Origin of the sequence: Xenorhabdus santafensis, assembly GCF_033949405.1 — a bacterium.
GTDB classification, from domain to species: domain Bacteria; phylum Pseudomonadota; class Gammaproteobacteria; order Enterobacterales; family Enterobacteriaceae; genus Xenorhabdus; species Xenorhabdus santafensis.
In genome coordinates, this window is sequence record NZ_VCDN01000075.1 from 1 (window position 1) to 57,671 (window position 57,671).

40 protein-coding genes and 2 pseudogenes (1 of these 42 running past the window's edge) are annotated in these 57,671 nt (G+C 42.5%); 35 read left to right on the plus strand and 7 right to left on the minus strand.

Annotated elements, in window-relative coordinates; genetic code table 11:
• The first annotated feature begins 240 nt into the window (after positions 1 to 240).
• The 16 genes from hscA to der all read left to right on the plus strand — a co-directional run bounded on the left by hscA (position 241) and on the right by der (position 23,141).
• Positions 241 to 2,088: a Fe-S protein assembly chaperone HscA gene (hscA, locus tag FE392_RS16380; RefSeq protein ID WP_319931279.1), complete on the plus strand. Its 1,848-nt coding sequence runs from the start codon at positions 241 to 243 to the stop codon at positions 2,086 to 2,088.
• A 2-nt stretch (positions 2,089 to 2,090) separates the two neighbouring features.
• Positions 2,091 to 2,426 carry an ISC system 2Fe-2S type ferredoxin gene (gene fdx / locus FE392_RS16385; protein WP_092507752.1) on the plus strand — a complete coding sequence of 112 codons (336 nt, stop codon included), beginning with the start codon at positions 2,091 to 2,093 and terminating at the stop codon, positions 2,424 to 2,426.
• A gap of 14 nt (positions 2,427 to 2,440) precedes the next feature.
• The gene (gene iscX, locus FE392_RS16390; protein ID WP_319931280.1) at positions 2,441 to 2,635 is read left to right on the plus strand and encodes a Fe-S cluster assembly protein IscX; all 195 of its coding nucleotides are present in this window, start codon (positions 2,441 to 2,443) and stop codon (positions 2,633 to 2,635) included.
• 195 nt (positions 2,636 to 2,830) lie between these two features.
• Complete coding sequence (gene pepB, locus FE392_RS16395; RefSeq protein WP_319931281.1) at positions 2,831 to 4,126, plus strand: aminopeptidase PepB; 1,296 nt, start codon at positions 2,831 to 2,833, stop codon at positions 4,124 to 4,126.
• Between the two features lie 225 nt (positions 4,127 to 4,351).
• Positions 4,352 to 4,780, plus strand: a complete 429-nt coding sequence (locus tag FE392_RS16400; protein WP_319931282.1) for an enhanced serine sensitivity protein SseB C-terminal domain-containing protein — start codon at positions 4,352 to 4,354, stop codon at positions 4,778 to 4,780.
• Between the two features lie 543 nt (positions 4,781 to 5,323).
• Positions 5,324 to 10,405, plus strand: a complete 5,082-nt coding sequence (locus FE392_RS16405; RefSeq protein ID WP_319931283.1) for an alpha-2-macroglobulin family protein — start codon at positions 5,324 to 5,326, stop codon at positions 10,403 to 10,405.
• 79 nt (positions 10,406 to 10,484) lie between these two features.
• On the plus strand, positions 10,485 to 12,878 hold the full coding sequence (gene pbpC, locus FE392_RS16410; RefSeq protein WP_319931284.1) for a peptidoglycan glycosyltransferase PbpC: 2,394 nt from the start codon (positions 10,485 to 10,487) through the stop codon (positions 12,876 to 12,878).
• A 431-nt stretch (positions 12,879 to 13,309) separates the two neighbouring features.
• Positions 13,310 to 13,738, plus strand: coding sequence for a nucleoside-diphosphate kinase (gene ndk, locus FE392_RS16415; RefSeq protein ID WP_319931285.1), 429 nt, complete (start codon positions 13,310 to 13,312; stop codon positions 13,736 to 13,738).
• Between the two features lie 277 nt (positions 13,739 to 14,015).
• Positions 14,016 to 15,194: a dual-specificity RNA methyltransferase RlmN gene (rlmN, locus tag FE392_RS16420; RefSeq protein ID WP_319931286.1), complete on the plus strand. Its 1,179-nt coding sequence runs from the start codon at positions 14,016 to 14,018 to the stop codon at positions 15,192 to 15,194.
• 71 nt (positions 15,195 to 15,265) lie between these two features.
• The gene (locus FE392_RS16425; protein ID WP_319931287.1) at positions 15,266 to 15,685 is read left to right on the plus strand and encodes a fimbrial assembly protein; all 420 of its coding nucleotides are present in this window, start codon (positions 15,266 to 15,268) and stop codon (positions 15,683 to 15,685) included.
• A 173-nt stretch (positions 15,686 to 15,858) separates the two neighbouring features.
• A complete protein-coding gene (gene rodZ / locus FE392_RS16430; protein ID WP_319931288.1) occupies positions 15,859 to 16,869 on the plus strand; it encodes a cytoskeleton protein RodZ in 1,011 nt (336 codons plus the stop codon).
• A gap of 168 nt (positions 16,870 to 17,037) precedes the next feature.
• The gene (gene ispG / locus FE392_RS16435) at positions 17,038 to 18,159 is read left to right on the plus strand and encodes a flavodoxin-dependent (E)-4-hydroxy-3-methylbut-2-enyl-diphosphate synthase (RefSeq protein ID WP_319931289.1); all 1,122 of its coding nucleotides are present in this window, start codon (positions 17,038 to 17,040) and stop codon (positions 18,157 to 18,159) included.
• A gap of 187 nt (positions 18,160 to 18,346) precedes the next feature.
• On the plus strand, positions 18,347 to 19,624 hold the full coding sequence (gene hisS, locus FE392_RS16440; RefSeq protein WP_319931290.1) for a histidine--tRNA ligase: 1,278 nt from the start codon (positions 18,347 to 18,349) through the stop codon (positions 19,622 to 19,624).
• Between the two features lie 13 nt (positions 19,625 to 19,637).
• Entirely contained in the window at positions 19,638 to 20,258 is a 621-nt protein-coding gene (locus FE392_RS16445; RefSeq protein ID WP_319931291.1) for a YfgM family protein, read from the plus strand.
• Positions 20,259 to 20,273: 15 nt separating this feature from the next.
• Positions 20,274 to 21,446 carry an outer membrane protein assembly factor BamB gene (gene bamB / locus FE392_RS16450; RefSeq protein ID WP_319931292.1) on the plus strand — a complete coding sequence of 391 codons (1,173 nt, stop codon included), beginning with the start codon at positions 20,274 to 20,276 and terminating at the stop codon, positions 21,444 to 21,446.
• A gap of 204 nt (positions 21,447 to 21,650) precedes the next feature.
• Entirely contained in the window at positions 21,651 to 23,141 is a 1,491-nt protein-coding gene (gene der / locus FE392_RS16455; RefSeq protein ID WP_319931293.1) for a ribosome biogenesis GTPase Der, read from the plus strand.
• A gap of 249 nt (positions 23,142 to 23,390) precedes the next feature.
• Here the strand turns inward: der and FE392_RS16460 are convergent, their stop codons facing one another.
• From FE392_RS16460 to hemF, 4 genes are all read right to left on the minus strand, one after another.
• Positions 23,391 to 23,654: a protealysin propeptide domain-containing protein gene (locus FE392_RS16460; protein ID WP_319931294.1), complete on the minus strand. Its 264-nt coding sequence runs from the start codon at positions 23,652 to 23,654 to the stop codon at positions 23,391 to 23,393.
• Positions 23,655 to 23,914: 260 nt separating this feature from the next.
• Entirely contained in the window at positions 23,915 to 24,973 is a 1,059-nt protein-coding gene (locus FE392_RS16465) for a M4 family metallopeptidase (RefSeq protein WP_319931295.1), read from the minus strand.
• A 247-nt stretch (positions 24,974 to 25,220) separates the two neighbouring features.
• The gene (locus FE392_RS16470; protein WP_319931296.1) at positions 25,221 to 26,273 is read right to left on the minus strand and encodes a M4 family metallopeptidase; all 1,053 of its coding nucleotides are present in this window, start codon (positions 26,271 to 26,273) and stop codon (positions 25,221 to 25,223) included.
• 390 nt (positions 26,274 to 26,663) lie between these two features.
• Positions 26,664 to 27,572, minus strand: a complete 909-nt coding sequence (gene hemF, locus FE392_RS16475; protein WP_319931297.1) for an oxygen-dependent coproporphyrinogen oxidase — start codon at positions 27,570 to 27,572, stop codon at positions 26,664 to 26,666.
• Between the two features lie 761 nt (positions 27,573 to 28,333).
• Between hemF and FE392_RS16480 the strand changes: the two genes are divergently transcribed.
• Positions 28,334 to 28,756, plus strand: coding sequence for a GNAT family acetyltransferase (locus FE392_RS16480; RefSeq protein WP_319931298.1), 423 nt, complete (start codon positions 28,334 to 28,336; stop codon positions 28,754 to 28,756).
• A gap of 101 nt (positions 28,757 to 28,857) precedes the next feature.
• Here the strand turns inward: FE392_RS16480 and FE392_RS16485 are convergent, their stop codons facing one another.
• Positions 28,858 to 29,394: a hypothetical protein gene (locus FE392_RS16485; protein WP_319931299.1), complete on the minus strand. Its 537-nt coding sequence runs from the start codon at positions 29,392 to 29,394 to the stop codon at positions 28,858 to 28,860.
• Positions 29,395 to 29,607: 213 nt separating this feature from the next.
• On the opposite strand from FE392_RS16485, the gene FE392_RS16490 reads away from it, so the two are divergent.
• The 6 genes from FE392_RS16490 to cysM all read left to right on the plus strand — a co-directional run bounded on the left by FE392_RS16490 (position 29,608) and on the right by cysM (position 35,587).
• Positions 29,608 to 30,231, plus strand: coding sequence for an RpoE-regulated lipoprotein (locus FE392_RS16490; RefSeq protein WP_319931300.1), 624 nt, complete (start codon positions 29,608 to 29,610; stop codon positions 30,229 to 30,231).
• 521 nt (positions 30,232 to 30,752) lie between these two features.
• Entirely contained in the window at positions 30,753 to 31,790 is a 1,038-nt protein-coding gene (gene cysP / locus FE392_RS16495; protein WP_319931301.1) for a thiosulfate ABC transporter substrate-binding protein CysP, read from the plus strand.
• Positions 31,790 to 32,623, plus strand: a complete 834-nt coding sequence (gene cysT, locus FE392_RS16500) for a sulfate/thiosulfate ABC transporter permease CysT (protein ID WP_319931302.1) — start codon at positions 31,790 to 31,792, stop codon at positions 32,621 to 32,623. The genes cysP and cysT overlap by 1 nt, the downstream gene beginning before the upstream one ends.
• Positions 32,620 to 33,486 (plus strand): sulfate/thiosulfate ABC transporter permease CysW, encoded by an 867-nt coding sequence (gene cysW, locus FE392_RS16505; RefSeq protein WP_319931303.1) that lies wholly within the window; start codon positions 32,620 to 32,622, stop codon positions 33,484 to 33,486. The genes cysT and cysW overlap by 4 nt, the downstream gene beginning before the upstream one ends.
• Positions 33,476 to 34,564: a sulfate/thiosulfate ABC transporter ATP-binding protein CysA gene (cysA, locus tag FE392_RS16510; RefSeq protein ID WP_319931304.1), complete on the plus strand. Its 1,089-nt coding sequence runs from the start codon at positions 33,476 to 33,478 to the stop codon at positions 34,562 to 34,564. The genes cysW and cysA overlap by 11 nt, the downstream gene beginning before the upstream one ends.
• 141 nt (positions 34,565 to 34,705) lie before the next feature.
• Complete coding sequence (gene cysM, locus FE392_RS16515) at positions 34,706 to 35,587, plus strand: cysteine synthase CysM (RefSeq protein WP_319931305.1); 882 nt, start codon at positions 34,706 to 34,708, stop codon at positions 35,585 to 35,587.
• 83 nt (positions 35,588 to 35,670) lie between these two features.
• Here cysM and FE392_RS16520 read toward each other — a convergent pair.
• Positions 35,671 to 36,125: pseudogene (locus tag FE392_RS16520) on the minus strand (IS982 family transposase); the annotation flags it as partial.
• Positions 36,126 to 36,751: 626 nt separating this feature from the next.
• Entirely contained in the window at positions 36,752 to 37,789 is a 1,038-nt protein-coding gene (locus FE392_RS16525; protein ID WP_319931306.1) for a 3-deoxy-7-phosphoheptulonate synthase, read from the minus strand.
• Positions 37,790 to 39,413: 1,624 nt separating this feature from the next.
• Between FE392_RS16525 and FE392_RS16530 the strand changes: the two genes are divergently transcribed.
• The 12 genes and pseudogenes from FE392_RS16530 to FE392_RS16585 all read left to right on the plus strand — a co-directional run.
• On the plus strand, positions 39,414 to 40,547 hold the full coding sequence (locus FE392_RS16530; RefSeq protein ID WP_319931307.1) for a hypothetical protein: 1,134 nt from the start codon (positions 39,414 to 39,416) through the stop codon (positions 40,545 to 40,547).
• A gap of 1 nt (position 40,548) precedes the next feature.
• On the plus strand, positions 40,549 to 41,538 hold the full coding sequence (locus tag FE392_RS16535; protein WP_319931308.1) for an alpha/beta fold hydrolase: 990 nt from the start codon (positions 40,549 to 40,551) through the stop codon (positions 41,536 to 41,538).
• 14 nt (positions 41,539 to 41,552) lie between these two features.
• Positions 41,553 to 42,908 carry a serine hydroxymethyltransferase gene (gene glyA, locus FE392_RS16540; protein WP_319931309.1) on the plus strand — a complete coding sequence of 452 codons (1,356 nt, stop codon included), beginning with the start codon at positions 41,553 to 41,555 and terminating at the stop codon, positions 42,906 to 42,908.
• A gap of 79 nt (positions 42,909 to 42,987) precedes the next feature.
• Positions 42,988 to 43,680, plus strand: a complete 693-nt coding sequence (locus FE392_RS16545) for a flavodoxin family protein (RefSeq protein ID WP_319931310.1) — start codon at positions 42,988 to 42,990, stop codon at positions 43,678 to 43,680.
• Positions 43,681 to 43,812: 132 nt separating this feature from the next.
• The gene (locus FE392_RS16550; RefSeq protein ID WP_319931311.1) at positions 43,813 to 44,931 is read left to right on the plus strand and encodes a DNA glycosylase AlkZ-like family protein; all 1,119 of its coding nucleotides are present in this window, start codon (positions 43,813 to 43,815) and stop codon (positions 44,929 to 44,931) included.
• A 25-nt stretch (positions 44,932 to 44,956) separates the two neighbouring features.
• Complete coding sequence (locus FE392_RS16555; RefSeq protein ID WP_319931312.1) at positions 44,957 to 50,509, plus strand: non-ribosomal peptide synthetase; 5,553 nt, start codon at positions 44,957 to 44,959, stop codon at positions 50,507 to 50,509.
• The gene (locus FE392_RS16560) at positions 50,506 to 51,831 is read left to right on the plus strand and encodes a phenylacetate--CoA ligase family protein (RefSeq protein WP_319931313.1); all 1,326 of its coding nucleotides are present in this window, start codon (positions 50,506 to 50,508) and stop codon (positions 51,829 to 51,831) included. The genes FE392_RS16555 and FE392_RS16560 overlap by 4 nt, the downstream gene beginning before the upstream one ends.
• A complete protein-coding gene (locus FE392_RS16565) occupies positions 51,828 to 53,228 on the plus strand; it encodes an anthranilate synthase component I family protein (RefSeq protein WP_319931314.1) in 1,401 nt (466 codons plus the stop codon). Before FE392_RS16560 ends, FE392_RS16565 begins: the two co-directional genes overlap by 4 nt.
• Complete coding sequence (locus tag FE392_RS16570; protein WP_319931315.1) at positions 53,225 to 53,815, plus strand: anthranilate synthase component II; 591 nt, start codon at positions 53,225 to 53,227, stop codon at positions 53,813 to 53,815. Before FE392_RS16565 ends, FE392_RS16570 begins: the two co-directional genes overlap by 4 nt.
• Before the next feature lie 82 nt (positions 53,816 to 53,897).
• The gene (locus FE392_RS16575) at positions 53,898 to 55,304 is read left to right on the plus strand and encodes an MFS transporter (RefSeq protein WP_319931316.1); all 1,407 of its coding nucleotides are present in this window, start codon (positions 53,898 to 53,900) and stop codon (positions 55,302 to 55,304) included.
• A 98-nt stretch (positions 55,305 to 55,402) separates the two neighbouring features.
• Complete coding sequence (locus FE392_RS16580) at positions 55,403 to 56,593, plus strand: condensation domain-containing protein (protein ID WP_319931317.1); 1,191 nt, start codon at positions 55,403 to 55,405, stop codon at positions 56,591 to 56,593.
• A 743-nt stretch (positions 56,594 to 57,336) separates the two neighbouring features.
• Positions 57,337 to 57,671, plus strand: a pseudogene (locus tag FE392_RS16585) (IS3 family transposase); it runs 904 nt beyond the window's last position.

Here is a 57,671-nt window from a genome sequence, read left to right on the forward strand (position 1 = left end):
CAAAGTGTACCGCTGCGAAGCAATTTGAAAATAATTGGTTATATACGCAATGAATTTCAAGTTGCATCGCGGCGGCAAGGGAATTCATCTCCGGGAGCATAGATAACTATGTGACCGGGGTGAATGAGCGCAGCCAACAAAGAGGCAACTTGAAAGACGAAGGGTATAAATTGAAATAGCTTTTGGCTGGATGAATTTCAGTTGAATAAATGTCGGCTGAATAGATTTAAAGGGGCACACATGGCTTTATTACAAATCAGCGAACCGGGTTTATCTGCCGCACCACACCAGCGCCGTCTGGCTGCGGGGATTGATCTGGGTACAACCCACTCTCTGGTTGCAACTGTCCGCAGTGGTCAGGCTGAAACGTTGGCGGATAGTGAAAACCGTCATTTGCTTCCTTCCGTTGTACAGTATCGTAAAGATGATATTCAGGTTGGTTGGTCGGCACGTCAGCAAGCGGCGTCTGATCCCGTTAATACCGTGAGTTCAGTCAAACGGATGATGGGGCGCTCTTTGGCCGATATTCAGCAGCGTTACCCGAATTTACCCTATCAGCTTCAGGCAAGTGAAAATGGCTTGCCATTGATCATGACAGCTTCAGGTTTGGTCGATCCGATTCAGGTTTCTGCTGACATATTGAAATCGTTGGCTCAACGGGCAGAAGAGACTCTGGAAGGCAAACTTGACGGTGTTGTAATAACAGTCCCTGCTTATTTTGATGATGCACAGCGCCAAGGAACCAAAGATGCGGCTCGCTTGGCTGGCTTGCATGTCCTGCGTCTTTTGAATGAACCTACGGCAGCCGCGATTGCCTATGGTCTTGATTCTGGTCAGGAAGGCGTTATCGCGGTTTATGATCTCGGTGGTGGCACATTCGATGTTTCGATTCTTCGCCTGAGCCGGGGTGTATTTGAAGTATTGGCCACTGGCGGTGATACCGCGCTGGGTGGCGACGATTTTGATTTATTGTTGGCAAATTGGATCCGTGAACAAGCGGGAATTACGGATAATGACCACGGGTTTCAGCGGCAATTGCTGGACATTGCCACTGCAACCAAAATTACCTTAAGTGAAGCGGACAGCGCTGAAATCAATATTGCCGGCTGGCAAGGTCATATTACTCGCACTGAATTCAATGAACTTATAACTCCACTGATAAAACGCACATTACTTTCTTGCCGCCGGGCGCTGAAAGATGCGGGTGTCACGGCTGATGAAGTTTTGCAGGTTGTCATGGTTGGCGGCTCAACGCGCGTGCCACTGGTACGCAGCACCGTAGGCGGTTTTTTTGATCGGACACCATTAACCTCCATTGATCCCGACAAAGTCGTGGCGGTGGGTGCCGCAATTCAAGCCGATATTCTGGTAGGCAATAAACCTGACAGTGAAATGCTGTTATTGGATGTCATTCCACTTTCCCTTGGTTTAGAAACGATGGGTGGGCTGGTTGAGAAAGTCATTCCACGCAATACCACAATCCCTGTTGCAAGGGCGCAAGAATTCACCACTTTCAAAGATGGTCAAAGCGCGATGAGTATCCATGTGGTGCAGGGGGAAAGAGAGCTGGTCACTGATTGCCGTTCTCTGGCTCGCTTTACGCTGCGTGGTATCCCGGCCTTGCCAGCAGGTGGTGCGCACATTCGTGTGACCTTTCAGGTAGATGCCGATGGCCTGCTGAGTGTCAGTGCGCTGGAAAAATCCACGGGTGTTGAATCTTCCATTCAGGTGAAACCTTCCTACGGCTTATCTGATGAAGAAATTGCGCGCATGCTCAAAGATTCTATGACCAATGCGCAGGAAGACATTCAGGCACGTAAACTGGCAGAACAAAAAGTAGAAGCAGCCCGAGTTTTAGAAAGTTTAACGAGCGCGCTGGAAAAAGATGCTGACTTACTGAGCGAAGAAGAACGTTCCGCCATTGACGAAGCTGTAGAAGTATTAATTGAATGTGCTCAGGGGAGTTCTCCTGATGCGATTGAAAGTGCAATTAAACAATTGGACAAGCAAACGCAGGAATTTGCCGCGCGCCGTATGGATACATCAATCCGCCGGGCTTTGGCGGGTCACTCTGTGGATGAGATTTAATTATGCCTAAAATTGTATTTTTACCTCACAATGAACTTTGCCCTGAAGGTGCTGTTTTAGACGCTCAAGAAGGAGAGTCAATTCTGGACGTTGCATTGCGTAACGGTATTGAAATTGAACATGCCTGTGAAAAATCCTGTGCATGCACCACTTGCCATTGCATCATCAGAGAAGGGTTTGACTCACTGGATGAAAGTTCTGAACTGGAAGATGACATGCTGGACAAAGCATGGGGACTGGAACCTGAAAGCCGCTTGAGCTGTCAGGCTAAAGTTACCGATGAGGATTTAGTGGTTGAAATCCCTAAATACACCATTAACCATGCACGTGAGCACTGACAGGAGAATAGGACATGAAATGGTCTGACAGCCGGGATATTGGCGAAGCGCTGTATGATAAATTTCCAGATTTGGATCCAAAAACAGTGCGTTTTACCGATATGCATGAATGGATTTGTGAATTGGAAGATTTTGACGATGATCCACAAAAATCTAACGAAAAAATACTGGAAGCCATTTTGATGGTATGGCTGGATGAGTACGAATAGCGCAAAATTTGTTTAAAACAAAAAATAGCGCCAATTCACTGATTCTTGCTTAAAAATTTGGCATAGTCTTAATGCAATGGAAAACTGGCAATCGCCAGTTTTTTTATATTAATCAATCCTTCTGTGAAGCAGCGATCTATATCCATGTAGCACAAAGATTGATGTGACGCAGTGAACAATAAGAAGTGAGATAAAATGACAAAACAAATCATGCCAATAACACTGTCTTATGAATTGGCTAACGCTTGCTGGGGCGAAAAAGCATTAATTAGTTCGGGCGAGCAGGGGATCACCATCCATCTGGAAGGGAATGGGAAACTGGGGGCCATCCAGCGCGCAGGGCGCAAAATTGACAGCCAAGGAATTCGCAGCGTTGCTTTAGTCGGTGATGATTGGGATTTGGAAAAAAGTTGGGCATTCTGGTCAGGTTTCCGTTCTCCCAAGGGATTACGTACTATCGAATGGCCGCAACTGCCGGCTCAGGAAAAGCAGGAGCTGGAAAGCAGAATTAAATTCATTGATTGGGTCCGTGATACCATCAATCTCCCGGCTGAAGATTTGGGGCCAGAGCATCTTGCCCAGCGAGCAATTGATTTACTGACCGGCGTAGCTGGTGATGCTGTGAGTTATAGCATCATTAAAGGCGATGCATTACGTGAACAGGGTTATTCAGGTGTACATACTGTTGGCCGTGGCTCTGCCCGTGAACCGGTTTTCCTTGCATTGGATTTTAACCCGACAAAAGATAAAAAAGCGCCGGTTTCCGCTTGCTTGGTTGGTAAAGGTATTACCTTCGACACCGGTGGATACAGCATTAAGCCTTCCGCACCCATGGATTCAATGAAATCAGACATGGGTGGCTCGGCAACATTAACAGGAGCATTGGCCTTGGCAATCAGCCGTGGCTTACAACATCGTGTAAAACTGTTCCTGTGCATTGCAGATAATATGATCAGTGGCAATGCGTTCAAATTGGGTGACATTATTCGTTACCGTAACGGCAAAACCGTTGAAGTCATGAATACTGACGCAGAAGGGCGTCTGGTATTGGCTGATGGCCTGATTGACGCCAGCGCGGAAAAAGCACCGTTAATCATTGATGCTGCAACCTTGACCGGCGCAGCCAAAATAGCGGTTGGCAATGATTACCACGCCGTACTCAGTTTTGATGATCAATTGGCGCAAGATTTACTGGCAGCGGCTGACACTGAAAATGAATTGTTCTGGCGTTTACCGCTGGCTGAATTCCATCGCAGTCAATTACCTTCTAACTTTGCGGAATTAAACAACATTGCATCACCTGCACATACAGCGGGAGCAAGCACAGCAGCGGCATTCTTGTCTCACTTCGTAGAGAACTACAAAAAAGGCTGGATACATATCGACTGCTCAGCAACCTACCGTAAATCAGCCGTTGAACAGTGGGCTGCGGGTGCAACGGGACGTGGTGTACGTACGATCGCCAATTTGTTGCTGGCTAAGGTAAAATAGAAGGTAAAATAAACAACCCTACCTTCAAGTGACCTTGCTTGATAGCCTCTCTGGTGGGAGGCTATCATTGAGCTTTCCAATATGAGTGGTTATGCCGAATTAGCTATACCGAATTTAACGACACCGCAATTCAATTAACGGTATGCTGGATTTTGCGTTTCACCTTAGTTTAAACAACCGTAGATTAAACAATATCAGTTCAAACAACATGGTTCGGAGATTTTCATGAGTTTGTCAAATGGGTCTGTTGCCACCGAAATAATGGTTCCCAGTGGAAGTCGTATTACCCTCAGCCAGCCAGAGGAACAACCCGCCCAACTTATCGAAGCCTTGATTGATTTATTCAAGCAACATAAACCCATCCGACGGGCTTTTATGACTATGTTCCATGATAAAAATACAGATGAAAAACCCAATCTGTTAATTGGTCTGGAACTCAGTGATTCTCCGCTGGAATCTGAAATAGACATGATAATTCAAGAGGCCGGCAATTTGACCTGTGAATATCTTGATGAAGATGATTTCGTTGATTTTTGCCTGCTTGACGAAGAAGAAGGAGGGATCAGCCACTATTTGATTCAGCATACCCAACCTTTCTACCAGAGAAAATTAGGCAGTTGGCTGCGAGAAACTATTCCTGTCATCAATCAATAAATTCCTGCTCCTAATACCAGCCGCAAGAAGGCATGCCAGTGCAAAAATGTGCGGGATTAGCTTTTGCCCTATAGCTTGTTGCAATTTAGTGCAATTTGATAGCAATGAAAAAATCCTCGAATTTTTCCAATAAATGCGAGAGCTATCGAAGAATGGAAAAAATATAGGGCAAAAGTGCCGGGTAAATTTTATTCCGAGGGAAAATTCCGTTATTTTTTCTGCGCTTTGATTGCGCATGATAACAAGTATCATAAGTCACAATAATGGATTATAGGACGGCATGGCAAAGGAAGGGTAAAGAAAGCGTTCTCTTTCCTTTAGGTATCCCCTTCGCCTTTCAAGTCGCCTCTTTGTTGGCTGCGCTCATTCATCCCGGTCACCGTTTTTATAAACATGCGGTTAACTGTGCTTCTGGGAATTTATTCCTTTGCCGCCGCGATGCAACTTGAAATTCATTGGGTATATATCTAAGTTCCGGCATCATCTGAATATCCATAAAAAATAATATTTCTAATTGTCCTGCAAATAATAAGGGTTATGGTTATGTATCAATGTCAATTTTGGCAAAAAACAGCAAGGAGAAAACGATACCTTGCGGTAATGCTTGCTTCGCTATTTTCACTCTTCGTGCTGTCTGGGTGCGATCAAGCTGCGAATACAGATAAAACTAAAACAGAAAGCGGCCAATCAGAAAATACCAAAAAAACAAATATTACCCAGCCCCAAGCTAATCAGCAGATTGACCGGGAAGAGCCAGAAACATCTGCTGCACAATTAACTTCGCCGGATATTGAAAAACGGGCATCTCAGACATCAACGCAGCGTTATGCAGGCAAAAACGTCACTATTTTGGATGCCTCTGAATTGCAGTTGGATGGGGCCAGCGCAATGGTGGTTACTTTTTCCATTCCTTTAGATCCCAACCAAGATTTTTCACAAAAAGTCCATCTTGTTGATGTGAAATCAGGGACATTGGATGGTGCATGGGAACTCTCCAATAACCAAAAAGAGCTCAGGTTGCGTCACTTACCTCCGGCACGTGAATTGCGTTTAACAATTGATAAGGGCGTAAAAGGCGTAAATGAACGCCAATTGGCGGATACCTATGAGAAAACAATTAATACAGCCTCTATTACACCGACGGTTGGTTTTACCAGCAAAGGTTTATTATTGCCCAGTAAAGTTGCTGAAGGGCTGCCGGTACTAGCACTCAATGTTGATCGTGTAGATGTCAACTTTTTCCGGATCAAAGAGCAGTCATTACCTTCATTCATTGCCAATTGGCAATACCGCAATAACTTGGAATATTGGGATTCTGGTGAATTGCTGAAAGGCGCTGAGTTAGTTTACACCGGGCGCTTTGATCTCAATCCCACCGCAAATACCCGTGAAAAAATACTGCTCCCACTTAAAAATATCAAAGAGCTGCAAAAAGAGGGTGTTTATCTGGCAGTAATGCAGCAAGCCGGGAAATATAGCTACAATAATCCAGCTACTCTGTTCACACTAAGTGATATTGGTGTTTCCATGCACAGTTATCTGGACAGGGTCGATATATTTACTCAATCATTGGCCCAAGGTTCCAGCCTGAAAAATGTTGAAATCCGCCTGCTGGATGCAAAAGGGCAACTTCTGGCAAAAACGACAACTGACAGTAACGGGCATGCTTCGCTCGATAAAACCAATGAAGCAAAACTATTGCTGGCTACCGAAAATGGCAGCACCAGCATAATTGACTTGAATACTCCGGCGTTGGATCTTTCTGAATTTGATATTGGTGGCCCGCAAGGGTACAGCAAACAATTTTTTGCCTTTGGCCCAAGGGATCTGTATCGGCCCGGCGAAACATTGATTATCAACGGGTTATTGCGTGATGCTGATGGCCGCCCGCTCAAACCACAACCCGTCAAAGTAGATATATTAAAAGCAGACAACCAAATTGTTCGCAGTTTTGTTTGGCAAGCTGAAAATGGCCTTTACCAATATCGCTATCCAATTCCTCGGGAAGCTGAAACTGGCATGTGGTCACTGCGATTTGACTTAGGTGATAAAACGCCTCGCTATTATAAATTTAACGTTGAAGATTTCATGCCTGAACGCATGGCGTTGGAAATAACTGGCAATAGTGATAACCAACCTATATTGAAAGGCAAAGCAGTAGAATTTGATGTAACGGGCCGCTACCTGTACGGGGCACCTGCTGCTGATAACCGCCTGCAAGGGCAATTATTCCTGCGTTCTGCCCGTGACGCAGTAGCAAAACTACCGGGATACGAATTTGGCTCGGTAAAAGAAACAGATTTGAACCGAACACTGGATGAGTTTGACATTACCCTGAACAGCGAAGGAAAAGCAACGCTTTCGGCCAGTGAAGAGAATTGGAAATCTGTTGCCTCTCCGGTAAAAGTCATTATGCAAGCCAGCCTGCTTGAATCGGGAGGGCGCCCAGTGACACGCCGCACTGAACAGGCAATCTGGCCGGCGGATTTGTTAGTTGGCATACGGCCACTTTTCAATAAAAAAACGATCTACGACTATCGTACTGGTCGTGATGAAAACCGCTATAACGTGGATGACAACTCGCTGGCAGAATTTGAAATAGTTTATGCGGATGCCAAAGGGAACAAATACGCCGCCCCAGACTTAAGGGCGCGTTTGATCTACGAGCGTCGTGATTATTACTGGCGTTGGTCGAGCAATAACGGTTGGCAATCGGGTTATGACCAAAAAGATCTGCTCATGGAAGATGAACATGTCCAGATAGCAAAAAACGGTACAGCTAAAATCAGTTTCCCTGTCGAGTGGGGTTCATATCGTATTGAAATTGTGAATCCACAAAACCAGCTTGTTACCAGTCTGAACTTCTGGGCTGGCTATTCATGGCAGGATAATACTGGGGGCACAGGAGCAGTACGCCCGGATCAGGTTAAATTGTCTTTGGATAAACCTGCTTATAAGCCGGGTGATAAAGTGAAGTTGCACATGCTTGCGCCACAGGAAGGAAAAGGTTATCTGTTGGTGGAATCGAGTGACGGCCCATTATGGTGGCAGGAAATTGACGTACCCGCAAAAGGGCTGAATATTGACGTTCCAATTGATAGAATGTGGGCTCGCCATGATTTGTACCTCACAGCCGTTGTTGTCCGTCCCGGTGACAAATCCCGCCATGCAACGCCTAAACGGGCGATAGGTGTACTGCATCTGCCCCTGATGGATGAAGGTCGTAAACTGAATATTGCCTTGGATGCACCTGACCGGATACGCCCAAACCAAGACCTCAAAGTCAAGATTAAGGCCACACCCCAGCAAGGAAACCCGTTGCCAAAACAGGTCTACGTCTTGCTCTCAGCGGTAGATACCGGTGTATTGAATATCACTGACTTTAAAACCCCAGATCCTTATGAAGCCTTTTTTGGCCGCAAACGCTACGGAGTTGATCAATATGATGTGTATGGTCACTTGATTGAAGCGGAAGGCCGTCAGGCAAACCTGCGTTTTGGGGGAGATGGCGATGACAGCTCATTCGAACGGGGCGGCAAAAAGCCATTGACGGAAGTCAAAATCATTGCCGAACAAGCCAAGCCCGTCACACTGAATGCGAACGGTGAAGGTGAAATTACCCTGCCAATCCCGGATTTCAACGGGGAACTCAGGTTAATGGCACAAACTTGGAGTGATAATGAGTTTGGTCATAGTGAACGCAAAGTCATCGTTGCAGCACCGGTTATTACTCAAATGTCATTGCCTCGCTTTATGGCGGGCGGGGATCAATCCCAGCTGTCATTGGATCTCACCAATTTGACTGAACAACCTCAAGTACTGACACTGGATTTTGCAGCGGAAGGTCTGGTTAAACTGCAAGGTGTTACAAGCAAGAAGCTCATGCTGGAAAAAGGAAAGCGAACCACCATCCAAATTCCTGTCAAAGCAACCAACGGGTTTGGGCAAGGTGAAGTATTTTTGACAATCAATGGGCTGAATTTACCTGATGAAAATTTAACGCAGTACAAAAATAGCTGGAAAATAGGCGTTCGCCCAGCTCATCCAGCCAAAACGCTGCAATTTGCGAATGTGCTCCATCAAGGGCAGGATTGGCAGTTATCACCAGCAGCCATTTCTGATCTGGCCCCGGAAACTGTGGAAGGGCAACTATTGCTGACCAGCAGGCCACCATTGCAAATAGCGCGTTACATCCGTGAATTGTTCGCTTATCCCTATGGCTGTCTGGAACAGACAATCAGCGGGCTTTACCCATCACTTTACTCCAATGAAGCTGAATTGAAAAAACTGGGTATCAAAACACAAAGTGATGAGGCACGCCGGGCTGCTATTGATAAAGGGATCACTCATTTACTGAGTATGCAGCGCCATAACGGAAGTTTCTCATTATGGGATAGCAATGGCAGTGAAGAATTCTGGTTGACCGCTTATGCGACGGATTTTCTGTATCGTGCAACCCAGCAGGGTTACAGCGTCCCAACTGATGCCCTGAAAGCTGCCAATAATCGTTTATTACGCTATTTGCAGGACAAGAGTATTATCGATGCCCGTTACAGTCGCTCACTTTCTGCGACACAATTTGCTGTGCAGGCTTATGCGGGATTGGTTTTGGCGAATCAACGAAAAGCGCCGCTGAGTGGGTTAAGACAACTTTATGAACGCAGGGATATGGCCGGAAGTGGTTTGCCTTTGGTTCAATTAGGTATTGCACTGAAAATCATGGGAGATAATACCCGTGGTGATAAAGCGGTTGAGTTAGGGGTGCATAAATCACGTAAATCAGATTATAGCTTGGGTGACTATGGCAGTATTATTCGCGATGATGCCCAGATTGTTTCTTTGCTGGCAGAACACAATATGTTGCCAAAAGAACGAGATGATAAATTACTCGATTTATCCAATGAATTGATAACTCGTCATTATTTCTCAACTCAAGAAAGTAATGCACTTTATCTGGCAGGGCGCTATTTCATCAACGAATCTGAACAACCTTGGAAAGCTGCGATTAATCAGCAAATGCCACCGCTTAACTATGATAGGGCGTTAACGGACACACTAACGGCGGAACAACTCTTGCAAGGTGTGAATATCAGCAACCGGGGTGACAGTACGCTGTATTCACGCCTGAACGTCGTGGGTTATCCGTTGAACACGCCAGCTCCTTATTCAAATGTTCTGGACATTAAGCGCACTTACCTCGATTTAGAAGGCAAGCCAATTTATCTCGAGCGTATGAGAAGTGGCGAAATGGTAGTTGTGAAATTGGAAGTTAAAGCGACTCAAACGGTGCCTGATGCTTTGGTGGTTGATTTACTTCCTGCGGGATTGGAAATTGAAAACCAAAATCTGGCAAATAGCAGCGCAAGCCTAGGCGAGAGTGCATCAGGACTGCAATCTTTTATTGAAGAGATGCAAAGAGAAAACATCCGGCACATTGAGTATCGCGATGATCGCTTTGTCGCAGCTGTGGCCGTTCCTGCTTATAAATCAGTCACACTGCTTTATTTGGCCCGCGCTGTTGCACCGGGAATTTATCAAATACCTGCGCCACAGGTTGAATCCATGTATGTTCCATATTGGCGTGCAGTAGGTTCAACTCACTCAAAACTGGAAGTAGTCCGGTAATTACTCCCGGCCCCTATCACTCGAAGCTAAGGCAGGAAGTTAAGCTAGGGGCCACCGTCTTTTTTCAGGTACCGCTGTAATGAGAAGATTATTCTCCCGCATTTATCGGCATGTTCTGATAACTACTCTGGCTATTTTTCTGGTGATCCCCATCGTAATGTGGCTGGCAGATAAAATATGGCCGTTGCCGGCACATAACATCAAAATGGCCCGGGTCGTGGTCGGCGCTGATGGTTCGCCATTGTGGCGTTTTGCTGACAGTGAGGGAATCTGGCGTTATCCCGTTACCTTACATCAAGTTTCGCCGGAATATATTCAGGCGTTGCTGACTTATGAAGATCGTTGGTTTTACAAGCATCCCGGCATTAACCCGGCTTCTCTGCTAAGGGCTGCATGGCAGGATATTCGCGCAGGGAAAATAGTCTCTGGCGGCAGTACTATTTCTATGCAAGTTGCCAGATTGATTGATCCACATCCACGTACTTTTGCAGGAAAATTCAAACAAATTTGGCGCACTTTGCAGTTGGAATGGCATTATTCAAAAGATGAAATTTTGGAAATGTACCTGAACCGTGCGCCATTTGGCGGCACACTACAAGGCATTGGTGCCGCCAGTTGGTCTTATCTGGGAAAGTCACCATCTGAACTTTCATCCGGTGAAGCTGCATTATTGGCGGTATTGCCACAGGCACCCAGCAGATTGCGCCCAGATCGCTATCCTGAACGGGCTCAGGCAGCCCGTGACAAGGTATTGCAGCGATTGGAACAATATCATGTCTGGTCAGCTCAAAAAGTGGCTGATATCAAAGAAGAAAATATATGGCTGGCTCCGCGGCAGGTGCCTCATCTGGCCCCATTACTGGCGAGGAGAATGGTAAATGAAAACCAGCAGGAAGTGATCCAGACAACAATTGATACTGGTTTGCAGCGTCAATTGGAAGATATGGTTCTCAACTGGAAATACCAATTGGCTGCTAAAACTTCAATTGGGGTACTGGTTGTCGATCACACAGATATGTCTGTCAAAGCGTATATTGGGTCAGCGGACATTCAAGACTCGGGTCGTTTTGGACATGTCGATATGATAAGTGCCTGGCGCTCGCCGGGTTCTACATTGAAGCCATTTTTGTATGCAATGGCATTGGATGATGGCCTGATCCACGGGGAATCTTTATTGCAGGATGTTCCTCGTCGTTTCAGTGATTATAGGCCGGGAAACTTTGACAGTGGCTTTAATGGGCCAGTCAGTGCCAGCGAAGCGTTGGTGAGATCATTGAATTTGCCGGCAGTACAGCTACTTGAAGCCTATGGCTCCAAGCGATTTACGGCCAAATTGCGCAACGCAGGCATGACATTGCGTTTCCCGCTTGGCAGTGAGCCGAATTTAGCCCTTATTTTAGGCGGGACTGCTGCCCGCATGGATGAATTAGTGGCAGCTTATAGCGCCTTCGCCCGCCAAGGAAAAATGTCTCCGCTGCGTTTTATGCCACAGCAAAAAATACGGGACAGGCAACTGTTTTCTGCTGGCGCTGCTTGGATAGTCAGGCGGATTATGGCAGGAGAGGGACGGCCTCAACCTGACAGCTCTTTGCCCGCTGAAGTGCCTTTGGCGTGGAAAACAGGCACAAGTTACGGCTATCGTGATGCATGGGCGATTGGCGTGAATGCGCGTTATACCATAGGGGTCTGGGTTGGCAGGCCTGATGGCACCCCCGTCGTTGGGCAATTTGGTTATGCCACGGCGATCCCCATTATGAATCAGATCAACGGGTTGTTAATGGATCATTTACACAATGGCTCAATGCGCATTCCTGTTGATCCACGACCAGCGAGTGTCAGTCAGGCAACAATTTGTTGGCCAAGTGGGACTATTTTATCTCAAGAAAGCATTTTTCGGGAAAAATGGCTCCAAGAAAAACAGGTTCAGGAAAATGGATACTGGGAAAATAATAATTGCCGGCAGCGCCGATTGAGCTGGATTTTGGACAATACCATCCCTCCGACATTATCGGCCAGTGACCAAGAAGGAATATCAGGGATCAATGAACAGATATGGGTGGATAAAAAAGGCCTGCGTGTTGCAGCTGATTGTCTTGATGCCAAGCCTGAGACGATAAGCCTGTGGCCAATTGCATTGGAAGCATGGTTACCCGCCAAGGAGCGACGGGCAAATCGTTTGCCACCGATCAACCCACAGTGTCCGCCAATGAAAAAGGATGAAGCACCATTATTGATTGTTGGGATCCGTGATGGCGACATATTGAGGCGTATTCCGGGCAAAAAGGTATTGGATTTAAGTATTTCAACGCAAGGAGGAAGTGGCCGGCAATGGTGGTTTTTGAATGGTGAACAGGTTGCTGTAACCGAGAATAACCAAACATGGAGCCACACACTGTCGCGGTCAGGCAAATATCAGCTCAGTGTGCTGGATTTAGGTGGGCAGATCAGCGCAATCAATTTTGTATTGCAGTAATTTTTTCTCTGTCATTGAAATAAGACAACTTGAAAGACAGCAACTTTAACAGTCAATTCAATGATCTTGATCAGAAAGCCTATGCGGGAACCATTCGCCTGCATAGGCTTTATTTTATAGAATAAACCGTGCAAAAAGCATGAAGCTACAGTAAAGGTGTTTTATACAAAATTAAGGCTGATTATCAGTAAATGCGTTTAACTCGCCAGATGTAACCACAAGAAAATGTGATTTATGCTAAAAAATTATAATTTTCGATAAGAAAGTTTTAATAAAATGTTGTGTTTTTTGTGGGAAAGCAGAAATTCTCCTCCTATAATCAACGCCTATTTTTATTCCTGCCAGATGCAGGGTAAATTTGCGCCTCAGTTTTCTCTGGGGGCATGACTATTAAAATGAATTATCGCTGAAAGTGCCAAAGAGGTTATCGAATGACAATTGAACGTACTTTTTCCATTATCAAGCCTAACGCAGTAAAGAAAGACGCTATCGGTTCTATCTATGCCCGTTTTGAAAGCGCTGGGTTTAAAATTATTGCAGCCAAAATGCTGCATTTGACCCGCGAACAAGCGGAAGGTTTCTACGCTGAACACAAAGGCCGTCCTTTCTTTGATGGTTTGGTAGAATTCATGACCTCTGGGCCAATTACAGTACAGGTTCTGGAAGGTGAAAATGCGGTTCAGCGTCATCGTGACCTGATGGGTGCAACCAACCCAGATAACGCACTTGCCGGCACTCTGCGTGCAGATTACGCAGACAGCTTTACTGAAAATGCGGTTCACGGTTCAGATTCTATTGAATCTGCAAATCGCGAAATTGCTTACTTTTTCAGTGATGATGAGATTTTCCCTCGCTACTAATCTTTCAGTTACTCGTAGCATCTAAACAGTAAAGTTTGTACAATGTTGCGCCCCACTAAATTAAATTAGTGGGGCGTTTATTATTTTATTTCGATGTTTATTCCCAAAATTCATTTGATGTCACCGAAATTTGCTATTAACTAGCGAAGTTTTCTATTACTGAAATTTGATAGCGTGGGAATTTAATAAACATTGAACAGGCAGTCACCGCATGAAACTTAGTGCTGAAATAAAACCAGCACAGAGCCGAAAGTGTAACAACGAGGCGATGTAAAAAATGTCCCAACTTAACGAAACCGTACCATCTTCAACTTCCGCTGTATCTGTCACACCTGAAAAGAAAAACGGTAAAATCAACTTACTTGATCTTAACCGTAAACAAATGCGTCAGTTTTTTGCCGATATGGGAGAAAAGCCTTTTCGTGCCGATCAGGTCATGAAATGGATGTACCATTATTGCTATGACGATTTTGAGCAGATGACAGATATCAATAAAGTGCTCAGAGCAAAATTACAGCAAGTCGCTGAAATCAAAGCACCGGAAGTCGCTGAGGAACAACGCTCCGCCGATGGCACCATCAAATGGGCGATTACTGTTGGCGATCAACAGGTTGAAACGGTTTATATCCCGGAAGATGACCGCGCGACACTGTGTGTTTCATCTCAGGTGGGATGTGCTTTAGAGTGTAAATTCTGTTCCACTGCCCAACAGGGCTTTAACCGCAATTTGCGGGTATCTGAAATCATCGGTCAGGTTTGGCGTGCTGCCAAGATCATAGGCTCACTGAAATCCAGTGGTCGCCGGCCTATTACCAACGTCGTCATGATGGGAATGGGAGAGCCATTGCTGAATTTGAATAACGTTGTGCCGGCAATGGAAATCATGATGGATGATTTTGGTTTCGGCCTGTCAAAACGCCGCGTGACCTTATCAACATCCGGAGTAGTGCCGGCGCTGGATAAGTTGGGCGACATGATTGACGTGGCTCTCGCTATTTCTTTGCATGCACCTACTGATGATGTCCGTGACGAAATCGTGCCGATTAACCGGAAGTACAACATCGAAGAATTCCTGGCAGGCGTTCGCCGTTATTTGACGAAGTCCAATGCAAACCAAGGGCGTGTTACGGTGGAATATGTCATGCTTGATCACGTCAACGATAGCGTTGAACAGGCCCACCAATTGGCTGAGTGCCTGAAAGATACCCCAAGCAAGATCAACCTGATCCCTTGGAACCCGTTCCCCGGCGCACCTTATGGTCGCAGTTCCAATAGCCGAATCGATCGTTTTTCCAAAGTATTGATGGGGTATGGCTTCACAACCATCGTGCGTAAAACGCGGGGGGATGACATAGATGCTGCGTGTGGGCAACTTGCGGGCGATGTCATTGATAGAACCAAACGGACACTGAAAAAACGCATGGCAGGTGAAACCATTCAGATAAAAACAATCTAATTTTTTGTTTAATCTCGATTAATGGCTAAAAATCTGTTTAAGTTTGACATATTCTTATAAATGAGAATGGTATGATACGGAAATCAATAATTTGGTCTATAGTTTGTTTTAGCCTGTTAACTGGTTGTGCGGAACACTCTGCACGCCACGGCCAGCAGGTTATTGCAGTAGATACACGATTACGGCTAGGGAAGGCTTATTTGGCAGAACGAAATTTATCGGCCGCCAATTATCACTTTCAAAAGGTTTTGCAGGCGGAGCCGCGTCACCCAGAGGCTCATTTAGGCATGGCTTTGCATGAACAGTATGCAGGGCGGCCAGAAACTGCAGGGCAACATTACAGAACAGCCATGCAGTATGCGGCAGGAAATGATACTGTAGTGCATCATTACTATATTTTTCTGTGTGAACAAAAGCAGTATACAGAAGCGAAAAAATTGATCATCGGAAGTGCGAAAAGCAGCATAAATGATTACCGCTGCGCTGGGTGATCTTCTGTAATAAACATCAATTTTCTGTAATCAACATAATTTTCTGTAATAAACATAGTTTTCTGTAATAGACATAGATAGTATGAAATTATTTCGCTACGTAAGTTAAATTACATGCTCTATTTGATTTGCGTAAATTCTTTAACCCTGAACAGTACCAGTGTCCTTAGCTAATGAAGACTGAAACTTACCCAGAAGAAGCCAATCTGACAACAGGTCAGATTCTGTGCCAAGCTCGTGAAAAACTTGAGCTTTCTCAGCAAAATGTGGCAGATCGCTTGTGTCTGAAACTGTCCACTGTTCGTGATATTGAAGAAGATCATATCCCGTCAAATATTACGCCGACATTCTTTCGTGGATATATCCGCGCTTATGCAAAACTTGTTCAGGTGCCGGAAGCTGAAATTTTGAGTGTCTTGGACAAACAAATGCCAGCCAAGAGCGTCAAGGTTTCCCAAATGCAAAGTTTTTCAGCAGGGAAAAAGCGCAAGAAACGTGATGGTTGGTTAATGAAGATAACTTGGTTTGTCATCATACTACTATTGGGCATGACTGTGCTTTGGTGGTGGCAGAACCATAAAGAGCAGCAAAACGAATTCACGTCGATGGCTGAGCAATCCAGTGCTCAGGTTCAAAATGCTGAAAATGATTCATCAGCGGCAGCGGAGACTTCATCTGCACCTGCTAAAGAAGGTCAGCCTGCAGAGGCTTCCCAGAATAAATCGTCTTCAGCACAAACCAATACCGGAACGCCTGCCACGGCTTCTGGCGAATCAAAAACAGCACCACAGCCAGCTACTCCGTCTACAACCCATGCTGTTTCAGAAAATAACGCATCTGTCACTAATGCAAACACGGCTGATGCTGGTATATCTAATGCCGGTACAGCAAATTCAGCAGTGAGTACTGCGGCAGCAGAAGTAAATAATATTGAAGTGGCAACTAACAATGAGTTAGTCATGACTTTCAGTGGAAGATGTTGGGTCGAAATCAAAAATGCCAAAGGCAAGACATTATTCAACGGAACAAAAAACAAAGGTGACAGCCTGACGTTTTCTGGTGAACAGTCTTATTCATTGGTAATTGGTGCACCTGTCTGGGCTAAAGTCCAGTTCCAGGGGAAACCAGTGGATCTCGGTGCTTTTGTTAAAAAAGGTACGGCGGCCAGACTGACATTGAAATAAACTCATTAATGACTTTTGGCGAATTTATCATGTTAAAGACTTAGGCGAACATTGAATAATAATTCATGTTCGCCTGTGTGTATTATTGAGCATAGCGTGTATTATTCACCACAGCATAGTTGTAATTTTTATAAACAAAATACAGGGATGTAGGGGAGTAATGTAAAAATGCATAATGAATCACCGATAAAAAGACGTAAATCAACACGTATTTATGTCGGTAAAGTACCCGTGGGGGATGGCGCTCCCATTGCGGTTCAATCAATGACTAACACACGGACAACTGATGTTGAGGCGACCGTCAACCAGATTCGGTCACTGGAACGTGTCGGTGTTGATATTGTTCGTGTCTCAGTTCCAACCATGGATGCCGCAGAAGCATTCAAACTCATCAAACAGCAAGTCAATGTTCCGCTCGTTGCTGATATTCACTTTGATTATCGCATTGCATTGAAAGTAGCAGAATATGGCGTTGATTGCTTGCGCATTAACCCCGGCAATATTGGTAACGAAGAACGCATCCGCATGGTTGTGGATTGCGCTCGCCACAATAATATTCCGATTCGCATTGGGGTTAATGGTGGGTCACTGGAAAAAGATTTACAGGAAAAATATGGTGAACCTACACCGGAAGCATTAGTTGAATCAGCAATGCGCCATGTGGATATTTTGGATCGCCTTAATTTCGAACAGTTCAAGGTCAGTGTTAAAGCATCGGATGTGTTCTTGGCAGTAGGTGCCTACCGTTTGCTGGCACAGAAGATTGATCAGCCGTTGCATCTGGGGATCACCGAAGCGGGTGGTGCACGTGCGGGAGCTGTGAAATCATCAATTGGCCTGGGCATTTTGTTGTCAGAAGGGATTGGTGATACGTTGCGTATCTCTTTGGCGGCAGATCCGGTGGAAGAAGTTAAAGTTGGTTTTGATATCTTGAAGGCGCTGCGAATTCGCTCCAGAGGCATTAACTTTATTGCTTGTCCAACGTGTTCACGCCAAGAATTTGATGTCATTGGCACAGTCAATGCACTTGAACAGCGTCTCGAAGACTTAATCACCCCGATGGATGTTTCTATCATTGGCTGTGTTGTTAATGGGCCGGGAGAAGCTGAAGTTTCGACACTTGGTGTAACAGGTGCGAAAACGAAAAGCGGGTTTTATGAAGATGGCATTCGTCAAAGAGATCGTCTTGATAATAAAGACATGATAGACCAGCTTGAAGCGAGGATTCGGGCTAAGGCCGCTATCCTAGATGCCAATAATCGCATTAACATCAATCAGGTTGAGGAATAACAAAGCCACCTGAAAGGTGATGGATATCATGCCGGCGCCAATAATTATGTGCCGGCATACCCTTTTATCTTGGTATATTCAGGTGGGGGTAGCCAGCTATCATTTTTTGCTGATTGAACCTTGCAAGTAATCGCTTTTATAATCGATGCCATTCCATTATAGAAATATTAATAATAGAGATAAAAACGTGACAAAAAATATTCCGGCTATTCGTGGCATGAACGATTGTCTTCCTGCTGATACTGTTATCTGGCAACGAATTGAATCTACGCTGAAGCGAGTGCTATCAGGTTATGGTTTCAGCGAAATTCGGACACCGATTGTAGAGCAGACCCCGTTATTTAAACGGGCCATTGGGGAAGTCACCGATGTTGTCGAAAAAGAAATGTATACCTTTGACGATCGCAATGGTGAAAGTTTGACCCTGCGCCCAGAAAATACCGCAGGCTGTGTCCGTGCGGGTATCCAGCATGGTCTGCTGTACAATCAGGAACAGCGTTTATGGTATTTAGGGCAAATGTACCGTTATGAGCGCCCACAAAAAGGCCGTTACCGTCAATTCCATCAGTTAGGCGCGGAAGTTTTTGGTCTGCAAGGGCCGGATATTGATGCTGAGCTGATTTTAATGACAGCCCGTTGGTGGCGTGAATTGGGTATTGCAGATCACGTTGTGCTTGAATTGAACTCCATTGGTTCATTGGAAGCGCGTGCAAATTATCGCGAAGCACTCGTGGCATTCCTTGAACAGCACAAAGATAAGCTGGATGAGGATTGCCTGCGCCGCATGTATACCAACCCATTGCGTGTTCTCGATTCCAAAAATCCTGAAGTTCAGCAACTTCTTAATGATGCACCGGAACTGTCCAAGTATCTTGATGCCGAATCAAAAGAGCACTTTGATGGTTTGTGCCAACTTCTTGATAGTGCGGGCATCAAATATCGCATTAATCAGCGTCTGGTGCGTGGCCTTGATTACTACAACCGTACTGTTTTTGAATGGATAACTACCGCATTGGGTGCACAGGGAACTGTTTGTGCCGGCGGGCGTTATGATGGTCTGGTTGAACAACTGGGTGGAAAGGCAACACCGGCTGTGGGTTTTGCAATGGGCATGGAACGTATGGTTCTGTTAGTGCAGGAAGTTAATCCTGACTTTGTTGCCGATTTGAGCGTTGCAGATGTTTATCTTTCTTCCTTTGGGGAAGGCAGTCAGCAGTCAGCATTGATACTGGCAGAAAAAATTCGCGATCAACTGCCAGAATTACGTCTGATGACCAACCACGGCGGCGGCAACTTTAAGAAACAATTGGCACGTGCGGGTAAGCATGGCGCTAAGGTTGCCCTGATCCTTGGAGAAGATGAAATCAAGGCCGGCAATGTCACGGTAAAAGATTTACGTAACGGTGAACAAGAAACGTTGTCACAACAAGCGATCGCAGTGCGTTTGAGCGAACTTTTAGGCTAAGGAGAGAGACTCTGTGGAAGTCTATACCACTGAAACTGAACAAGTAGACGCGATAAAGCGTTTTTTCGTCACCAACGGTAAATACCTTGCTGTTGGTTTAATTCTGGGCATTGGTGCATTGGTTGGCTGGAATTACTGGAAGGGCCATCAGACAAACCAATTGTATGAAACAGCAGCGTCATTTGAAAAAATGAACAAATCGCTGGCATCAGGGTCGAAAGAAAGCATTGCTGCGGCAGAAAAGTTCGCTAATGAAACGAATAACATTTACGGTGTCATGACCGATCTGGAACTGGCAAAGCAGGCTGTTGAGCAAAATAACTTGGCTCAGGCAGAGAAAAATTTGCTGGCGGCATCAGGCAAAGCCAAAGATGGTGACATGCAATCTATTGCTAACCTGCGTTTGGCCCGGGTTCAATTGGCGGAAGATAAAACCGATGCTGCATTGAAAACTCTGGAACAAGTCAAAGGCAAAGGCTGGATGGTTGTCGTTGAGGATATCCGTGGTGATGTTCTGGCCAAAAAAGGCGATATTGCTGGTGCGCGTGCAGCATATTCCAAAGGGCTTGGAGCTGAGGGCCCGCAAATAATGAAAGAATTCATGAAAATTAAACTTAATAATTTATCCAACTAAGGGAGCCAACTTCTAATGCAACTGCGAAAAACACTCTTGGTTGGGCTGGTTGCTTCTGTTCTGCTGGCTGGTTGTTCAAGGGAACAGGATACGGTAACAATGTCACCGTTGCCGAAGGTTGAAAATCAATTCAATCCCCATGTTGTTTGGGATAAATCCGTTGGGAACGGAATTGGTGAATTTTATTCTCACTTGTCACCTGCTTGGCAGGGATCGACAATTTATGCTGCTGATCGCAAAGGGCTTATTAAAGCGTTTGATATAGACAGCGGAAAAGAACTGTGGTCAGTTGATTTGTCTGAAAAAACAGGTTTCCTGTCAGCTAATCTGCCCGCACTGCTTTCTGGTGGCTTGACTGTGTCCGGTGATCGTCTCTATGTCGGTACAGAAAAAGCGAAAGTCATCGCTCTGAATACTGCCAATGGTGATATTGAGTGGGAATCCACCGTTGCTGGTGAAGCGCTGTCACGTCCTGTTGTGGCCGATGGCCTTGTTTTGATTCACACCGGCAATGGTATGTTGCAAGCGTTGAGCGAAACAGATGGCAAGATTGAATGGTCTGTCAATATGGATACACCACCATTGTCATTGCGTGGTGAATCAGCGCCGGCTACCGCTTTTGGGGCAGCCATTGTGGGTGGTGATAATGGCCGTGTCAGTGCTGTTCTGCTCTCTCAGGGGCAACTGATTTGGCAGCAACGCATTTCCCAAGTGACAGGCGCGACCGAAATTGCTCGTCTGAACGATGTTGATATGACGCCTGTCATCTCCAACAATATGGTTTATGCCATCGCCTACAACGGCAATTTAGTGGCAATGGACATGCGTTCAGGGCAAATTATCTGGAAACGCGATCTTGGCTCTGTGAATGATATGGCTGTGACTGATGACAATATTTTCGTTGTTGATCAAAATGGCCGGGTTTTATCCTTGCGCAAGAGCGATGGGATCACTTTGTGGGCGCAAGACGAGCTTTTGCATCGCAACTTAACCGCACCGGAAATGTATAATGGCTATCTGGTTGTTGGTGATGGTGAAGGTTATTTGCATTGGTTGAATACAACTGATGGCAAATTTGTGGCTCAGAACAAGGTGGATAGTTCAGGCTTGTTGAGCCGCCCAGTTGTTGCCAGTGATAAACTGATGGTACAAGCGAAGGACGGGACAGTTTACCTGTATACCCGCTAATTCCAGAATATGTTTTAAGCTGTACATAATACACACGGCTCCTGTGCTGACAGTAACAGGGGCCGTTTCGTCTTTTTAGTATCTTGCAGTAGTGAGCACTATTGTAGTGAACAAAGTTGTAGCGAGTAAGCAATGTTGTGAGCAATATTGGGCCGCTTACTTTCAGTAGGATATCGATTTACATTTAGTCATGAGGCATCAAAAATGATACCTATCGTTGCGCTGGTTGGTCGCCCCAATGTTGGAAAGTCCACCTTATTTAACCGATTGACCCGAACCAGAGACGCACTGGTCGCGGATTTTCCAGGCTTAACCCGCGACCGTAAATATGGACGGGCAGAGGTTGAAGGGCAGGAGTTTATCATCATTGATACGGGTGGTATTGATGGTACGGAAGAGGGCGTAGAAACACATATGGCTACGCAATCTTTGATGGCTATCGAAGAGGCGGATATCGTTCTTTTCATGGTCGATGCCAGATCAGGTTTAATGCCGGCCGATCACGCAATTGCAAAACATTTGCGCAGCCGTGAAAAAGCGACTTTCTTGGTTGCGAATAAGACCGATGGCATTGATATTGAAACTTCAGTTGCTGAATTCTATTCATTGGGATTGGGTGATATTTACTCCATCGCGGCTTCCCACGGTCGTGGTGTAACGCAGCTGATTGAACGAGTCTTGTTACCTTTTTCTGATAAAGAAGAAACAGAACAAGTTGAATTAACAGAAGAAGAGGCCAATGCGGCTTATTGGGCAGAAATAGAGCAAGCGGAACAAGATTCTTTTATTGAAGAGGAAGAAGAGGATAACTTTGATCCTACGACCTTGCCTCTGAAACTTGCCATTGTCGGCCGCCCAAATGTGGGTAAATCCACATTAACCAACCGCATCTTGGGAGAAGAGCGTGTAGTGGTGTTCGATATGCCCGGGACAACCCGCGACAGCATATATATTCCAATGGAGCGAGATGGCCGTGAATATATCCTGATTGATACTGCTGGTGTTCGTAAACGTGGAAAAGTGACTGAAACGGTTGAAAAGTTTTCTGTAATCAAAACCCTTCAGGCAATTGAAGATGCCAACGTTGTTCTGCTGGTGGTCGATGCCCGTGAAGGTATTTCCGATCAGGATCTCTCCTTGCTTGGGTTTATCCTTAACAGTGGTCGTTCGCTGGTTATTGCTGTCAATAAATGGGATGGCATGAGTCAGGAAGATAAAGAGCACGTTAAAGATATGCTGGATTTGCGTCTGGGGTTTGTTGACTTTGCACGCGTTCACTTTATTTCAGCTTTGCATGGCAGCGGTGTTGGTAACTTATTTGAGTCCATTTTGGAAGCATATGACAGTGCAACCCGCCGTGTTAACACTTCCTTGTTAACCCGTATCATGCGTATGGCGGAAGATGATCACCAGCCGCCGATGATCCGTGGCCGCAGGGTGAAAATGAAATACGCCCATGCAGGGGGATATAATCCACCGATTGTAGTGATTCATGGCAACCAAGTTACAGATCTGCCAGATTCTTATAAGCGTTATTTGATGAACTACTTCCGTCGTTCTTTAAAAGTCATGGGTACTCCTATTCGCATCCAGTTCAAGGAAGGAGCAAACCCTTATGCAGGCAAGAAAAATACATTGACAGCAACTCAGCTTCGTAAGCGTAAGCGTTTGATGGAACATATGAAAAAACGCTAATGTGCTAAAATAAAACAATATAATAAAGTTAAGGGCTATTTTTAGCCCTTAACTATTTTTAATCTTTAATTATTTTTTAGCTTTAAACTAGCTTCGGATTTTTAATACTGTTACTAATAATTGGAATATAACCGTCATTATTTATGTTATATGTTTATTGGCTACACTCGCTTGCTCATCGAAAAATACGGGGACCAAAGCTGCCAATCGAATGCTAATGTTTTAGCAGTTTTGGCTTCAGCACAAAATTCACTTCCCTGATGAGGGACAGGTATTTTCGGTTTCAGGAGGTTTTTTTTTGTTATAAATTACAGGCTTGTCTTTCGGTGGGTGAGGGGCTTCCTTAGCTGATTTCTTCATTAATTCATTAACATGCTCTAGTGTATTCAATATACATTTTTTATCACTGCTATCACAATTATTCGCAATATATTCCAGTAAGTAAGGTGGAATTATGTTTTTTTTACCTTTTTTATTTTTTTTCATAATAATACCTTGTTTATCAGTTGCCATGTTTTTATCTATTTGCCATAACTTAAATATTAGCCAAATCAACAATATTAGTCACTACTAAAAATGTAAATTTTTTATAGTGATGCATTAATATGTAGAATAATTAAATTAATGGATAGGCCGGTATGAACTTTTATTGATGAGTATCAAATAGAGTGGAATGAAAAATTGAATTAACAGAGTATTTTTGGCAGGAGATAGATAAAAAATAAAATCAAAAGCTTTCCTTAGCCTTTGATTATAAGAGGGAGATATTTTTTTCAAAGTAATATACCAACTCTACGCCAAGAGTGAGTTACGATACCTGAAAGCGCTTTACCAAATAATTTTTCTGCATTGTCAACGGTCAACACTGCAAAATCATTAAAGTTGGCCTTATGAGATAAACGCTTGTCCAATAATGTCTCATACCAGATTTTCCCCGCGTGCTCCCATGCATAGCCGCCCAATTCTGTTGCCAGTAAATAAAATGCCCGATTGGGGATACCTGAATATTTGTGGACTCCCCCATTGTCATCTTTAAAGGGCAGGTCTTTATATTGATTCATATGCCCTACTTGGTTATCTTTCGGATTTGCTTCCCCGGGGCTCTTGAATGAGCGTAAAGCAACAGCGGGGTCATTGTCGGGATTGAGTGCGGGGCCAAATATCCCTTGGCCTATTAACCAATCAGATTCATTTACCTTTTGCTTGTTTGCATATTGCTTTACCATGATCCCAAACACGTCGGAAATTGATTCATTCAATGCACCGGATTGATAAGCATAATCAAGGCTTGCTTCATTTTCAGTTACTCCGTGGGTTAACTCATGGGCTGTGATATCAATGCAAGAGGTAAAACAATTAAAATAGGGTGAGTAGCCATCACCAAAAACCATCTGGTTGTTATCCCAAAAAGCATTCATATAGTTGTTTTGATAATGAACAGTAGCGACTAATTTCATGCCTTGGTTATCAATGGAATTGCGTCCAAAAATTTTTTTATAAAATTCATAGGTCTTACCTAAATAATCATAAGCTTCATTTGCTGCTGTATCGGAAACGTGGCCCATTCCTTCACTTAAAATTAATTTATCCCCCGGATAACGGTCGCTATTTTCTGCATTGAAAATTGCTCTATTTAATTGATTATCAAATCCGGGTTGATAGTCGGGTGCTGGGATTTCCATTTCAGCATAATTGCTCATTAGATTATATACATGGTGTAATGTTTTTAATATATAGCTCTTATCATCTTGATCACAAATGTTAACGACATATTCCAATAAATAAGGTGGGATTATACCTGATTTATTTAATTTAATTTGATTATTTAGCATAAAAATTCCCCTTTTTTAGCTATGGCACATATAATTATCCTCGGGAGCTATAAATTAAGTATTAATCCAAATAGTGGTATTTTCTACTTTTCCACTAATCTAAATATAGTTTTCTCATCCTTTTTATTATTAACTTATAAATATAATGATGGGTCATCCTTAACCCATCTGTCATTATTTTATATTTATCTATATATTAGTTTTATTGGGTTGATTGATATTCTATTAATATTTTTTGGAGTTTGCGTTAGAGCAGCACACCGACTTCTTTCCAAGAATTGCTGACAATCTCTGAAACTTTATCACCAAATAGTTTGTCAGCATTTGTCACTGTCAGCTTGGCAAAGTCATCGAATGTGGCAGAGGAAGACAACCGTTTATCCAGCAAAGTTTCATACCAGATTTTTCCTGCTCGTTCCCAAGCGTATCCTCCAAGGGCGATAGCCACCAGATAAAATGCCTTGTTCGGGATGCCTGAGTTTATATGAACGCCGCCATTATCTTTTGTGATATGGAGTTCTTGGAATTTATCCATATGGCCGACTTGGATGTCTTCGGAAAAAGCCGTTCCAGGGTTGATGAAATTGCGTAATGCAATATCGGAACGATTATCCGGATTGAACTTAGGCCCAAGTAAACCTTGGCCCAACAACCAGTTTGAATCATTAACTTTTTGATTATTGGCATATTGTTTTACCATAATGCCAAATACATCAGAAATCGATTCATTCAATGCACCGGATTGATAGCTATAATGCAGATTGACTTCACTTTCGATGACACCATGAGTTAACTCATGAGCGATAACATCAATAGCAGAGCTGAAGCGGTTGAAGAATTTTCCGTCTCCATCCCCAAATACCATTTGCTTTCTGGCCCAAAAGGCATTGAGGTAATTTTCACCATAATGAGTGGTGGCAATTAACTTCATTCCTTCATTATCCAGTGAATTCCGGTCAAAAATATTTTTATAGAATTCATATGTTATGCCAAGATATTTGTATGCCTCATTAACAGAAATATCGTCACTTTCAGGCATGCCTTCGCTGCGGGCTAATTCTTCCCCCGGAAAGTCTTCTTTATTATGAGCGTCATAAATTGTACGATTTAATTTATTATCAGATCCTACCTCATTTTTCAGCAGGGCCATATCTTCTTCAAGTCGATAATCCATTAAGTGATAAACATGATCCAGCGTTTTTGATACATATTGACCTGTACATTCATCACAGTCGCTAGAGATATTTTCCAAAACAAAAGGAGGGATCAGACTGTATTTGTTGATTTGATTATTATCCATAAGAATATCCTTCTTTATAGTTATCCCCGTTGTCTTTCAAATTGCTTCGTTATTGGCGGCGTTCATTTACCTCGGTCACTATTTTTATAAACATCTGACTATCTACGTTTCCGAGAATAAAATTCCATGCTGCCTTGATGCAACTCGAAATCTATAGGGTATAGATGTTGTGTTTGTTTTGTGGGCCCGATTTGGATATTAACCATAATTAACAAGTGAGTCATTAGGTTAGGTATTGATTTTTTATGACAGGGTTTTGCCAATGAAAAAAATAAATATTTTTATCAGTACGCTGATAATTATCTAATGAAGAATAGATGCTTTTATTAAGCGCAAGCAATCAAGACAGGAATATATAATCCATTAAATCTCTATTCCTGTCTTGAGTTGTTATACCCAATCTTTTTTTATCAGAAATGAAGTATATAATTCAAATTCTGGAGAATCAGGCTCTGGGGAATAGCCATATTCCCAGCGCACCAATGGTGGCATAGACATTAATATAGATTCCGTTCTGCCACCGCTTTGCAGGCCAAAAAGAGTTCCCCTATCCCAAACTAAATTGAATTCAACATAGCGGCCTCGGCGATACAATTGGAATTGTCTTTCGCGCTCACCCCATACAATATCTTTTCTTCTTTCTACAATTGGCAAATAGGCAGATAAAAATCCATTGCCGACAGCTTGTGTAAATTTAAAACAGGTATCAAAATCTGGCGTATTCAAATCATCATAAAATAAGCCACCAATGCCGCGTGGTTCACCTCTGTGCTTTAGAAAAAAATAGTTGTCACACCACTCTTTATATTTGGGATAAATGTCATCACCAAATGGTTGGCATAAATTTTTGGCAACGGTGTGCCAGTGAATAACATCTTCTTTGAATCCATAATAAGGTGTGAGATCAAAACCACCACCAAACCACCAAACAGGAGGCTCTCCCTCTTTTTCTGCAATGAAGAAGCGAACATTTGCATGGCTGGTTGGGACGTAGGGATTTTGTGGGTGAATAACCAGAGATACGCCCATTGCCTGATAGCTGCGACCCGCTAATTCAGGACGTTGAGCTGACGCTGAAGCGGGCAATGACGTTCCCATCACGTGGGAAAAATTAACGCCTGCTTGTTCAAAAACATTACCGCTGGTTAACACGCGGCTGCGCCCACTGCCACCTTCTTCCCGCTGCCAGTGATCTTCCATGAAGACTGATTGTCCATCAATTTGTTCAAGTTGCTGGCAGATTCTGTCCTGTAATGAGAGGAAAAAATCTTTCACTTGAGATAGATTAGGTATATTCATAATGAAAGCATAACCATTTGATATTGTTTAAATAAGTCTTGTTTTCGACGAGATTAATTTTTGTTTGTTTATACAATTGCTTATACATTGAACACTGAACAAACCTATAAACAGAACATAAGATAAGAACAATGTGGAAGAAAAGAAAGAAGTTATGATTAATAAAACGTGGTCAGTAGGTAAAATTGGTTTTGATCAGAATCATTATTGTGAGAGGGGATTGCAGGGGCTGGCAGATAGCCTAATATTCTGATCTAACTGGATTCATAATTGGAAAAAGTTGTTGACTCGCTACGGCATTCCCGATGATGCATGGGTACGGATAGAGCCGTATCTAGCACCCGCTTATTCAGAAAGAACAGGACGACTCATAGTGAGAGGGAAATTTTTTACTACTGATTTTTCTGATCCTACCTACCATGAGCATTTGAGTTATTTATTCACCTGTTTATACGAAATTTATACGTAACTTTTACACTATGTGTTGCCAGAATGAAGAAACACCAGTCAGTGCGGGGAAAATGTACAGTTTGAGGCAACATCTTAATCATTTGATTTTTATATTTAAATGATAATCATGGACAAGTACCAAGATATGAAACTAACATTAACTACATTCAATGTCTGCTTTCATTTTGGTTACTGTCCATATACTTACAGGTACTTACAGGTATCAGTAAAAACACTTTCGCATTGATTCCAAAATAAAAGCAGTGATAATTAACACTGATTAAATTGCTTATTAAATAGGCTGGCTAACGATGGAAATTCGCGTATTTCGGCAAGATGATTTTGAAGCCGTGATCACACTTTGGGAACGCTGTGATTTGATTAATTCTGGTGATGACCCAGAAACTGATATTGAACGCAAGCTAACCCATGATGCTGATTTATTTCTGGTTGCTGAAGTTGCTGGAGAAGTGGTTGGCACAGTGATGGGGGGCTATGACGGGCATCGTGGTCATGCTTATTATCTGGGGGTCCATCCTGAATTCAGAAGCAGGGGTATCGCCAATGCATTGGTCTCTCGCCTGGAGAAAAAATTATTGGCGAGAGGATGCCCAAGCATTGTGATTATGGTTCCAGAAGAAAACGATGTAACTATTTGTATGTGTGAAAAAATGGAATATGATTATTTGGGGCAAGAAAATGTTATTTTCAGCAAACGGTTAATTGTTGATTAAATATATTTCTATATTATGGTGGTATAAAAAGTAACAGCAGGGAATATAAAAACTATAAATATAAACCAGTTAGGTGCCATTCCACTATTTATCTATGGTTTTTATATTATCTTTTCGATTATTGAACTCATCCAGTCCTTTAACTGCTTTAACTGGTTGTTTTTTATAATTAACAGGTCTTTTGGCATTAAGGGATACGAGGTGTCATCATTTTCGACAGGAACTATTTTGACCTGAATATCTCCTTTATCATCTTTAAATACATAAAAGTCTTCAATTTCGGATAAGTCATTTTTTGTTGCCCATTCACCCCATCCCGGAGGCATTTGGTATTTGGTGCACGCTTTTTGATCATTATTGTTTTTATTTTGGGCTAAATCACGGCTGTTTTTACTTTTAGATAAACTGTGAGTTAATGCATTATGATGGCTGGCAGGGCTATTAAGTGTTTTCGTTAACTTTTTTTGTCGCGCATTTTTGCACAATTTTTTTTTGCATAATACTTTGGTTATGCATGATGACTTGTGCGTGCATGAGGCTTTGTTAGTGGACAATGCCTTGGATATACATAACGCTTTAGGCATATATAAGGCGTTTAATGTGGTTATAAATACTGCCATCATCACATAATTTGTCATAAAGCACTCCAGTTTCGTTTGAAAACAGATGAAAATATTGATATAGAAATAATATAGGTCGTTTTGTAAACAGTTCTGCAATCATTGCATCATTAATGTCTCTTTTATGGATTGTGTTGAGGAACTGTTTTTATATTCACAACTGAATGTTTTTCTGAGAGTGTGGTCTGATAAACAGGTTACAGCTTGCAAAGACTAAGGTAGGAAACAGTGATGGATAAATTTTTTGCATCCAATGTATTTTCAAAACAACGCATTTTTATGGCCACTGGGTTAGTGGGATGCTCATTATTGTTAACAGCCTGCGCCGGAGGAACAATGAGAGTTTCATGGCCTTCGCTGTCGCCTCTTAACTGGTTTGGCAATTCATTGAAAGTTTCTGGACAAGGATTGGGAGAAATCAGTAAACAGACAAATATGACGCAATCTGCGATTGAACAAGGGTTGGGTGGAAAGTATCGTCTGCGCAGCGGCATGGAAACCAAAGATGGCAAATTAATCAGCATCATTCAGGGAATGGAAGACAATCAAGTCAAGCTCGAATTTTATGGTTTAAACAAGGGCAAAGTTAATCGCATTGACATCTTGGATTCGAATATTAAAACAGCTTGGGGAGCGAAAATCGGGACTCCTTTTGCTGACCTGTATGATAAAGCATTTGGCGCATGCCAACGCTCTGATGATTTCTCCATCCAACCGACAGTGATCTGCACTGCTCCACAAAGTAAGCATGTGAGCTATGTTTTCAGCGGTACTTGGGATGGATTGAAAGAGCTCATGCCTTCGGATGATATTTTGAAGGAATGGAAAGTCTCCAAGATAATCTGGAAGGCATAATATATCGAATATGTTTTTCATTCTGGCAAGACGGCCCTGAATCAGGGCTGTAATGGCCATTGCGTTTAGTTAAAAATATTGTTCATTTTTAATTGTGGCTCGGTGAATCCTCGCCTGATGGGCGGGGCAACAATCATTTACTTATTACTCAATTCCTACCCAATGTTTATTTCCGCCATTTTCATCAAGCATCTCTGCAATTTCCTTTGCTTCTCCTTTCAAATTAACCCCGTTACATTTTTTCTGCATCTTATTGCATTTCATCATTTCTCATAAAAATTCGGTATATAAAACAGGGCTTAGTAAGCTACCTTGTTATAAATATTCTGGATACAGTATACCTTGCATCTTTCAAGTTGCTGCTCTGTTGGCTATGTTCACGCTTTCCGATTAATGAGTTATTCATGTATCTGGGTCTGCTCACTTGCTGCCACGCTGCAATTTGAAATCTATTGGGCATAGAACACACAGTTATTGATAGAAGACATAGCTATCAAATAGCGGGATGGGCAGGGTGTAGGATGAAGAGCGTAACAATCAAAAATAACTTATTGGGTGGATGGGTTGCCCTGCTAGTCTGGGGTTGTCTCAGCATCTGGAGTGCCAATGCCTCGGCTGCCGAATTGCTGAATAGTTCCTATGACATTGGTCGGGAATTGTTTTCGAGCCTGAATCCCGAATTTGAAAAACAGTGGAATAAACAAAATCCGCAAGATAAATTGTCCATTAAACAATCCCATGCGGGTTCATCCAAACAGGCATTAGCTATCTTGCATGGATTGCGGGCCGATGTGGTCACTTATAACCAAGTTCCCGATGTCCAAATCTTGAATGAGCGAGGCAATCTCATTCCGGCCGATTGGCAGCAGCGCTTGCCGAATAACAGCTCTCCATACTATTCCACCATGGCTTTTTTAGTCCGCAAGGATAATCCCAAGAATATCCAGACTTGGAACGATTTAGTGCGCAATGATGTCGCGCTGGTGTTCCCGAATCCAAAAACATCAGGCAATGGCCGTTATACCTATTTGGCGGCATGGGGCGCTTTTCAGCAACAAAATCCACATGAACCCGAGAAGGTTCGTCAACTGATGCAGCGTTTTTTGCAGAATGTCACGGTGTTTGATACCGGCGGGCGTGGGGCAACGGCTTCATTTATTGAGCGGGGGCTGGGGGATGTTTTGATTAGTTTTGAATCAGAGGTCAATAACATCCGCAAGCAGTATGGTGAAGACAATTACCAAATCATCATGCCTCCGGTGAATATTCTGGCTGAATTTCCGGTAGCTTGGCTAGACAAAAATATCGAGAAAAACGGCACGGAAGCAGTGGCGAAAGCGTATTTGAACTATTTGTATAGCCCGGTTGCCCAGCAAATTATCGCCGGTTTCAATTATCGGGTGCTGGATAAAGAAGTTATGCAGGCACATCAAGCCGATTTTCCCGCCACCAAACTATTTCGTCTGGAAGAACAATTCGGTAGCTGGCCTGAGGTAATGAAAACTCATTTCAGTGCGGGCGGCATACTTGAACAGCTATTGGCTGAAGGACGTGAATAATGCTGGGGTTTAACAAACGCGTTTTGCCCGGCTTTGGGCTGAGTTTAGGCAGTAGCTTATTTTATATCTGCCTTATTTTGTTATTGCCTTTGAGTGCATTAACTCTCCAGTTGTCCAGCATGACATGGGCGCAATATTGGCAGGTGATTGCCAATCCGCAAGTTGTTGCCGCTTATCAGGTGACATTGTTGGCCGCCGCCGTTGCCAGCTTGTTCAATATGGTTTTTGGCATGCTGATGGCATGGATTTTAACCCGCTATCGATTTTGGGGGCGCAGCCTGCTTGATGGTTTGATGGATCTGCCATTTGCCTTGCCGACGGCCGTGGCGGGCTTAACGCTGGCAACCCTGTTTTCAACAACCGGATGGTATGGCGGCTGGCTTGGCAATTTTGATATCAAAGTTTCCAACACTTGGCTGGGCATTGCTGTTGCCATGGCATTTACCAGCCTGCCTTTTGTTGTGCGTACTGTACAGCCTGTACTTGAAGAGCTTGGCCCTGAATATGAAGAAGCAGCACAGACATTGGGGGCGAGCGGCTGGCAGACTTTCCGGCGGGTCATTTTACCTGAAGTTTCACCGGCATTGCTGGCCGGAACTGTGCTCTCATTTACGCGAAGTCTGGGGGAATTTGGTGCTGTTATTTTCATTGCGGGCAACATTGCGTGGCAAACTGAAGTGGTATCCCTGATGATTTTTGTCCGTTTGCAAGAATTTGATTATCCGGCTGCCAGTGCGATTGCATCCGTCATCCTTGCGGCATCGTTATTACTGCTATTTAGCGTCAATGTCATACAAAGCCGCTTTGGTAAACGGATAGGGGGGCAATCATGACTGAGTTTACCGAATACACACAGGCGCAGCGCTCTTCCAGAAACTGGGGAAAATGGTTGCTGATTGGTACAGGCATCCTTTTCTCAGTGCTCTTGCTAGTGATCCCGATCGCATGGATTTTCCTGACCGCCTTTTCCAAGGGGCTGGATATCTTGATCCAGAATCTCGCCGATCCCGATATGTTGCATGCTATCTGGCTGACGATATTCATCGCGCTTATCACGGTTCCCATCAATCTGGTTTTTGGCGTAACGACCGCGTGGCTGGTAACACGTTTTCAATTTCCCGGCAGGCAACTTTTACTGACATTAATTGATATTCCGTTTGCCGTTTCGCCGGTTGTGGCCGGGCTGCTTTATCTTTTGTTTTATGGTGCCAATGGTTGGATGGGAAATTGGCTGGGGACTTATGACATTCAATTAATGTTTTCATGGCCGGGAATGGTGTTGGTAACGGTATTTGTGACATGCCCGTTTGTTGTTCGGGAGCTGGTACCGGTGATGTTGAGTCAGGGAAGCCAAGAAGATGAAGCCGCGATGCTATTGGGGGCTTCTGGCTGGCAAATGTTTTGGCGTGTGACACTGCCAAACATTCGCTGGGCGCTGCTGTATGGGGTCGTTCTGACCAATGCCCGGGCAATTGGCGAATTTGGCGCTGTATCTGTAGTTTCCGGCGCAATTCGGGGTGAGACCTATACACTGCCTTTGCAGGTGGAATTGCTGTATCAGGATTACAACACTGTCGGTGCATTTGCCGCTGCCGCTTTATTGGCCGTGATGGCGATTATCACTTTAATTATTAAAAGTGCCTTGCAATGGCGTTTGAGCCGTCAGAGTAGAGCAGGAGCAGAATATGAGTATTGAAATCAATAAAATCAGCAAATTTTTTGGCCGCTCTCAAATATTAAATGAAATCTCGCTGAATATTGAATCTGGTGAAATGATCGCTCTGCTTGGCCCATCGGGTTCTGGCAAGACGACATTACTGAGGATAATTGCGGGTCTTGAGCAACAAAGTGCAGGCCAGTTGAAATTCCACGGGCAGGATGTGAGCCGGATACACGCGAAAGACAGGCGGGTCGGGTTTGTATTCCAACATTACGCTTTATTCCGCCATATGACCGTGTTTGATAATGTGGCTTTCGGCCTGAGTGTGCTCCCTCGCCGCCAGCGCCCTAATGGCGAAGTATTGCGCCGCAAGGTGATGGCATTGCTTGAAATGGTGCAGTTATCCCATTTGGCTGAACGTTATCCGTCACAACTTTCTGGCGGGCAGAAACAGCGTGTGGCATTGGCAAGGGCACTGGCTGTCGAACCACAAATCCTCTTGCTGGATGAACCCTTCGGTGCTCTGGATGCGCAGGTGCGAACAGAATTGCGCCGTTGGTTGCGCCAGCTTCATGAAGAACTGAAATTCACCAGTGTATTTGTCACCCATGATCAAGAAGAAGCCATGGAAGTGGCTGATAGGGTGGTACTCATGAAACAGGGCAGCATTGAGCAGGTTGGTACGCCCCATCAGGTCTGGCGGGAGCCAGATAGCCGATTTGTCCTTGAATTTATGGGAGAGGTTAACAAACTGCAAGGTGAGGTTAGGGGTTCCCAGCTTTGGATAGGCGGCAGCATTTTCCCATTGAATGGGAAGCCGCTGCATCAAGGTGAAGTTGATGTTTTTTTCCGACCTTGGGATATGAGACTCAACAGCAAGCAGACCACCTTTTGCCCTTTGCCGGTTCAGGTTATGGAAGTCAGCCCGCGCGGACATTTTTCGCTTGTCTACGTTCAACCCATAGGGTGGGGAGATGATTATTTATCCGTTGTCTGGATGGATGATTCATCAATTCCTGTTAGGGGGGATCATTATTTTATTGGTGGCACGGGAGCGCGTCTATACGCGGGGGAATCTCCGTTAAAAGTGATGAGACTGGCTGAATCCGCCTGATTTATTTACGATTACCATTGCATCTCTGTTCCCTTTATTCCGGGGGACAGGGATTTTTTTTTCGCTCAATATATTGCTACGGTTTTCTGAATGTGATTATTTGTTTATCCATTCATATATGAATATAAATTAGGTAATGCAGTGGCAAGCTTGGAAACATTTATAGGTAATACACCTCTGGTCAAACTACAACGGCTTACGGAAAGTGTCGATGCGGAAATTTGGGTCAAACTGGAAGGCAACAACCCTGCGGGATCAATAAAAGACAGGGCAGTACTTTCAATGATCCAGCGAGCGGAATTGCGTGGGGAAATCGCGCCGGGTGATGTTCTGATTGAAGCAACGAGCGGCAATACTGGCATTGCACTGGCTATGCTTGCCGCGGTGAAGGGATATCGTTTGAAATTATTGATGCCCGAAAATATGAGCCTTGAAAGGCAAGCCTCAATGCGGGCTTACGGCGCTGAATTAATTCTGGTCAGCAAAGCGTTGGGAATGGAAGGCGCGCGGGATTTGGCGCAAGAAATGGAAAAAAATGGCGAAGGCAAAGTGCTCGACCAATTTAATAATGCGGACAATTCACTGGCACACTTCAATACCACTGGCCCGGAAATTTGGCAGCAAACACAAGGGAAAGTGACCCATTTTGTTTCCAGCATGGGAACGACCGGCACCATTACAGGCGTGAGCCGTTATTTAAAATCTCAATCAAGCAGCATTCACACCACAGGGTTACAGCCAGCAGATAATAGTCATATTCCGGGTATCAGACGTTGGTCTCCGGCCTATATGCCCAGTATTTATCAAAAAGAGCTGGTGGATCAGATTTTGGATATCACACAGGAAGAAGCTGAAACCACTATGCGTTTACTGGCACAGAAAGAAGGGATCTTTTGTGGTGTCAGTTCGGGGGGAGCCGTTTCTGGCGCACTGCGTATTGCGGCTGAAAACCCCGGTGCGGTTATTGTGACAGTGATTTGTGATCGTGGTGATCGGTATTTGTCTACAGGGGTGTTTAACTAATATCTGTCTTTTTTAATTGACTCGGTAAAGAAAAAATCCTTTTCGCATCAGAGGAACTTTTATTTACTTAACTTGAGATCGGTTTAAGTCATCACCTGAAGTCCTGTTTTTTCAGCATGGGTGATATTTAGTGATGGCTTTTTCGGTTTCAAACAATAGGCAATTAACCCGCCCAGTAAATTCAGCATAAAACCGTGTAAACTGCGGTGACGTGAATGCTCAATTTGAGTAATGTTCTTGAGCTGATCATTAATTGTTTCAATAATAAATAGCTTTGCTAACATGGCCCTATCCCAAGCGGCTAACAGCTTGAGCTTCATATTTTTTCGTTGCCCTGTCACCAACGTTATCCCTTTTGCTTCTCAGTCTTCTGCTAATGCTTTGCTGATGTATTCGCATAAAGTTTATCTAAAAGCCCTTTTGAGAGCGCTTTAACGGGAGCTCTATCCTCAATATTTGCGGGCGTCAGTTTTACGGCAACGATTTCACCCTGATGATTAACAATCATATGAAGCTTAAAATCGTAGAACCATATATGGACGCCCCCCGGTTGTGCAAGCATTGAGTCGATACGGTTTGCTACCATATATCTGGCGTCATAATGGGCTTATTTGCCCGCGCCATGATGTCATCCGCACCCTGTTTCCTTCTCATCCGTCATCGGTATATGATTACCTAGGTTTTACTCAGGTTATTGCAGGGCCGATAGCCGTTTTTTCATATCATGATCAACCTCATCTGTCAGAATACGCCAGATAATTCGGGTCAGCTTGTTAGCTAAAGCAACTATGGCTTTCATGGGGCCACATCGGGTCATCCGTATTCTTAGTCACTCGCCTAACGGATCATCCCGTTTTTGCACGCCCTGCATCATCGCTCTGCAAAAGTGATAATCAAGATATAAGGTTAAATTATGTAACACTGGATCAAAGGCACAGAGGCGAAGACAAAATGATTTTAAAACAACGGAATGCTGTTTATTGTCAAGCTAAGCTCACTCGTCCGGAACGCTGGTCGCGAAGCACAAAAAACTGGCAATGGGTAAGTACAATGGCTTTGAATCCTGAGTGAGAAAATCAGGCCGCTTAAATTAATTAATGGTGCCAACTATGTTGACAATTACTGTGGTCACCAACATCAAAAAGTGACATTACTATATTAGTGCTACAATACTTGGTGTTTTTTCATTGTTTCATGAAGCCTATTAATTAGTATCATAGTGTCTTGCCAACTCAAACAAGCGTCAGTAATAGATTGCCCATAAACTAAAGAATTGCTCAATGGCTGATTGCCTTCCTCAATAAAGCTTTCAGCCATTACACCTCTTATGGATATAAAACCTTTTCCTATTTGCTGGCATATAGATTCGGCAACTATTAGTTGCTGTTTATGGTTTTTTTGACTGTTTCCATGACTTAGGTCTATCATGATGCTTTGGTTAACATATTGTTTTTTAAGCTCTTCATGAAGTTGTAAAATGTCAGTTTCATGATAATTGGGTTCCTTTCCACCTCGAAGGATTACATGTACGTGCTGATTGCCTAATGTGGACATCAGTGATAGTTGACCAGAATTGTTAATGTTACAAGTTACGTGTGAGTGATTAGCTGTTTTAATAGCATCTATAGCTATTTGAATGTTGCCATCAATATTATTTTTAAAACCAACAGCATAAGGTAATGCAGATACGAGTTCTCTGTGTAGTTGTGATTCTGTTGTTCTTGCGCCGATAGCAGCCCAACTAATTAAGTCAGCATAGTAAGGGTATAAATATGGGTTAAGAATCTCTGTAGCAGTAGCTATACCCATTTGATTAATCTTATAAAGAAGCTTTCGTGAACGGTATAATCCATCTATATAGTTAGCAGAACCATCTAAATTAGGATCACAAATAAAACCTTTCCATCCTAATGTTGTTCTAGGTTTTTCTAAATAGGTTCTCATGACAATAAATAATGAATCTTTATGTTGTTGCGTTATGCTCTTTAATCTCCAAGCATAGTCTAGACATGCTTCTTCATCGTGCACAGAGCAAGGGCCAATAACTACTAACAATCTTTTATCTTCTCCATTTAAAATTTTTTTAACAGTCTTCCTGCTGTTATTGATATGTGATATCAATTTATGGTTGATCTCTATTTTAGAAAGTAATTTATTAGGTGCAGGTAATTCTGAGAAGAATTGAAAGTGGTTATAATTCATATTAAACCTCTGAAGGTATGGCGAGCAAATATTCTTTTTCCATGGTCTTAATATCCTTCAATAAACATTAAAAAATAATCTAGTCAATAGTAAGTTGAAGTGAAATTGTTATTTCATTGACATATGTTCTGTGCGTGCCAAGCATGTTAAGTGTAAAAATGTTTCTCGCCCAGGTTGCAGATGATAAATATTTATATTATTTACTTACAATTAAGTAGTTGAATTGATATATTATGTGGCTTTTCTTTTAAACAACAATTAACTTTTAATGGTTTTGTAATTCAGCATGGATAGCTATGTTGTATAGTAATGAATATATTTAATTTATTGAAGGTTTGGTTTTAAGTGATTTTATTATTTATGTAATTTAAAGATGGTACATTGATTGTTACTTAAATGTAATCTAATTCTCTAATAAAAATTAAAAAAATGAGACGCTTGTCACAATTAATATATATTTCAGAGTTTGTAATAAAAGACTGAATTTTAATTATTAATCTGTAAATTAGAAGAAGTATAACTTTTGATAAAGAACCAATGCTTGTGTAAAAGAAAGGGTTAATATGTGAATCCAAGTAGAGTGAGATTAGGAACTTCGGATTAATAGTTGCAAAATTATCTATAATTTTCATTGTTAGAATTATGAGATATATATCATGATAATTATAAATTTATTTACAATAATATTGTGGGAATTAAATGTTCATCAAGGTTGTTGTTTTAATATTAATAATATTTAGCAGAGAATGTCATCTTGGTTTATATTTGTGGTCTTTTTTATTATGATTATTTTATTTTGCTGTTATCACATTGATATGAATATTTAACTGAACGATTGTAAATGCATTTTAAAATCATAGGAGTATTACTTATCCCGCTCATCACACGGGAAAAGTAAGTACTAGATGTGAGGGGTTTACTATTTTAAAATAGGAACTTAGTAAGTTTTTAAAATTTTGTAAAAAATCTCTAGTTGTAATATCTATATATCAATGAAAAATACCCTAGTATAAATTTTAATAAATCAAATATATTTTCAATGGGATAGTGGTAATTGTGCATTACTCGCTGTATAGCAGGATTGGTATGGTTTAATATATCAAAAGGTGATTATTTTTCATATGTTGGAAATTTATGGGTCTTAAAAATAAAAATCAAATAACCGCCTAATTTTATGTATATTTTTTCGTAATGCAAAAAAATGCTTTTTTCAATGTGAATAGAAATAAAGAATGCAAGCTAATCGCTTAACAATACATTTTTAATAGTCATGGTTATATGCTCTTAATCTTGGTAGTTTTTTATTTATGGAGTGGGAGGTTAATTATGGGTAATTCATTTGCATTAATATGGTTAAGTGAGTTGTTTAAGAATGGTTGCAATCTCGCTTGATATATTACTCATCATGTTTAATTTATATATAACTCGGGATGGTTGTATAGTTTGTTAGCCATACTCTATGAATTATACACCTAATAAAGAGGTGTTAGATAAATGGAACTATTATATTAATTTATCTAAGTTTTTTAATTGATCGAATTTATTTGTTATAGAAATCAATGATATATAATATTTAATATACGTGTCTTTACCACTGATTATAAGTGGCCTTGAGGACTTGAATATGTCAAAAAGATTTTTTTCTCTTATATCTGATAGAAAATTTGCAAAGCGATTGAAAGTAATGCAAACGTTGACAGACTCTTTGCTAAGTGCTGAAGCAAAAGCTGTGGTTGCTCATTCGTTTTGCTCGGGAGTTATGCAAGAAGTCTCCATAGTTATAAAACTGAATAAAGAGGCAATATTGGATAGAGAATTTTTGTATGAATTTGTGGCTTTTGGATGGGGTAAAGCACTAGGACAATATATTGATATTAAATTAATTGAAGGTTATGGGGAAACAGATCATAAAGCATTGCGGTTAGCGCAATTAGCAGTTAGATCCGGGACAGTGTTATTTGCAATATACAACGTACTAAGGGAGGATTATCAAAAATGCTATATATCGATACATCATGCACTTGCGGATGAACATACACTTATGGTCGTTAGCGAACTAATACAAGTAGCGTGTGCAGGAGAGATGGATTTAGCATTACAGAATATGAGGCAAGGTCAGAAACTCTATAGTAGTTATGTGGAACGTCAACTCATGAAGGCAAAAGATTATAGTGTACTGGAGGTAGGGTATAATTATTCGATGATGGCTTTGCGATTGTCAGAAGTGGGACGATTAGCATGGAATACACAAGTTGAACGGATAAGTTTGCAGCGTGTAATTCAAGTTGGTTCTATTTATGAGGAAAAACAACTCATAGAAGTAGTTCTTGAGATGTTATGTAGTACAGCAGATGTTGTAAAGGAAGGGAATACAGTATGTTCATCACGTAATTGGCGTTTACCACAAGAAGCAAGGGCTGTTGGTATGATGACAGGACTCCTTGCCATTCCTTTTGGATGGAAAGAACATGTTTCCTACAATCCTCAAACTAGTTTAGAGGCTTGTGCACGATATAGCTTGGTTTTGCGTGAAGTTCTAGAATGCTGTCGAGCGTCCGAGTTGTTCATCAATGGCGCCATTCCCCGCGGAATTCCCGCATCTCAAGTTATTAATTCTACCTTTCCTGTGGGTATTGGCATGAAACGAATAAATTCTTCAGAGATCCTATTGGAGATAGAAGGAACATTCTGTAATAGGGCTGCAGCAACTGACTTACTTAATGAGCTAGCTGATGTACTTTCGGATAGAAGGATATGAAATGATTGACGGTATTGAAACGAAGAAAAAAAAATTTACCGACGAAGTGAATCGGATAACTACTGTATTTTGTGATGTTCTTAAGGTTGATTCTGTCTCTCCAAATGATAATTTCTTTAAGCTTGGTGGTGATTCTTTCGACGCTATCCGTGTGGTATCTCGGTTAGGAGGGAATTTACAGATCGTGTCTCTTTTCGAAAATCCAACAGTAGAAGATTTAGCTAAGTATGTTCTCTCTAAAACCAATAAGCGTAGTGTGCGGCTTACTCCTCTACACGATAAGAGCTCCTCTAGTGGATCAATTGTAGTAATCGGAGTTCCGTTTGGTGGAGGGGACCCTACCGTATATAAGGATTTATTTCGCGAAAGCCAGGGAGTACGTGTGTTTGGGGTGGATTTTGGTGATTTAGAAATCAAGAGTGCATCAGATTTTTCTATATTGATTAGTACACTTGCTGACGAGATTGAAGAAATTGATGCTAATCAATTTATTATTTATGGGCATTGTGCTGGAGCAGCAGTGGCTGCATGCCTAGCTTCAGTTATGTCATCGACGATTACTTCACTATCTCTTGTAGTCGCTGCCTCAAATCCAATGAGTGATCCTGATATAGCAATATATGAATCTGAGAAAACTTCAGACTATACATGGGGCCAATATCTAAGATCTCTGGGGGCATTTACTGGGCTGATTGATAAGGAAATTGATGAAATGTTAATCCGAGGTAGAAAAGATCATTTAATAGCTGCAGAAGCATATAAGACTCTAATACAACACCCCGTTCGTGGGGTACCTGCGTTGGTGTTATTGGGGGACTCAGATCCTGCCACACCTCAGCTCAGCAATATAGTAGAAAAATGGAAAAATTTTATTGATGTCGTTGATTCAACAAGCTTGGTCGGTGGCGGACATTACTTCGTGCGAACACATGCTAGAGAGGTTGCGGACACGGTGCTTTCATTTGCAACACGTAATAGAACAATAAAATAAAGAAGGAATACAAAATGATTGTCAATAATGAATTACTCCAGAGCCAAGCTAGTTTACTACAAAAAGGTTTGGTTGATTTAGAGATACAAGATGAAGAACTTTCGAAGATTTTGGATGATGAAGTAAAGCGTCAGCACCGAACATTGTCACTGGTTGCGTCTTGCTGTGCAGTTACTCCTCGAGCTTTGGTAGCGTCAGCTTCTGCATTGGTCAATGTTACGGCAGAGGGAACTCCCGGTCGACGGTATCATGCAGGATGTAAAAATGTCGATTTAGTCGAATCCTTAGCCATCAGAAGAGCACAGAAGTTATTTGGTGCTCAATATGCGGGTGTTCAGTCACATTCAGCATCAAGTGCAAATTATCAGGTGCTTTCAGCTTTACTTGAGCCTGGAGATATTTTGTTGGGTATGAATCTAGATCATGGAGGGCATCTTACCCATGGCAGCCCCGTTACATTTTCAGGTACTTATTACAGATCAATTGGTTATGGTACTACATCAGAAGGGCTTATAGATTATGATGAAGTGAGGAGGTTAGCCCATATTCATCACCCTCGTATAATTATTTGTGGCGCTACTGCTTATTCAAGGATTGTTGATTTCGAGCAGTTCAGAAAAATCGCTGATGAAACAGGATCAATTCTGCTTGCTGACATTTCGCACATAGCGGGGCTTGTTGCAACTGGACGGCACCCTAGCTCAATCAATGCCGCACACGTAACTACTACTTGTACTCACAAACAGCTTGCAGGACCTCGCGGTGGTTTGATTATGTCTGGGCGTGACGCCAACGAAAAAGTTCCAGGCCTGAAAACAACCTTTGCTCGTACTTTGGAACAAGCAGTATTCCCTCGGATGCAAGGAGCTCCAGCCGTCAATATGATTGCTGCAAAGGCGGCAGCTTTTGGTTATGCAATGTCGCCAGAGTTTGATGCATATATGAACCGAATTCGAATCACAGCTGACGCAATGGCAATTGAATTTCAGAAACGTGGCTATGAAATTATAGGGGGGGGGACTGAGAATCACACAATTCTGATTCGTTTGCATGGCTCTATGACAGGTTCTATTGCTGAATCGGCTTTGGAGCAATGTGGAATTATAGTTAACAAGAATCGCGTACTAGGGGAGACTCGTTCTTCATTCGTCACAAGTGGATTACGTATCGGCACGGGATCTTTGGCTCAACGCTACATAGACCAATTAGGATGTGTCCAACTTGTTGATTTAGTTTGTAGAATACTGGCGGCAGTGAAGCCACTTGATGAGCATGAGTTTGTGCTAAATCCAGCTGTATGCGAACTGTTTCGTTCAGAGACAGAGGCACTATGCGCAATGTACCCTTTAATCAGTTACACAGAAGGTTAAACAACTGACTAATTGATTCCGGTTGAGGAAATGTTATGTCGATTCTGATTAGGGTTAATCGGACACTTTGGGAAAGAATATGACGAATAAAATCAGATATGTTGCTATTAATGGATCAGAGCGCCTGGATGGGAACAATGCACAGGCCCTAGCATGGGCAAAACATTACCTAGAAAAGCAAGACATTATTCTAGATGTTTTCTCTTTAGCCAAATTTAAAATTGAACCATGTGGGGCGTGCGGAGATTGTAATTTTCGTAATGAACCCTGCATACAGAATGATGATGCAGCGCGTGCAATCCGCCTAATGGAAGCTAGTGACGGTGTAATTTTCGCATGTGCAGTACATGGATTTGGTGCAACGCCTTTAATGTCCGCTTTCCTAGAGCGGATTGGTACTGGTTTTTTGCGGCATAACCGAACACTAACTAACAAGGTGGCTGGAGTAATGGTTACAGGGCGGCGAATGGGGCATGTCGAAGTGTACAACCAGATGCTCCAATGCGCGCTTTTGAATCGAATGATTTTAGTTGGGTATGGTTTTCCAGCCATCTTGATGGGTGACAAAAAAGGTGAAGTGCTTAGAGATCAAGAAGGAATGGAGATGCTACGTCGAATGCTTGACCGTATGGTATCGATGACTCGTCTTATACGTGAATACGAACATCTAACAGGACAAAAAGCGCTAAAGGTTCTCGAGCCTGGAGAGCGTCATCGTATGAATGAGAATGGTGAATTCTACGTCCCATCAAAGCTCGATATGTGTAGATAATTTCTAATAGTGGGAATGAAATGTGTGGGTTCTGTTCTGTCTTTTGTATTAATTGTGGATATTTGTGCCTTGTACTCTAATTTGATTTTAAGCGATTAACATCATTTCTAATGAGTGAGATAAATAAAGAAAATGAAGCACAGTAAGATTAATTGGGATAAACAACTCAACAATTTCCTAGCTGAGTGGATCATATCAGAACATTTTGAGCGCTTTGAGCGAGCAACTGTAAAAGAGGTAGCTGAGGCTTATGTTGGGGTATATTCAAATCGTCCAACTAGTTGGTTAGCTTTCTTGGTTCGCAATAATAATGTTGAGCGAACAAAAGTCATTTCTATGGAAGCCGATCCTGAGCTAGTTCGGATACCAGGAATGCGACGCTCAAAGTTTTTACTCCCTCAATCTTTGGCTGCAACAGTATTTGGTGCTACACGCCTACCTTTGGTCAATCATGAGTGGCGATTGCGCGATGTCGGTCTTACTTTGGCCGATTATAGGAAGATATTATCTGAATTTACGGAATTTACTATAAGTGCCCCTGTTCGCTTGAAAGATATTCGGAATGCTCTTGGATTAACTGCTCCTCAGGCTCGTGCGTACGTCTCTGTTGCCACTTACGACGGCGCTTTAATTCGTATTCCTCCTCCGAATATTTGGTCTAACAGGTGGCTATATGCTCCTCCTCCTAATGGGTTGCTACAAAATAATGACACATTATTAACCAGTGAATGGTTATTGCAAGACATCGCCGCTCGTTACATTAAACACTATGGTCCAGTTACAATCGATGACTTAGCTTGGTGGCTGTCAATTTCAAAGGAAAGGTCTCGTTTGCTTATAGAAAGCTCTATGGCGTGTGAAATATGCAGTGGATTGTGGATAAGTAAAACTCGGCAAAAGCTATTTGAACAATGTATTTCCAAAACAGTTCAGAATCTAAATACTGATGTGCGTTTTTTGCCTGCTTGGGATCCGTTGGTAATGGGGTATGCCCCTGGTTCAAGACAACGTATTTGCCTCGGGCTTGATAAAATTAGGGGATACGATGCAGCGGGAAATGGCCTCCCTGTTGTCTTAATAGGAACACGGGCTGTAGCCACTTGGGGCGTGAAAGTCAATGGATCCAAACGTTCTATCCAAATTGATCTCTCAAATGTTGCAGGTAAGGAACAAGAAGCCATTCAAGAAGCCGCCTTTATTTGGGCTAACCGAATCGGAGCATTTTACGACCCTGGTAACAATAACAAATAATTTACAACGGATAAGGTGGGGTGACATGAAGAATCAGATAATGTTGGCAGGACCTGAGCTAAGTAATAAACAGTTAGGGCAAAAGAAATTTGGGAGGTGTCCCTGTACTGCTCGGACAATATGGGATGCTTTTGAATGTTGTTCCACAGAGCAGCCGACATTGATTGAACGAATAGAAGAGGAAATTATTTTACCTGATGGGCTAGTTGCATCTGTCGATAACCTCATCGTTATTGCTGCAATGATGGGTTCTTTACTTAGTACTGAAGGAAAAATAACTATAGGAATATACTCTAATATTTCAGTAAATTATCTTGATATTGATACGAATGAACTACGTGATGTTGCTGACATTCATATCCGTATTGCAGAGGTGCGTGAAATAGCAGAGCTAGCGCAACCAAATGTTCTGCCTCAAGCTGATATAGAGATAACTGATGGTCAAAATTCTCCACCTTTGGAATCATTGGTTTGGCTTGTGGCAAAGAGAGATGGGTGTACATTGTCTGTGAGGAAAGATTGTATTGATCAACCTGCTCGTGAACATTTACGAAAAATTATACTCTTTGTATGTATGCGGATCTTGAATCCCATGGCTCTTCCTATGCCTGAAACTCTACCTAAACATCTAAAATGTGAATTTAATGAACGTAGTTCATTGGTGAAAAATATATTTTACCATGTTCAGATGAGACCATTAGCCCTAGCAATCATCGATGATAATAATAGTAAGTATTTGACCTATGCCGAACTTTGGAATTATTCCAATATGCTAATACAGCAGGTACGTAAGCAGATATCTCCTCAATGTTTACATCCGCGGCTTGCTCTTTTTCTGGAACGAGGTTGGCAACATCTGACTTCAATTATCGCTGCCCAGAGAATGGGCGGAACTTGTGTGTTGATCGACCCCGCTAACCCTGATGATTTGATATATAGCTTTCTTCAGAAATGTCGCCCCGACTCTGTGTTGACTATTGGCAGTATGATAGACAGGGCACGTAATCTTACAAACTGCCCTATATTGGAAATAGGTAAAGAAGATAAGCAATTGGCACCGGTTGATTGGGAATATGGTAATTGGATTGAAACGACCAATGAAGAATGTTTTATTGCTGGTACCTCTGGGACGACAGGTCAGCCTAAAGCTGTTTGTTTATCTTATCGCGGGATGGTTGCCACACTTGATGCAATTACCAAATCTGCTGAGCTGGGGGAAAGTTCACGAGGAACATGGTTGACATCACCGGGGTATGGAATGGTTGAAGTTGATCCTCTGCCAGTACTATATGCAGGTGGAACAGTATGTATCCCTTCACCTGAAGCCTTACAAGATATAAGGCTGCTGGCTCTTTGGTTTATCAAGAACAATGTTACACATGCACTAGTGATGACATCTATTGCTGAAGCATTTTGGGTTGGTGAATGGCAAACAAACCTGCGCACAATGTTAATTGCTGGTGAGAGGTGTAAGCAATGGCCTCCACCTAATCTCAACTACCAAGTACTTAATGTTTATGGCTCTGCGGAAGCCGCGGTGGTATCAATTGAAAATTTATCATCTGTTCAACATCATACACTGTTGCCGTCTGTAGGGCAAGCAGTCGCTGGAGCAAACATGTATGTAGTTGATAGTACAGGCCAAGAGCTCCCAGCGAATTGTGTTGGAGAATTAGTTATTACCGGAGAAACTCTCTCTATAGGTTATCTCGACATTGAAGATACTAGGAAATCTTTCCAGCCGAATATATTCGATAATACCTCACCATCGCAATACATCACAGGGGATAGAGCACGGATGAGTTTGGATGGTACTGTCGAAATTTTGGGACGGGCAGATTCGGTCGTGAAAATTCGTGGGCATAGAGTAGATCTAACAGAAGTAGAGATCTCTGCTCTTGAAGTTTTTGGGGTGGCGAAAGCTGCTGCAATTTGCTTCACCAGCGATATAGGAACAACGCTAGTACTATTTCTTGAACTTGTCTTAGATGTTACGGCAAGAGTGGATGCTGTAGATGCAGTGCGTAAGCATCTTGGTAAAAGGTTAAAACCTGCAGCTCAACCAAATCAAATAGTTGTTGATGTGTTGCCAATAGGACGAAATGGTAAAGTGGATTACCGTGCGCTGAAGATATCTCCAGTTGAGATAGATATGACGCATAAAATTTTCTCTCCAAACACAGAAATTGAAAGTACGTTGTGTTCCTGTTGGTTGAATTGGACTGGATGTGATGAAGCAACTCTTGAATCTAATTTCTTTAGCACTGGTGGGGATTCCTTGCGAGCTATGAGAATGGTAGGCGAGCTTGCTTGTAAATATGGCATTCATATAGAGATGAGTTCTTTTCTTGAAAACCCTACCCTACTGAATCTTATACGTTTGGGCAATACTTCACGTGATAGCAACTTGCCAACATTTGAGCATCTGCCCGGCGATAAACAGCTACAGCCTTTTACGCTCAATGAGAGTCAGCAAGCTTTGTGGATTGGACGTGGATCTGACTTCGATTATGGTGGTGTCGGCTGCCAAGGATATTTTGAGTGGGAAGTAGAAGATCTGGAACAAGAAAGATTTGAGCGTGCTGTGAGTTTGCTAGTTGACCGGCATCCAATGCTAAGAGCGACGATTAACGAAAGTGGTTACCAGCAAATCGGAGGAGTCAATGGAAATGAGGCAGTCGAATATGTAGATTTGAGTGGTCTTCCAGATAGTGAAATAAATAACAAAATTAACTTGGTGCGTCGCCGTATGGCGAATGAAGAGATAGGAACAACACAATGGCCTTTATTTAAATTTGTAGTGAATAAGATTAGCTTGCACTTAAGTAGGGTGCATTTTTGTATTGACATGTTGATTGCTGACGCATGGTCAATATTTCAGGTGATTATTCCTGATTTGATTGACTTATACATGGAAGAAAATCCTCAGTTACCAAAGCTTAAAACGTCGTTTTTTGACTATGTTGAGCACAGGCACAAGATTATTCAAAGTGAGCAATATCGCGCTGATCGAGAATATTGGTTACAAAAAATTGTAGACTTGCCGTCATCCCCTCGGTTACCGCAGCTTGAAATAAGGGAATCTACTATATCCCCCAGATTTGAAAGACATGAAGGTTCACTCGAACAAGCATTTTGGGATAGATTAAAAGCTCAAGCTCAAGAACGAAATATTTCCCCCTCAGGTGTTATAGCTTTGGCCTTGTGTGAGGTTTTACGTTGCTGGAGCGAAGAAGAGCGATTCACGTTGAATTTCCCTGTTTCGGATCGAATGCCAGTTAGTGATGATATTGACTTAATTGTTGGAGATTTCACTAACACTTTACTTGTACCTTACGAGCCCATTATTCACGATACACTTGAGAAGCGCGGCCAAAAATTACAAAACGCTATCTGGAATGCACTTGATCATAGGCTTTTTACTGGTGTTGAAATATTACGGGAGCTGTCTCGGATACGGAGAAATGGTCGTGCACCATTGATGCCAGTAGTGTTGACAAGCCTTCTTGGACATCCTGGACGACATGATGCAGCTCGGTTAGGCCGAGAGGTCTTTGGAGTGTCGCAAACCCCGCAAGTGACGCTGGATGTTCAGATTAGGGAATCAGATAATGTTCTATATTTCAAATGGGATTATCTTACAGGAGTTATTCGTCCTGATGTAATTGAAGCTATGTTTGGTGCATTTTGTAGGTTGCTGCAACAGCTAGCATGTGATTCCGAAATTTGGAAATGTACATGGCTCGATCTACGACCATCATCGCAGGTTACTATACGAAATACAGTTAACTCAACGCAGAAATTAGTACCTGCAGTTCATTTGCGAGATCTATTTTTGGAGTGCCTTTCGAATCGAACAAATGAACCAGCAGTCATAGACGCTCATAAAACTTATTCTTGGGGTGAAATAGGCAATGCAGCAGCGCAACTCAATACTCTAATTCAGAGGTTTTGTTCTCCTGATGATCGGTTTGTTGGAATCGTCTTACCTAAAGGAATAATGCAGTATGTTGCTGTTTATGGATGTTTACTGGCGGGTATCGGGTATGTTCCTATAGATATTGATTTACCACTCGAACGAATAGATACAATGCTTGCCCAAGCTGGGGTTCGAATCGTGATTTCATCGCCAGAGGCTATATTGCCCCTAGGTATTTATAGAGTAGAGTGTGCTGCCAAAGACCTTAACATTTGGACTCAACAAAATACCAGAATTGCGATTGAGCCTATTCGGAAAGATTATTCACCGTATGTGATCTTCACTTCGGGTTCTACTGGTAATCCAAAAGGAGTTGAAATTCCAGAGGCCGCAGTAGTCAATCATATCTTCGATGTCATTGAGCGTTTTGGTCTGGATATTTCAACCAGACACCTCGCTACAGCTGCTTTGCACTTCGATATGTCAGTATTCGATATTTTTGGTCCCTTAGTGCATGGAGGCTCAGTCGTAGTGCCTGAGCAAGCAGCTGGACCAGATCCTGACACTTGGTTACGGTTACATTGTCGCTATAAAGTGACATTTTGGGCATGTGTACCTGCAATCATGGAATTATTATGCCACGTGGCTGAGGTTGCTCACAAAACACACACCATTTACTCAGTAAGTAATATAGTAATGGCTGGTGATTGGATCCCATTATCACTGCTACCACGAGCGAGAGCAATCTTCCCTTCTGCTCGAATGTTTTCGTGTGGTGGGCCGACTGAGACCACAAATTGGTCAGTTATCCATGAAATTAATGAATGCGAAGGCTGCATAGTTAGCTCCGTTATTTATGGTACACCTATGCGGAATTCTGCTTATCACATTATTGCAAGCGACTGGACAGATTGTCCTGACTGGGTACCAGGCGAAATGCTGGTAGAAAGTGACATTTCGTTGGCCCGTGGATATATAGGCCAGCCAGAACTTACGCGATGTGCATTCGTTTACCATCCTAGAACTGGGCGCCGAATGTATCGTACAGGAGATTTGGGACGCTATTTACCTAATGGTGAAATTGAAATACTTGGGCGTATAGATAATCAGATCAAAATTAATGGGCTAAGGATCGAGCTTGGAGAAATCGAGAATATAGCTCAATCTTGTGACGGAGTATCTAGAGCATGCGCAGTAGCATTGCCTGGCCTAGATGGACATCCAAAACAGATTGCATTGGCTTATATTGGTAATTCTAACTGCGAAACCATAATCAATGAAATAATTACACGACATTTACCTACCTATATGATTCCCAAAACTATTAAGCACATGATGGAACTACCTCTATCAAAAAACGGTAAGGTGGATGTAATAGCTTTGCGTAATGTACTAGGGGGGGATATGAAAAATCCAAATATTAAAAATCAACAGACTATCCTACGGGAAGTTGTACGAGTAATTTCAGCCCAACTTGCCGAATCAATTGTATTACCAGAAGACAATTTCTTCGACTTAGGGGGGAATTCATTGACTGCTATGAAGATTAAAATCGAATTAGAGTCCAAACTTGAACTCTCAATCTCACTCGAGAGTATTATGCTGACTGAGTCAATCCGTGAATGTGCAGAACAAATTGCAGAAAGGAGTCTGTCATGACTAGCAGGCAATTACATCGGGAATGGCTTGAATATGTTACTGCATACCTAAATGGGCAAATAAAACCTCAGTGTCTACATCAAAAAAATGAGGTACGAGCACAAGAAATACTGAGGTACGTTGCGGAACAATCATCATTTTATCGTAACCATCTAGACATCAGGAAAGGTTCTTTGAGTTTATTCAAGATTCTTAACGGTATTCCTTTTACTACTAAAGATGACCTTCGTTCTGCAGGAACGACAGTTTGCTGCGTCCCGTTCAACGAAATAGCTACGTATTATGAAACGACAGGAACTACTGGGCAGCCAACACCGTGTCCGCGAGCATCAATTGATATTGAAACTAGTGGAATCTATGTTCAAAGAGCTATCGCAGATATATACCAATCAACTTTCGGTACGATGCATGCTCTTACTGCTATTATGGGACCATCAGAGTTGTATGCATTTGGGGATACCTATGGTGAGATTTGCCGGAATTTGGGAATTCCTTTTGTACGACTGTGGCCAGAAAGCCCACGAGTTGGTTTAGATAAAGCTTCCAAACTTATTAATGATCTTGGGGTACGCTCACTAATATGTTCTCCGGCAATAGCACTTTCGTTAGCCCGTCTTTACATAAGTCTTGGGATCGATCCTCAAGGAACTTCAGTGGAGCAGATTTTTGTTCTTGGAGAATTATGTCCGCCCGAAATGCTTTTGAATATTTCTCGTATTTGGAATGCACACTGTACTCATGGTCTGTACGGCTCACAAGAAGCACATGCAATCGCTACAGGTTGTTTAAAAGGCAATCTACACCTTTCAGAGACAAATTATCTTGCAGAAATTCTCCCAATCCCTGGATTGGATGATGATGTAGGAGAATTATGTCTAACGATGCTAGTACCTGGAGCTAAGCCATTAATTCGGTTTTGTACAGGCGATTTAGCTCGTCTTCAATCACCAGAGGCTTGCGGATGTGGTAGCCATTCCCGTTGCTTGAAAGTATTTGGTCGGATTAATGATGTTATGGCTCTTGGTGGTCGCTTGATTCTACCTTCATCAATTGAATCTACTGTTTTAATGGCTGCTGATCGAGTTTGGGGATATCAGGTTACAGTTTTGGAGGCAAATAGAGGCGCTGATGAGATGGAAATATCTATGGTTGCTCATATTGGGAGCCGTTCAGTTACCCAAGTTCAAAAGCAGATGGAAGAATATTTTAATGTTCCAGTTAGGTTACATTTAGCAGATCGATTGGATCCGAGAACAGAGACTGGAGCTTATGTTTCTTGGAAACATGCTCGTGTTCGAGATAAAAGGAATCCAAGGCTATGATAGAACAACAATTGAAACATTCGTGGGTTATAAAACAGTATGAGGTTCCAGAGGCTGCTTCAGTAATACAAGTACGTAAGACGCTGCTTGGTTTATACCCTAACCCAGCTTTGTTTGAGACTGGGGCAGGCTTTCAGGCTATTGATGGCTCACAAACGATGTTCATGATTGAATTGTTGTTTGAAATCACACTGATAAATGATACCTGGAGTATCAGGAGCAATAGCCCTTTTGAAAAGTATACTGCTGAATGTGAATCAGTAGTGAATGATCACAATAAGCCTCTATGGAAACGTTTACGGGAGGTGACACAAATTATCGCACTACCAGATAGCTTCCCGTTGATGTTAGTGCTTGGGTATAGTGCAGCTCGTTTTGTGGAGCACCTGCCAGGGATGGCTATTGAAGAAGGAATTCCGGAGGTAATGCTCCGTGTTTACCGACATATTATACGCTACGATGACACAGGAAATGGTGCGAAAATTGATGTATTGATGTTAAGTCCAGATGAGATTATAGACACCCAAGCTTTATTTGCAGCGCTTACTGAACCAAGGGTAGTTAGAACTCCTGCCAACTCTTGGGATTGGGGAGTTATTAGGGATTTAACAGATCGTAACACATTTTGTTCCGCGGTAGAACGAGCAAAAGAATATATCAGAGTCGGTGATATTTATCAAATGCAGCTTTGTCGTCGCGCTATATCGAATTCAACAATTCCTCCAGTAGACCTGTATGAACGACTTGCGTCGGTTAATCCTGCACCTTATATGTACTATTTGGCTCTTGATAATCAGAACATAATATCTTCTAGTCCGGAACTTATGATCCGTGTTAGTGATGGTATAGCTCAAGTTCGCCCTATAGCTGGGACTATGCCATTAGACGATATGAAAGGCAATCATCTAGCTCAGATCCCTAAAGAAGCAGCTGAGCATCTGATGCTTGTGGATCTAGCTCGCAATGACTTAGCACGTTGCGCTATTCCTGGCGGAGTGAACGTAACTTCGTTTATGAAGGAGAACGTCTATGGTTCACTTATCCATTTGGTTTCGACAATTGAAACTAAGGTTCGTAATAATTGCGATATATGGGACCTGATTGCTGCGAATTTCCCTGCAGGAACAATGACGGGAGCCCCAAAAATTCGCGCAATGGAGATTATTATGGAATTAGAAGGAGTACCACGGGGACTGTTCACTGGATGCGCGGGGTACCTTATGGGGGGGAAATGCGGAGTTCTTGCTTTGACGATACGTACAATTATTGGGAACTCTGGCCATTACGTATTACAGTCTGCTGCGGGTATTGTTGCTGATTCACAAGCATCAGCTGAATGGGAGGAAACTGGTGCTAAGATCAAATCATTTGCTCGGGCAATGAGGAAGAGTGTATGAAAGTATTATTAGTGGATGCTTTCGACAGCTTTGTATTTGTTATTGAACAGTACTACTCCATGGTTGGGGTACAGACGAAAGTGGTTCGTGTGAACGATGATCCAATAAGTAAGTTTCAACGATGGAAGCCACAACTTTTAGTTTTGGGGCCGGGCCCAGGAACTCCTCAAGAGCATGGTTACCCAGAAATAATTCGTTCAGTGGGTGAGGGGCAGGCCATATTTGGGGTTTGTTTAGGTCACCAAGCAATTGGAGAGTATTTTGGTTGGAAGCTTATGAGAGCACCGACTGTGGAACATGGTAAGTATTCACAGGTGCAACATGATGGTCAAGGTGTTTTTCGTGATATTCCATCACCTGTTAATGTTGTTCGTTACCATTCACTATCTATTATTAATTCTGAAATTGAGAATGAATTAGTGGCTACTGCATATACTAAAGGTAAAGGAGAAATGGTGAACATGGCTGTACGTCATCGCACACGTCCCATAGAAAGTGTGCAGTTTCATCCTGAAAGTATAGGAACGGAGCATGGACTCAGAATGATTTATAACTCATTAGATTTAGTTAATAATAAAGTTGTGTAGTATTAGTCCCTCAAACAAATTGAACTGTATTAACCGGGATTAAGCCAGTTTAAATTGACCCTAAAATTTAGAGGAGGTAACTATGGATGCTGTAATTAAGAAGAGATGGCAAGCTCTAGGTGTCATCTCTATTATTCAGTTGGTATTACTGCTTGATGCTACTGTAGTAAATGTGGCACTACCACAGATTAAGCACGATCTAGGGCTTACAGATGGCTCTTTGACTTGGATTGTGAATGCCTATCTCATCACTGCTGGCTCGTTACTATTACTTGGGGGGCGAATAGGTGATGCCTATGGAGTATTGCGTACATTCCAAGTAGGTATTGTAATTTTTGGGGGGAGTTCTTTCGTGGCAACTATTGCTCCTAACGCTACTACCTTGATCATAGGTCGTGCTGGCCAAGGGATAGGAGAAGCTTTAGCTTCGTCGACTGGCTTAGCAATGATATCTTTATTATTCCCTTCGGGACCAGATCGTAGTAAAGCATTTTCAATCTGGGCTGCACTTGGTGGGCTTGGATCAATACTCGGGGTTTTGTTATCTGGTGTAATCACAGAGCAGCTTTCATGGCGCTGGGTTTTCGGAATTAATATACCAATTATATTAATTCTAGCTATAGCTACTATATTGGTGATACCAAAATTATCTAACCAAATATCTACTCGGTTGGATCTTAGTAATGCTCTAATATTAGCGGTTTCGGTATGTATAACCGTGCTTGGTGTGATCGGTTCTGGTATCGAGCAGCTTTTATGGCTTCGAATTATGCTGATCTTGTTAGGAATTTCTGGTGTCGCGTTGGTGTTAAGGCGTTGTAAGTATTCGGAGGATAGTATTATTCCTGCCCGGTTAATGACCAGTTCGCCACGATTAACAGGATACGCTATTCTTGCAATTCAAGCAGGAACATCAGGCGCTGTTTTTTATCTTGGTGTCTTATTGCTGCAAGATTATATTGGAATGACTCCTTTGCAAGCAGGTCTCGCTTGGCTACCATTCTGTTTTGGTTTCTTCCCCGGAATTTTTTTATCTCAGTTCGTTACCCAACGGTGGAGTACTCAGACTGCCGCCGTTGTCGGTCTATTTATCTCTGCCTTTGGTTTTATATTGTTTGCAATTGGGGTACCTATGCAAAACTACTGGGTTGGAATGATGCCAGCAATGCTTGTCACATCTATTGGTTTTGGTTGTGTTGCCCCGGTTGCACAATCTCTTGCAACTACAGGACTTTCTGAATCTGATGCGGGAGCAGGGTCAGGAATAGCAACAACAATTCAACAGTTGTTTCAGGTAGGAGGAATGACATTTTTAGTCGCTGTTGCTATTAATTTTACTGATGGAGTTGGAGTTTCGACTATTGAATCTAACGGATTCATAGTTGCATTTGCTGTATCTGCAATGATTTTTATTGGTGGAGCAATTTTTATTGGGTTGAGGCGTAGTGCATTAGTCCTTGATACAGAAAACACAGAAATTAAACATTAGGTTCTTTTATGCGCCAGAACTATATAATTTCATTTGCGGATGAACCTTCCATAGTGGTACCTAGTACTGTAAGCCTACGTGAAAAGTGGATCGGAGCAATGTTAGATCAAACAGGGAGAGCTTATACTGGAGCGTTACGGCTCGACTTTTCTCCAGGATGTGTATCAGAGCGAATATTTAGTGCAATTGTTGATACATTAACACAGCATCCGATTTTAGGTGCTCAATTTGATATTGAAGGTGATCAACTTATTGGCCGTGCTCCAAACAAAACTACATTACGTAATGCCCTTTGGGATTGCTTGAATTTTAAGCATGCAGGCATAACGGACGAGGTTTTTCTTGCTTACCGAGCGAAAAAGGCTAGTGAACCAGGGCTTAGGATAGCGTCAATTACTGATGATATAGGAATTCACGTGTGGATAGGATTTTGGACCTACACTTGCGATGGTGCATCAATTGATTTGTTAATTGAAGACATAGTTCAATGCTATTGTGGTAAGTCTAAAGTATCTAAGTGTTGGATAGAATATGCTCATATGGTAAATGCTCGTGTGTCAAAACAAGTCATAAACTTACAGGAAAGAATTGAAATTTATCCAGGGTTAGGACCATATGGTCTTGATGCGATCCGAAAAACTCCGAAAGGCTCAATGGGTGCTATGAAGAGTGCAAAATTTAGCTCTTCTGTATTGCGTAGTGTTGTATCGGCTTATGCAAGAGCTTACCGAGTCACTCCATTTGTATTGTTATTTTCTATTTTTCAACGCGCAATCAGTGTGGTCAGTGGGGTTACAACTGTTGTCACAGGTGTTCCGTTTATCAATCGAAAAAGTTCCGATGAATTTAAGGTTGTTGGCCCTTTATCGAATACAGTTCCAATTACGACTTATCATATGCAAGACGAGCCTATACCTAGTATGCTAATTCGATTGCAACGTGATGTCATCAAAGCGTCTGCTCGCCAGGACATAGAACTGGCTGCTTTGTATCCCGATGGTATTTCACCTCGAACTGTAGCTTATGAACTTCCTTTCCCTCAGCTGTTTAATGCTTGGAACTCACAGTGTGACGGTACACGAATCTCACTAAGCGATAGTGAGTGGATGGCTCTTCAGTTGCTACCAAATGATACATGCCGAGCAGGTTTTGAAATTACTTTAGATGAACATTCCGAGTATATATCCGGGAGAATAGATATGGATATTGATGCATATGGTAAGTGTGTGGAGCAGGTAATTAAGCATATGATTAAGGACTTGGAAAGTATCAGTTTAGATTCTGTATAATCATTTAGCATAGTGCTCTAATATGTATGAGTGTAATTATCAAGGGAGATTGGCGGACATTGTCACTCCAACTCCCTGCTTAATCTTCAACCCAAAGATCATCGTAATGAGACAGGGCGTGAGGTGGTCGGGTAATTATCAAACTTGTTGTCATCCTTTTGGAATTTAGTTCACCTATTTTTTCGCTCTTGGTTCAGAGTAACTGCACCAACCAGTTCCAGTTCCCGATTCTGGGATCTCACCCGACCAGTGTTCAAGATGTGATAGTTGAGCCGCCCTAACCCATTGAATAAAACACTACTGAAACTGGATTGGAGCAAGACATGAGATAATGAATGCGAGTGATGGTGTCATGAACAAACAACCCTGTTGGAAATAGGCCTTTTTTCTGAAGTCAGTAAAAGTGGATTACCCAATATTTTCAATATATTATCATTCTTCCATCCCAGCGATAATGGCGCACATGGTCAGAAACAGCACATTAAACAAGGGATAACTGATTTTGGCAGAGAGGGGATCAGTTAACCTACAAAAATTTTGAGAAAAAGCATCAATGTTTATGGGAGAGACTTCCGGAAAAAAGCTTATCAGCTTATATTTACTTTTGTCGGTCAAATCTGGATTCTTTTAACAAAACCTTCACGTTCTTGCCTTGTGTGGAATAACAAAGTAAGGTTTTTATCTTCTCTTTGTCCCGTCTTAAATAAGGTTGACACTTTTCTTCATCTATTGAGGAGAGTGTTATGAAATCAGAAAGTAAACGCACTCAGCGTGATTATTCACTGGCTTTTAAATTAGCCGTTGTTGAAAAAGGCGAAATGACATACAAACAAGCCCAACACCGGTACGGTATTCAGGGGCGTTCAACAGTTTTAGTTTGGCTTAGGAAGCATGGTCAGTTAGATTGGAGTCTGGAGTGTTCCTCTTTACATCCTCAAGGAGTTGCCATAACTTCATCCTCCTCACTCACCCCCGAGCAACGGATAAAAGAACTTGAACAACAACTGGTTGAAATGGAAATGAAAGCCGAGTTTTTTGAGGCGGTCATTGATGTGTTGAAGCGGGATTATGGAGTGCT

Excerpts from the sequence above, each read along its gene's own strand:
- fdx (WP_092507752.1), top strand. The coding sequence starts at position 2,091 with ATGCCTAAAATTGTATTTTTACCTCACAATGAACTTTGCCCTGAAGGT.
- cysA (WP_319931304.1), top strand. The coding sequence starts at position 33,476 with ATGAGTATTGAAATCAATAAAATCAGCAAATTTTTTGGCCGCTCTCAA.
- FE392_RS16465 (WP_319931295.1), bottom strand. The coding sequence starts at position 24,973 with ATGCTAAATAATCAAATTAAATTAAATAAATCAGGTATAATCCCACCT.
- FE392_RS16550 (WP_319931311.1), top strand. The coding sequence starts at position 43,813 with ATGAAGCACAGTAAGATTAATTGGGATAAACAACTCAACAATTTCCTA.
- FE392_RS16470 (WP_319931296.1), bottom strand. The coding sequence starts at position 26,273 with ATGGATAATAATCAAATCAACAAATACAGTCTGATCCCTCCTTTTGTT.
- FE392_RS16545 (WP_319931310.1), top strand. The coding sequence starts at position 42,988 with ATGACGAATAAAATCAGATATGTTGCTATTAATGGATCAGAGCGCCTG.
- FE392_RS16555 (WP_319931312.1), top strand. The coding sequence starts at position 44,957 with ATGAAGAATCAGATAATGTTGGCAGGACCTGAGCTAAGTAATAAACAG.
- hemF (WP_319931297.1), bottom strand. The coding sequence starts at position 27,572 with ATGAATATACCTAATCTATCTCAAGTGAAAGATTTTTTCCTCTCATTA.
- FE392_RS16575 (WP_319931316.1), top strand. The coding sequence starts at position 53,898 with ATGGATGCTGTAATTAAGAAGAGATGGCAAGCTCTAGGTGTCATCTCT.
- cysT (WP_319931302.1), top strand. The coding sequence starts at position 31,790 with ATGCTGGGGTTTAACAAACGCGTTTTGCCCGGCTTTGGGCTGAGTTTA.
- pbpC (WP_319931284.1), top strand. The coding sequence starts at position 10,485 with ATGAGAAGATTATTCTCCCGCATTTATCGGCATGTTCTGATAACTACT.
- FE392_RS16565 (WP_319931314.1), top strand. The coding sequence starts at position 51,828 with ATGATAGAACAACAATTGAAACATTCGTGGGTTATAAAACAGTATGAG.
- FE392_RS16560 (WP_319931313.1), top strand. The coding sequence starts at position 50,506 with ATGACTAGCAGGCAATTACATCGGGAATGGCTTGAATATGTTACTGCA.
- rlmN (WP_319931286.1), top strand. The coding sequence starts at position 14,016 with ATGTCCCAACTTAACGAAACCGTACCATCTTCAACTTCCGCTGTATCT.
- FE392_RS16485 (WP_319931299.1), bottom strand. The coding sequence starts at position 29,394 with ATGACAAATTATGTGATGATGGCAGTATTTATAACCACATTAAACGCC.
- FE392_RS16535 (WP_319931308.1), top strand. The coding sequence starts at position 40,549 with ATGATTGACGGTATTGAAACGAAGAAAAAAAAATTTACCGACGAAGTG.
- FE392_RS16490 (WP_319931300.1), top strand. The coding sequence starts at position 29,608 with ATGGATAAATTTTTTGCATCCAATGTATTTTCAAAACAACGCATTTTT.
- FE392_RS16525 (WP_319931306.1), bottom strand. The coding sequence starts at position 37,789 with ATGAATTATAACCACTTTCAATTCTTCTCAGAATTACCTGCACCTAAT.
- FE392_RS16460 (WP_319931294.1), bottom strand. The coding sequence starts at position 23,654 with ATGGCAACTGATAAACAAGGTATTATTATGAAAAAAAATAAAAAAGGT.
- FE392_RS16480 (WP_319931298.1), top strand. The coding sequence starts at position 28,334 with ATGGAAATTCGCGTATTTCGGCAAGATGATTTTGAAGCCGTGATCACA.
- cysP (WP_319931301.1), top strand. The coding sequence starts at position 30,753 with ATGAAGAGCGTAACAATCAAAAATAACTTATTGGGTGGATGGGTTGCC.
- FE392_RS16405 (WP_319931283.1), top strand. The coding sequence starts at position 5,324 with ATGTATCAATGTCAATTTTGGCAAAAAACAGCAAGGAGAAAACGATAC.
- glyA (WP_319931309.1), top strand. The coding sequence starts at position 41,553 with ATGATTGTCAATAATGAATTACTCCAGAGCCAAGCTAGTTTACTACAA.
- iscX (WP_319931280.1), top strand. The coding sequence starts at position 2,441 with ATGAAATGGTCTGACAGCCGGGATATTGGCGAAGCGCTGTATGATAAA.
- ndk (WP_319931285.1), top strand. The coding sequence starts at position 13,310 with ATGACAATTGAACGTACTTTTTCCATTATCAAGCCTAACGCAGTAAAG.
- ispG (WP_319931289.1), top strand. The coding sequence starts at position 17,038 with ATGCATAATGAATCACCGATAAAAAGACGTAAATCAACACGTATTTAT.
- rodZ (WP_319931288.1), top strand. The coding sequence starts at position 15,859 with ATGAAGACTGAAACTTACCCAGAAGAAGCCAATCTGACAACAGGTCAG.
- FE392_RS16425 (WP_319931287.1), top strand. The coding sequence starts at position 15,266 with ATGATACGGAAATCAATAATTTGGTCTATAGTTTGTTTTAGCCTGTTA.
- cysW (WP_319931303.1), top strand. The coding sequence starts at position 32,620 with ATGACTGAGTTTACCGAATACACACAGGCGCAGCGCTCTTCCAGAAAC.
- hscA (WP_319931279.1), top strand. The coding sequence starts at position 241 with ATGGCTTTATTACAAATCAGCGAACCGGGTTTATCTGCCGCACCACAC.
- bamB (WP_319931292.1), top strand. The coding sequence starts at position 20,274 with ATGCAACTGCGAAAAACACTCTTGGTTGGGCTGGTTGCTTCTGTTCTG.
- der (WP_319931293.1), top strand. The coding sequence starts at position 21,651 with ATGATACCTATCGTTGCGCTGGTTGGTCGCCCCAATGTTGGAAAGTCC.
- FE392_RS16400 (WP_319931282.1), top strand. The coding sequence starts at position 4,352 with ATGAGTTTGTCAAATGGGTCTGTTGCCACCGAAATAATGGTTCCCAGT.
- pepB (WP_319931281.1), top strand. The coding sequence starts at position 2,831 with ATGACAAAACAAATCATGCCAATAACACTGTCTTATGAATTGGCTAAC.
- FE392_RS16580 (WP_319931317.1), top strand. The coding sequence starts at position 55,403 with ATGTTAGATCAAACAGGGAGAGCTTATACTGGAGCGTTACGGCTCGAC.
- FE392_RS16530 (WP_319931307.1), top strand. The coding sequence starts at position 39,414 with ATGTCAAAAAGATTTTTTTCTCTTATATCTGATAGAAAATTTGCAAAG.
- FE392_RS16570 (WP_319931315.1), top strand. The coding sequence starts at position 53,225 with ATGAAAGTATTATTAGTGGATGCTTTCGACAGCTTTGTATTTGTTATT.